The organism is Leucobacter sp. wl10, assembly GCF_003569785.1.
Classification (GTDB): domain Bacteria; phylum Actinomycetota; class Actinomycetes; order Actinomycetales; family Microbacteriaceae; genus Leucobacter.
On sequence record NZ_KZ983997.1, the window covers coordinates 1 to 57,368 of the forward strand.

A 57,368-nucleotide genomic window follows, 5' to 3' on the forward strand; every position below is an offset into this window, starting at 1 on the left:
CTACCACGAACTGGGTTCCATCACATGCCGATTCGAGTAGACCGTTCGGCGGAGCGCGGCCGCCTGGCCCTGGACCACGTGGGGCTCTCGGTGCCCGATCTCGAGGAGGCGGTCGCCTTCTTCGTCGAGGTGTTCGACTGCGAGCACGTCTTCACCGCCGGCCCCTACGAGAACTCCGGCTGGGTGTGGCCGGGTGAGCCGGAGCCCGAGGTGCTGACTCTGCGTCTTGCGGTGCTGCGGCAGGGCGACACGCTCAACATCGAGCTGCTGGAGTACACCGACCGTACGCGCGAGCAGCCCGACCGCGCACCGCGGCCCGCGGATCCCGGCGGACACCATCTGGCGTTCTACGTCGAGGACATCCACGGTTTCGAGCGGCGATTGCGCGCACGCGACGACGTGAGGTTCATGAACGCCACCGAGACCGAAGAGGGCGGTCCGATCGACGGGACGGAGTGGTGCTACTTCCTCACGCCGTGGGGCCTCACCATCGAGCTCATCAGGTGGGAGCCCGGGCTCCCGTACGAGTCGACGACGCGCAGCCGCATGGTTCCGGCTCCCTGGCGGACGATGCTCACCGAGGAGGATGAATGATGGTTCAGCAGAACGTGCGATTCGGGCTCATCGGCACAGGGCGCATCGGCCAGGTGCACGCCGCGAACATCGCAGCCGACCCTGATTCGGAGCTGACGATGGTGGCCGACCCCTTCGTAGCGGGTGCCGAGGCCTTGGCGGAGCGATTCGGAGGGATCGCGACGGACTCGCCCGAGGAGCTGATTGCCGCCGGCAGGATCGATGCCGTGCTCGTGGCATCCCCGACTCCCACCCACGTCGAACTCACCGAGGCCTGCGTGGATGCGGGACTTCCCGTGCTCTGCGAGAAGCCCATCGACCTCGACATCACGCGCGTTGACGCACTCCGCTCGAAGGTCGAGGCGAGCGGCGTGCCGGTCGCGCTGGGATTCAACCAGCGGTTCGACCCCGGGTTCGCGGAGGCCCGTTCCCGCATGCGCTCCGGCGAGATCGGAGAGCTGGAGCAGCTCGCGATCGTCAGTCGAGACCCGGGCCCGCCGCCGGCGGAGTACCTCGGCGTCTCGGGCGGCATCTTCCGCGACATGACGATCCACGATTTCGACATGGCACGCTTCTTCGCGGGGGACATCGTCGAGGTCAGCGCGATCGGAGCGCAGCTCTTCGATGCCGGGGCCCGGGAGCGCGGCGATTTCGACACGGTCGTGGCGACCCTGCGATCTGCAGCCGGGGCGATCGTCACCATCACGAACTCGAGGCACAGCGCCATCGGCTACGACCAGCGGCTCGAGGCGTTCGGAGCGAAGGGGATGCTGCAGGTGGGCAACACGCCCACCAGCCTGGTGAGCTCGTTCTCCTCCTCGGCCGTGGAGGCGAAGCCGCCCTATCTGGTGCCGTTCATCGCTCGATACGCCCAGGCCTACGCGCTGGAACTCGCGGAGTTCCTGCGGCTCGTGCGCGGCGAACCGTCGGCGAGCCCGGGTTTCGAGGACGGGCGCGCGGCGCTGCTCATCGCCGACGCGGCGCAGCGCTCTGCAGAGGCGGGTGTGGTCGTCAAACTGTGAGGCCGTCGCCGGTGACGCCATCGCGGCCCGTGAGCTCTGCGCGGGCACGGGCCGCGACCGCGGTTACCGGCGATAGAGTCCCGGCCGGCCGGGCAGCGACACGGCTACGGCTTTCCCGGTGCGCAGCGCCTCGTGCAACGCGTCGGTCGTCGCGGCGGCCGCGAGTCCGTCCCACGACGAGGGCCCGTCGGCGTCGAGACCCCTCGCCAGCCGGGCCACCCGCTCCTGCAGTTCATGTGCGCGAGCAGACCCGGAAGTTGCCGCGCGGAGGGACGGGATTGCGGTAGCGCTCTCCGCGCTGAACGAGTGAGGCCGGAATCCTCTCGGGCTCCGGCCTCACTCGTCCTCCTGCGTACTACGCGTCGTAGGTGGTGATCCCCGTCACCTCGGGCACGTCGGTCCAGGCGCCGGACTCGGAGCTGCGCAGCGCGGCGTCGACCACCTCGGAGGCGGCCCAGCCGTCCGCCGCCGAGGGCGCGAGCTGCCGGCCCTCGGCCACGGAGCGCAGGAACAACGCGGCCTCGACGATCTTGAGGTCGTTGAAGCCGATGCCGGCTCCCGCGTTGGGCTGAAATCGACCGAACTCGCCGGCGGACGCGTCGGTCATGATGCGCCGGTAGCCCCTCGGATCGTCGGCAAGGTGGAATTCGTTCATGTGCTCGAAGTCCCAGCGCAGCGAGCCGTCGGTTCCGTACACCTCGACGGTGTACTCGGTGTGCGGTCCGATGGCGACGCGGGTCGACTCGAAGACGCCGACGGCGCCGCTGTCGAAGCGGGCGAGCAGCGCAGTGTAGTCCTCGTTCTCGACGGCTTGGAGCGTTGACGAAGCCTCGCCCCTGTCGAAGCTGTTGGCCGAGTTTCCGGCGGGGAGCGAGCGCTCCGGGATGAACGTCTCGGTGAGTGAGCTCACCGATGCGATCCTGCCGACGAGGAACTGCGCGAGGTCGAATCCGTGCGAGAGCACGTCGCCGAGCACGCCGGAACCGGCCCTCGCCTGCTCGTAGCGCCACGTGAACACGCCACCCGGGTCGGAGGCGTAGTCGGCCATCATGCGGATCTGCACGTTGGTGATGCGGCCGAGCCGCCCGGAGCGGATGATGCGACGGGCCTCGGCCAGGGCGGGCGCGTGGCGGTAGTTGAAACCGACCCCGGTGGTGAGTCCGGCGCTGGCCGCTCCCTCGGCGATCTCGCGCGACTCGCCTGCGCTGCGACCCATCGGCTTCTCGATCCAGAAGTGCTTGCCGGCCGCGATGGTGTCGAGCGCGATCCGATGGTGGAGGAAGTTCGGGGCGCAGATCGACACCACGTCGACATCGGGGTGCGAGAGCAGTTCGCGGTAGTCGGCGGTGGTCTCGCGATATCCCAGGGCCCGGTTCGCGTGGTCGCGGCCGCCCTCGTCGGGATCGGCGGCGATCACGAGCTCGGGATGCTTCGGCAGCTCCGGGAAGAACTGGCGGGTGGCGAGGTACGCGCGCGAGTGCAGGCGCCCCATCCAGCCGACCGAGATCAGACCGACGCCCAGGGAGTTCTGGCTGTTCAAGGATGGCTCCTTCGTGTCATGAACGGCGATGTCCGCCACGGTGCTCGCCGCGCGAGCGATGCGGTTCCGTCGAGAGTACAAGGCGCGCCTCGCCGGCGGGTGTCCCGAAGTGGGGCAGCGCACCAGTGCCGCCCCGCTGCCGGGTGTGTCACATCGGCACATGCGGCGCGTGGATTGCGCTGCTCTACTGGAACGCAGGAATCGGCATCGCTGAGCACGAGGGAGTCCTGGCACCGATGAACGTACGCATTGATCGCAACGGTCCACGGCGGGTGCTCATCACGGGCGCGACCTCCGGGGTGGGGGAGGCCACCGCAAGGCTCTTCGCGGATGAGATCGCCGAGGTCGCTCTGCTCGCCAGACGCGGAGACGAGTTGCGGCGCGTTGCCGATGAGCTCGGCGGATCCTCGCACGTGTTCGTCGCCGATGTCGCCGATCCGGCGTCGGTGAGGTCGGCGGTGCGCGAGGCCATCGATGCGCTCGGGGGCCTCGACGTCGCGGTCAACGCCGCGGGCCTCGCCGGTTACGCCGCGCTCGAGGAGCTGGACGACGATATCTGGCGCCGCGTGATCGACACCAACCTGTCGGGCACGTTCACTGTGTCGCGCGAGGCGGGTCTCCACATGCGAGCCGCGGGTGGCGGCTCCATTGTGAACGTTGCATCCGATCTTGCGGGCATGGGCGTGGCCGGTCTCGCGCACTACTGCGCTTCGAAGGCGGGAGTGCTCGGACTCACTCGGGCGCTCGCATTGGAACTCGCGCCCAGGGTCAGGGTCAATGCCGTCTGCCCCGGACCGATCGACACGCGCATGATGCGCGTCGGGCTCGAGCAGGAGGCCGACCCCGAGACCGCGCTGCGCGAGAAGGAGGCCACCGTGCCGCTGCAACGGCTCGCTCACCCGGCCGAGGTGGCCCGTGCGATCCGGTTCCTCGCGGTGGAGGGCACCTTCGCCACCGGAACCAGCATGGCCTTCGACGGCGGGACTTCGGCCGCGTGATCCGGCCGGCCGTGCCGGAACGCCCCTCCCCGAGGAGGTACGCGTCACACCAACTTCCACCAGAGCAATCGACTAAGTGAGTTAAGGAGTGTCCAGGACAATGCAGAAGCCGGATACCAGTCATCTCCGCAGCGCGCAGTGGTTCGGTCCGAACGACCTGACCGGGTTCGTGCACCGCACTGCGATCCAGGCCGAGGGCATCTCGGGCTTCGCGATCAAGGACCGGCCCGTGATCGGGATCGCGAACTCCTGGTCGGAGCTCGTGAACTGCAACATCCACTTCAAGCTGCTCGCCGATGCGGTGAAGCGCGGCGTGCTGCTGGCCGGTGGTCTGCCGCTCGAGTTCCCCACGATCTCGCTCGGCGAGAGCCTTATGAAGCCCTCGGCCATGCAGTTCAGGAACCTCATGGCGATGGACGTCGAGGAGTCCATCCGTGCCTACCCGCTGGACGCCATCGTGCTCCTCGGCGGCTGCGACAAGACGGTCCCCGCTCAGCTCATGGGAGCCGCGAGCGCCGACGTGCCCACGATCATGCTGACCGGCGGCCCGCAGGAGCCCGCCTACTTCCGCGGCAAGCAGCTGGGTGTCGGCACCGACACCTGGAAGTATGCCGACGAGCTGCGCGCCGGCAAGATGACCCAGGCCGATTTCGACGAGCTGGAGGCCAACGCCAAGCCCACCGCCGGGCACTGCAGCGAGATGGGCACCGCCTCGACGATGACCTCGTTGGTCGAGGCGCTGGGGATGTGCCTGCCCGGCACGGCCTCGATCCCCGCCGTCCACGCCCGCCGCGCCTCGGCCGCCGAGGCCACGGGGCGTCGCGCCGTCGAGATGGCGCTCGCGGATGGGCCGAGGCCCAGCGAGGTGCTCACTCGGGAGGCCTTCGACAACGCGATCACGCTGCTCGTCGCCTCCGGCGGATCGACGAACGCCGTGGTGCATCTGCTGGCGCTCGCGCGGCGCGTGGGCATCGATCTGCAGCTCGACCGCTTCCACGAGATCTCGGAGCGCACGCCGCGCATCGTGAACGTGCGACCTTCGGGGGAGTACCTGGTGCAGGAGCTCTTCCGCGCCGGCGGAGTGCCGACGGTGCTCAAAGAACTCGATCCGCTGCTGCATGCCGACGCGATCACGGTCAGCGGCGAGCCGCTGCAGCACGGCTACGCGTCGGCTCCGGCGCCCGATGGAGTCGTGGTCAGCCGCCTCGACGATCCCTTCGACGCCGCGGGTGGCATCGCGGTGGTGCGCGGTACACTCGCGCCGCGCGGGGCGGTGATCAAGCGCAGCGCCGCCTCGTCGGAGCTCCTGCAGCATCGAGGCCGGGCGATCGTCTTCGACGGTATCTTCGACCTCGGCCGGCGCATCGACGATCCCGATCTGGACGTGACCGAGGACTCGGTGCTGGTGCTGCGCAATTGCGGCCCGGTCGGGGCGCCCGGCATGCCGGAGTGGGGGATGCTACCGATCCCGGAGAAGCTGCTGCGGCGCGGCATCAGGGACGTCGTGCGCATCTCCGACGCGCGGATGAGCGGCACCGCCTTCGGTACCACCGTGCTGCACGTCGCGCCCGAGGCCGCCGTGGGCGGCCCGCTCTCGATCGTGCAGGATGGCGACCCCATCGTGCTCGACGTCAAGAACCAGCGACTGGACCTCGACATCCCTGCCGAGGAGATCGAGCGCCGCCTCGCCGAGGTGCAGCTCCCCGAACCGCGGTACCGGCGGGGGTACGGGCGACTGTTCATCGACCATGTGCTGCAGGCCGACGAGGGCTGCGACTTCGACTTCCTGCAGGGGCTGCCCGACGAGGAGCCCCAGCGCATGCCCTATGGCCTCATCAGCGGATGGCAGGGCGGGTGGTGAGCGTGAAGAAGACCGACGAGGAGACCGACATGTCGAAGCCCAAGGTGATCGTGATCGTTCCGGCGGATCGCCCGGTGCCGCCGGTGGAGCGGCTGGCCGACGAGGCGGAGTTCGTGGTGGTGCGCACCGCCCAGGAGTTCCGGGCGGCTCAGGAAGGCGCGGAGATCCTGTTGTCGAACGATTTCAAGACCACCCTGCTGCGCGAGGTGGGCCCGGGCGGCCTGCGCTTCATCCAGACCTCCAGTATCGGCGTGGATCCGTTTCTCACCGCGGAGATCGTGCACAGCGACATCGTGCTCTGCAACACTCGCGGCGTCTGCGAGCGGCCGATCGCCGAGTGGATCCTGGGGGTGATCGTGATGTTCGCGAAGGATCTGCGCCGCACGATCGAGCTGCAGCAGGAGCGCCGATGGCTGCACCGCGAGACCGAGCCGGTGCTCGGGCGCCGGGTGCTGGTCGTGGGGCCGGGGCCGGTGGGCCAGGAGACGGTGCTGCTGCTGCGGGCGGCGGGCATGGAGGTCACCGTCGTCGGCCGCACTGCGCGGGAGGATCGCCGGCTGGGCCCGATCGCCGCGATCTCGGACCTCGACGCTCTGCTGACGGAGGCGGACGACGTGGTGCTCACACTTCCGCTCACCGAGGACACGCGCGGGCTGTTCGATGCGAAACGGATCGCGCGGATGCGAGCGGGGGCTCGGCTCGTCAACGTCGGCCGCGGCGCGGTGATCGTCGAGCAGGATCTTCTCGATGCCGTGGATTCCGGTCACCTCGCCGGTGCGGCCCTCGACGTCTTCGAACAGGAACCGCTGCTGGCGGACAGCCCGCTCTGGAGCCGGAGCAGCATCCTGGTCTCTCCGCACGCGTCGGGCGACCTGGTCGGCTGGCGAGGCCGAGTGGTCGAGCGTTTCGGGGAGAACCTCCGGCGTTGGAAGGCGGGGATGCCCCTGAACGATGTCGTCGATCTCCGGCAGATCGGTGTGACCGCTCCCGCGAACCGCTCGTGAGCGCCCTTCAGAGCTCGGGCCGATCCGTCGACCCGAATGACTCAAGCTGGGACAGCTGTGCTCGACGCACGCTCAGTATCTTGGTTCAGCATTGACCAGATACTCGACGACGGGGACGATATGACGAGCACGGCGAACCGCCCCGGTGATGGCGCGGCAAGGACAGAGGAGCAGCGGCTCCGCGGCAACATGGGAGTGGGCGAGCTCGTGATGAGCGTGCTCGCGTTCTCCTCGCCCCTGACGACGGTGGCGGGCTTCATCCCGGTGCTGCTGATCTTCAGCGGGCGCACCGCGCCGGGCATCTACCTCCTGCTCACGTTGATGCTCCTCATCTTCTCGGTGGGCTTCGTGCGGATGAGCCGCAGCGTCGAGAACCCCGGCGGGTTCTACTCCTTCGTGACGGCGGGCCTCGGCAGGCCGGCCGGTCTCGGCGGGGCGTTCCTGGCGCTCTTTGGTTACCTGTTCATCGGCTTCTTCGCGCCCTCGCTGTTCGCGGTGACGCTGCAGGGATTCGTGGTGAACACGCTGCACGGGCCCGACATCCCGTGGTACTGGTACGCCCTCGGCATCATCACCGTGACGACGGCTCTGGCCTACAACCGCATCGACCTCTCGGCGAAGGTGCTGACCACGGTCATGATCCTCGAGGTGATCGTGGTCGTGATCTTCGACCTGGCCGCCTTCGCCTCCAGCGGCGGCGGGGCCGAACGCAGCATCGGCTTCGCGCTGCCCTGGGTCGCGGACGCCGGCCTCGGCCTGGCGCTGCTGTTCGCGGTCGGCAACTTCTTCGGCTTCGAGGCCACGGTCATCTACCGCGATGAGGTGAGGAACCCGGAGCGCACCATTCCGCGGGCCACCTATCTCGCGGTGATCGGGATCGGCGTCTTCTACGCCGTCGCAGCCTGGGCCTACATCGCCTTCCTCGGCGCGGACGATGCGCAGGGCGCGGCCGAGGCGAACACGGTCAACCTGTTCAACGACGCGGCCACCTCGTTGATCGGCACGATCTTCGCCGATATCGCGGTGGTGCTCCTCATCACCTCGATCCTGGCTTCGATGCTCTCGATCCAGAACATCGCCGCGCGGTACAGCTTCTCGCTGGCTGCTGATCGTGCGCTGCCGGCATTCCTCGGACGCGTGCACTCCCGCCATGGATCACCGCACATCTCGGCGATCAGCATCGGCCTGATCTGGGGTGCGGCCACGGTGATCTTCACGGTGCTCGGGGTGGGACCCGACAGTCTCTACCCGATCGCCAGCGGCAGCGGGAGCTTCGCGATACTGCTGCTGATGTTCATCACGAGCGTCTCCGTGCTCGTCTTCTTCCTGCGGCGACGAGGTTCGGAACCGGCCTCGGTCTGGAAGAGCATCGTCGCCCCGCTCGTCAGCGCCGTATTCCTCGGGATCATCACCGTCCTGGCGATCACCAACTACTCCGCGCTGATCGACGGTTCGACGGTGCTCACGGTCGTGTTCATGACCTTCACCTTCGCGCTGTTCGCGGGCGGCGCCGTCTACGCGCTCGTACTGCGCGCCAAGCGGCCCGAGATCTACGCGAGGCTCGGCCGGCAGAAGGGCTGAGCGCATCGAGCTGAGAGCGCGGGGGCGATCGCCCCCGCGCTCTCAGCGCTGTAACCCCTCCGTTACCTCGAACTGTTCCAATCTGGTACAGCCGATCCGGGTGTCCGTCATTCAGAGTGGTTTCAAGTGGAACCCGCAGCATCGGCTCCCGCTTACCGCTCGGCCCCGGCATACGGGAGCCATGCACGACTCGCCACGACGAGGTGCTCGCTCGGCTTAGCGAGGAACGTGCCGCGTCGCCCATTCCATATGGCCATAGCTCAATCAATGACGAGGATGAGATGACCGAAACACCACCTTCGACCGAACCACTGGTCGAACTCAACAACATCAAGATCACGTTCGGCGCGGTCACCGCTCTCCGTGGCGTCAGCATCGACGTTCAGCCGGGGGAGACCTTCGCCCTGCTCGGAGACAACGCCGCGGGCAAGTCGACGCTGATGAAGGTGCTCACCGGCGTGTACCAGCCGGACTCCGGTTCGATCCGGCTCGACGGCAAGCCGGTCGAATTCCCCACGCCGGCGGTATCCCGCTCAGCCGGCATCGAGATGGTGTACCAGGACTTCGCGCTGGCGGACAACCTCGACGTGCGGACGAACATCTTCCTCGGCCGGGAACCGCAGAAGAACATCCTCGGCCCGTTCGTGCGGATCATCGACCGCAAGAGGATGGAGGCTGAGACCAACAAGGTGCTCGAGCGTCTCGACATCCCGATCAACCCACGACTCAAGGTGAAGCGCCTCTCAGGCGGGCAGCGGCAGGCCGTCGCGATCGGCCGGGCTCTCGCCTTCGACGCGCGGCTCATCGTCATGGACGAGCCGACGGCGAATCTCTCCGTGGCGAAGGTCGACAAGCTGATCGAGGTGACCCAGAAGCTCAAGGATCTGGGAATCGCGGTCATCATCATCACGCACCGTCTCGACGAGGCATTCGCCGTCGCGGATCGCTGCGCGGTGATGCGGCAGGGCGAGGTGGTGGGTCGCTTCCGCATGGACGAGATCACGGAGAGCGAGATCGCGCACCTGATCTCCCAGGGCACCCTGGAGGGCTACTCCGGGACCGCCGCCGCGATCCCCGACGAGCGACGCAAGATCGGCAGCACCACGGCCCCGAAGGCCGTCCCGAATGCGACCGAGGCAATCGGTCAGACGACGAACAGGAGCGAGGCGTGAGCACGAACACCGTCGCAGTCATGCTGCGCAAGGCGAACCCGGGCGAAGGCTCACGATCCACCAGATTCAAGCACTTCATCGGCGACTACGGGATACTGGTGATCTTCGCGCTGGTGCTCGTATTCCTCTCGATCGCCGCACCGAACTTCCTGACCGTCGACAACCTCGTCAATGTCGTGCGGCAGTCCTCGATCATCGGAATCATCGCGCTCGGAATGACGTTCATCATGATCACCGCAGGCATCGATCTGTCGGTGGGATCCGTCGTCGGCCTCGCGGGTATGGTGTTCGCGATTCTGGCCCCCGCGAGCGGCGGCGCGCTCTGGGTCCCGCTGGTCGCGGGGCTCGGGGTGGGCCTGCTCGTCGGCTTCGTGAGCGCCGCGCTCGTGGTGTGGGGGAAGATCCTGCCGTTCCTCGCGACTCTTGCCACGATGGCGATTGCCCGCACTGCTGCCCTCGTGATCACCGACGGCCAGGTGGTCTCCGGGCTCAGCGAGCCGGCCGAGTGGCTCGGTTCCGGTTTCATCGGACCGATCCCCGTTCCGGTGATCATCTTCGTCGTCGCGGCCCTGATCTGCGACTTCGTGCTGAGCCGGACGAAGTTCGGGTCGCACGTCTACGCGGTCGGCGGCAATGAGGAGTCCTCGAAGAAGGTGGGCATTTCGGCGGGTCGCGTGCTCTTCACTGTCTACCTCATCGGAGGAGCTCTCGCCGCGCTCGGCGGACTCGTGCTCACCGCCCGCCTCAACGGTGCGGCGCCCACGGCGGGTCTCACCTACGAGCTGCAGGTGATCGCGGCCGTGGTGATCGGCGGTACCAGCCTCTTCGGCGGCGTCGGGACGATCCGCGGCACCGTGATCGGAGTGCTGCTGCTCGGCGTCGTGATGAACGGTATGAACCTGCTCGGCGTCTCCTCCTACTACCAGCAGGGAGTGCAGGGCCTCATCCTGGCGCTCGCCGTGCTGCTGAACCGCTGGAAGTCGGACTGATCCGCGGCTCCGCGACCGAATGACCGAAACACACTGAATACACGAATGCACTGAAGGGAACCATCATGACAATGCGACGACGCTTTGCCGCCGCGGCCGCACTGATAGCGGCAGGGACACTGACCATCACGGCTTGCGCCGGGGGCAGCTCCGGGCAAGAGGACCCCGGCGCGGAGGAGTCCTACGACATCGGCGTCGTGGTGCTCGACCTGCAGGACCCCGACCTCGCTCGTATGACCGAGGCCATGGAGAAAACAGCCGGGGAAGAGGGAGTCACGCTTCGCGTCACCGACTCCAAGAAGGACGTCGCGTCGGAGCTCAACCAGGTCGAGGACCTGATCACCCGCCAGGTCGACGCCGTGATCCTGCAGCCGCTCGACGGTGAAGCCAGCCAGAACGCGGCCAATCGGGTTATCGACGCGGGCATTCCACTCTTCATATTGTCTACTGAGTTCGCAGAGGGCGCCGACGTGGGATACGAAAGCTACATCGGCGTCGACGACACTCTCGCGGGTGAGATGCAGGCTGAATACCTCAACAAGATCCTCCCCGAAGGCGGTGACATCGTCGTCGCGGCCGGTATCTACGGCGCCTCATGGACTGATCGCCGTTTGTCAGGCTTTAACAGCAAGCTCAACGACAATTTCAACATCGTCGCTGAGTTTCAGGCGAAGGGCAGCCGTGACGAGGCTAAGCGCAACATGGAGGACACCCTCCAGCGCTTCGGCTCCGGTGAGATCGTGGCCTTGGTCGCGAACAACGACGAGATGGCCATCGGTGCCGCATCAGCGATCAGGGATGCCGGACGCACGGACGAGTTCAAAGCGGTTGTTGGAGTCGACGGCACACCACCGGCCGTCGCGGCCATTTTGGCTGGCGACATGACTGCGACCGTTCGTCAAGACTCCGCCGGGCAGGGGGTCGAAGCGGTGAAGGTCGTGCGTTCCTTCCTGCAGGGCGAGTCGGTTAAAGACCGCTATACCCTTCCATTCACGCTTATCACTGAAGAGAACGCTGCCGAGTTCGAGGAGTAGGCGGCTGCAGGCGTCTAAAATTACGACAGGAGAACGGCGGCATGCCGAGTATCGAGGACGGATCCGCTGGCGCAGCTCACCTGCTTGACAGGCTCCGCGAGCGCGGCATCGAGGTGGACGACTCAGCCCGACGGCGGTCCGAGTACTCCTACGACGCATCTAACTACCGCGTCAGGCCTATGGCGGTCGCCTTCCCATCGAGCGTTGAGCAGGTCCGAGAGATCCTGCGGGGCTGCACCGTGTCCGGTGTTCCCGTGACGACCCGCGGCGGCGGAACCTCCATGGCGGGGAACGCGGTGGGAGACGGCGTCGTCGTGGACCTGTCGCGGAGCATGAACTCGATCGGGGAGCTCGACGTCGCCTCTCGAACGATCTGGGTCGATGCCGGTGTCGTACTCGGCGACCTCCGCGCTCGAGTCGAGAAGCTCACCGGTGGAGAGCTGACCTTCGCTCCTGACCCCTCCTCCGTGACCCGCGCTACGATCGGCGGGTCCATCGGCAATGACGCCTGCGGGAACCATTCCGTCGCGTATGGGAGGATGACGCATCATCTTCAGGAGATCGCACTGGTCACGGCGGACGGCGCCTATCTCCTCGCCGGGAGCGGGGGCGTGTGCGCCGTCGATGATCAAGACGACTACTCTGTCTCGCGGGCTGAGCAGCTGAGCACCGAACTGCGGATGCTGGTGCAGAGCAATCTCGCATCGATCCGGATCGAACTGGAGACGATTCCCCGCCAGGTCTCCGGCTACCATCTGGGCCGGCTGCTCCCCGAGCATGGTTTCGACGTCGCACGCGCGCTGGCGGGCAGCGAAGGGACCTGTGCGCTGGTGGTCAGGGCGAAGGTGGGCCTGGTGCCGAAGCCCACTGCTACCGCTCTCCTTTGCCTCGGGTACCGGGACACGGTGGCCTCGGCGCGTGATGTGACGGCCATTCTGGAGAGGAGGCCGAGCGCAATCGAGGGGATCGACCTCTCCGTAGTCGACATCATGCGCCATCGCAGAGGGGCGACGACTGTGGACTCCATCCCGCAGGGTGCGGCCTTCCTGATGGTGGAGTTCTCGGGGGATACCATCGAGCAGGCCGGTGCGGACTGTGAGAGTCTGCTCGAGACGTTGCGCACGGCCGGTCGTGTGGTCGGCCACTCCGTCGTCACCGACCCCCAGGAGTGCGCGAAGCTCTGGCGCGTGCGCGAGGATGGCGCCGGCCTCTCCTCCCGACGGGTTGACGGCGTGCAGACTTGGCCCGGTTGGGAGGATTCGGCGGTGGCGCCTGAGCGGCTCGCTGATTACCTCTCCGAACTGCTGTCGCTGATCGACGCATACGGGTACACGGCATTCATGTACGGCCACTTCGGTGCTGGCTGCATCCACATGCGAGTGGACTACGACCTGCGCAGCCCGTCCGGACAGCGGGCGTTCGAGGACTTCACGCGGGAGGCAGCCGCGCTTGTCGTATCGCACGGCGGCTCGCTCTCCGGCGAGCACGGTGATGGGAGGGCCCGAAGCGAGCTGTTGGACGTGATGTACTCGAGCGAGATGATCGCGCTCTTCCGGGCCTACAAACACGCGTGGGATCCGGAGGGGCTGCTCAACCCCGGAATCATCGTCGACCCGGAACCGTTATCCGAGGCGCTCGCCCTCGACGGTGTGCCGAAGCCGGGTCCGACCCCCGGCACGGAGAGCTACATCGTCGAGACGGTGACGCTCGGGCTCTCGATCTCTTCTGGCTACACGCTTCCGCTGGCCAGTCCGTTCGTCGGCAACGCCCACGCGTGCATCGGCGTGGGAAGGTGTCGAGCGTCGTCGGGCGGGTTCATGTGTCCGAGCTACCGCGCGTCCAGAGACGAGAAGGACTCCACGCGAGGCCGAGCTCGAGTCCTGCAGGAACTCGTCCGCACGAATGGCAACAGCGTGCGCGGCTGGGCGAGCCCAGAGATACGAGACGCGCTCGACCTGTGCCTCTCCTGCAAGGCCTGTTCATCGGATTGCCCGACGGGTGTGGACATCGCCGAAGCCAAGTCGCAACTCGTGGACGAGCACTACCGGGGCCGGATCCGTCCCTTCACCCACTACTCGATCGGGTGGTTGCCTCGTTGGCTTCCGATACTCACGAGGGTCGCGGCGATCGCCAATTTCGGTGCGCGCATTCGAGCCTCCCGGGCTCTTGGCGAGTGGCTGGGCATCAGCGCCAGACGCTGCCTCCCGGCCTTTGCGAGCGCCGGGGAGATTCGCAGGAGGATGGATGAGGCCGGACTCGTAGAGGGAGCCGACGTGCTGCTCTTCGCCGACAGCTTCACCAAGGCATTCAGACCCGAGGTGATTCCGGCCGCGGCCCGGATGCTGCGCGACGCTGATCGCTCAGTCGGGTGCTCCCCCGATGCGTGTTGCGGGCTGACCTGGATCTCAACGGGTCAGCGCGACGGGGCTCGCCGCCGCTTGGAACGGCTGATCCAGCGGTTCGATGATGGGACCGACCGAGACATCGTGGTTCTGGAGCCGAGCTGTGCCGCAACGATCCGCGATGAGGGTCCGAAGCTCGTCGGGGGAGGTGCTTCACAGCGGGTGGCGGATCGTGTGAGATCGTTTGCGGTGGTCGTCGATGAGGCCATAGAGAGGGGCTGGCGCCCGAAGGCGGCCCCGCCTGCCGCTGCAGTGCTGCAGACGCACTGTCACGAGTACGCCGTCTTCGGCTCGGGCGCGCAGAAGCGGGTGCTCCAGGCGTGGGGGGTGTCGGAGGTGGTGGAGTCCTCATCCTGCTGCGGCGTGGCCGGAAACTTCGGTTTCGAGGCGGAGCATTTCGATATGTCGATGAAGGTCGCCGAGCATTCGATAGTGCCCGCATTGGAGGCCGCCGACAGCGCGGCTCTCGTGCTCACAGACGGCTTCAGCTGCACCATGCAGGTGGCTCAGATCGATCCACGGCGTGCGGGCCAGCACCTCGCTATCGCGCTGGACCCGGGGGAGTCTCCCCGAGGTCGACCGAAGGCATCGATGTGATAAACTAATCGCTGGCCAACATCGCTCCTGCCGCAGGCTGCAGGCGGGAAGCGCATGGCAGGCGCCCTGTAGCCGGGTTTCTGCAGTGGTCGTTCCCTCACCGAAGAACGGTGCGCTGCGTCGCGTGCATGACTCGTTCATGCGGGCGCAGCCTGGCCGAGAGAACACGCGGCTCGATCCCGATCCGCAATCAGAAACCCGAAAGGACCCACGTGTCGACCACGTCGCGTACCCGCTCCAAGACCCGCCTGAGCCGCTCGCTCGGGATCGCCCTCACACCGAAGGCCGCGCGCTACCTCGAGAAGCGCCCCTACGGCCCCGGCCAGCACGGCCGCACCAAGCGCAAGAGCGACAGCGACTACGCGGTGCGCCTGCGCGAGAAGCAGCGCCTGCGGGCGCAGTACGGCATCCGCGAGAAGCAGCTGCAGATCGCGTTCAGCGAGGCGCGCCGCCAGGACGGCCTGACCGGTGAGAACCTGGTCGAGCTGCTCGAGATGCGCCTCGACGCGCTCGTGCTGCGCGCCGGCTTCGCCCGCACCACCGCGCAGGCCCGTCAGCTCGTCGTGCACCGCCACATCCTCGTCGACGGCAAGATCGTCGACCGCCCCTCATTCCGCGTGAAGCCGGGCCAGCTCATCCACGTCAAGGAGCGCTCGGAGGGCCTCGAGCCCTTCCAGGTCGCCGCTGCCGGCGGTCACGCCGAGGTGCTGCCGAACGTTCCCGGTTACCTGGAGGTCGAGCTCGACAAGCTCCAGGCCCGCCTGGTCCGTCGTCCGAAGCGCGCCGAGGTCCCCGTGACCTGCGAGGTGCAGCTCGTGGTCGAGTACTACTCGGGCCGCTGAGCGCCCGAGCGCTGCAGAGGGGCGCCGCAATCCGCGCGATCGGGTTGCGGCGCCCCTCTGCGTTCGGGGAGCGCCTGAGAGCCGGTCAGGGGCTACCGCTAAGCTTGGGGGAGGCTTCCCGCGCGGCCCGTCCGCCGTGCCCGAACGAACGTGGAGGAATCTGACATGCGTAGACTGCTGTGGCTCTTGGCCGGTGCGGTACTGGGCTTCATCGCGGCCCACTTCGTGGACCAGACGCCTGAGGGGCGTCGCTTCTTCGCCCGCGTGAACCGGGGCGTCGCGGAGTTCAACCGCGCCTTCTCGACGGGCTATCACGAGGTCGAGCAGGCCGCCGAGGATCTGGTCGACGACGTCGAGGAGGCGTTGCAGAAGCTGCGCGACAGGGACGGCGCGAGCTGACCCGCCCGTCCCGCACTCCCGCCGCCCCGACACCGACCTCAGAAAGACGCCCCACGGATGCAGACCGCTGAAATCCATCGCCGCTGGCTCGACTTCTTCGAGAGACGGGGACACACCGTCGTGCCTTCGGCGTCGCTCGTGAGCGACGATCCCAGCCTCATGTTCACGGTCGCCGGGATGGTGCCCTTCGTGCCGTACCTCTCGGGCATCGTCCCCGCGCCGTATCCGCGCGCCACGAGCGTGCAGAAGTGCATCCGCACCAACGACATCGATGAGGTCGGCAAGACGCCGCGTCACGGCACCTTCTTCCAGATGTGCGGCAACTTCTCCTTCGGCGACTACTTCAAGGAGGGGGCGATCCGCTTCGCGTGGGAGCTGCTCACCACGAGCGAGGAGGAGGGCGGGCTCGGCTTCGACCCGAAGGACCTCTGGGTCACCGTCTACGAGGACGACGACGAGGCCCTCGCGCTGTGGAAGCGGCACTCCGCGCTGCCCGACGAGCGCATCCAGCGCCTGGGCAAGGATACGAACTACTGGTCGACGGGCCAGCCCGGCCCCGCGGGCCCGTGCTCCGAGATCTTCTTCGACATGGGTCCCGAGTACGGCGTCGACGGCGGCCCGGCCACCGACGACGACCGCTACGTGGAGATCTGGAACCTGGTGTTCATGCAGTACGAGATCGCAGACGTCAAGTCGAAGACCGACTTCGCGATCGTCGGCGAGCTGCCGAACAAGAACATCGACACCGGCCTGGGGCTCGAGCGCGTCGCCTTCATCAAGCAGGGCGTGCAGAACATGTACGAGATCGACCAGGTGCGGCCGGTGCTCGACCGCGCCGCCGAGCTGGCCGGCAAGGCGTACGGCGCGAATCACGACGACGACGTGCGCCTGCGGGTCATCGCCGACCACGTGCGCAGCGGCCTCATGCTCATCGCCGACGGCGTCACCCCGTCGAACGAGGGGCGCGGTTACATCCTGCGCCGCCTGCTGCGCCGCGTGATCCTGTCGATGCGCCTGCTGGGCGTCGACGGCCCCGCCTTTCCCGAGCTCTTCCCCGTGTCGCGCGACGCGATGCGGGCGGCCTACCCCGAGGTGGCGCGCGACTTCGACTTCATCTCGCGCGCGGCGTACGCAGAGGAGCGGACCTTCCTGCGCACGCTCGCGTCGGGCATCCAGATCCTCGCCGCCGCCGTCGACGGCGCGAAGGCCGGGGGCGCGGCCGTGCCGGGCGACACCGCCTTCCTGCTGCACGACACGCACGGCTTCCCGATCGAGCTGACGCTCGAGATCGCGGAGGAGGCGGGCGTCGCGGTGGATCGCGACGTCTTCGCGTCGCTCATGCGGGAGCAGCGGGAGCGCGCCAAGGCCGATGCGAAGGCCAAGAAGGGGCAGCGCGCCGACCTCTCGGTGTACCGGGAGCTGCGGGGCATGGGGGAGACGCTCTTCGTCGGCTACGACGAGCTGAGCCACGAGAGCCGGGTGCTGGGCATCGTGGTCGGCGGCGCGCCGGCGAGCGAGGCCCGCGAGGGCGAGATCGCCGAGATCGTGCTGGCCGAGACGAGCCTGTGGGCCGAGTCGGGCGGTCAGGACTCCGATCAGGGCGTGATCGTGGGCGACGGCTTCGAGGCCGAGGTGCTCGACGTGCAGAAGCCGGTGCCCGGCCTCATCGTGCACACCGCGAGGGTGACGGTCGGCACGGTGGGCGTCGGCGCCCGCGCGGAGACCCGCGTCGACGCCGACTACCGGCGCGGCGCGACGCAGGCCCACTCGGGCACGCACGTGGTGCACGCGGCGCTGCGCGAGGTGCTCGGCCCGAACGCCCACCAGGCGGGCTCGTACAACAAGGCCGGCTACCTGCGCCTCGACTTCACGCACGGCGACGCGCTCTCGGCCGAGACCAGGAGCGAGATCGAGGAGGTCTCGAACCTCGCGATCCGCTCCGACTACCGGGTCGTCACCCGCGAGATGCCGCTCGACGAGGCGAAGGCGCTGGGCGCCATGGCGCTCTTCGGGGAGAAGTACGGCGACCGGGTGCGGGTGGTCGACATCGGCGGCCCGTGGTCGCGCGAGCTCTGCGCGGGCACCCACGTGGCGAGCTCGTCGGAGATCGGCATGATCAGCCTCGTCTCGGAGAGCTCGGTGGGGTCCACGAACCGCCGCATCGAGTCGCTCGTGGGCATGGAGGCCTTCCGCAACTTCGCGGCGGAGCGCATGATCGTGCAGCAGCTCACGAGCGGGCTGAAGGTGCCGCGCACCGAGCTCGTCACGAAGGTGCGGGATCTCGGCGCGCAGCTGCGCGCCGCGGAGAAGAGGATCGCGGCGCTCGAGGCCGAGAAGCTCACGCAGCGGGTGCCCGAGCTGCTGGCCGCGGCCGAGGAACTCGGCGGCGTGCGCGCGGTGCTCGCCCCGCTGGGCCGCGTCGGCTCGGCCGACGACCTGCGCGGTCTCGCCCTGCAGCTGCGCGACCGTCTCGGCTCGGAGCCGGGCGCGGTGGTGCTCGCCGGCGAGGTGCCCGCGGGCGACGGCGAGGGCAAGCCCGTCGTGATCGCCGCGACGACCGCCGCGGCGCGCGATCGCGGCGTCCGGGCGGGGGATCTCGCGAAGCTGGGGGCGCGGGTGCTCGGCGGCGGCGGCGGCGGCAAGCCCGACCTGGCGCAGGGCGGCGGCACCGATCCCGCGAAGATCGACGGCGCGCTGGCCGAGATCCGGCGGAGCCTGGCGGGCTAGTGCGCAGCGGCGTGCGGCTCGGAGTCGACGTGGGCAGGGCCCGCATCGGCGTGGCCCGAAGCGACCCGCACGGCATGCTCGCGACCCCGGTCGAGACCGTGCCGCGCGATCCCGGCGGCGACGCCGACCTGACGCGCATCGCCGAGATCGCGGCGGAGCTCGAGGTACTCGAGGCCGTGGTGGGGCTGCCGCTGAACCTCAGGGGGGAGCGCACCCCCTCCACCGAGGACGCCGAGCGGTTCGCGCGGCTCTTGGCGGAGCGCCTCGCGCCGCAGCGGATCGCGGTGAGGCTCGTCGACGAGCGACTATCGACCGTGTCTGCGCAGGGGCACCTGCGGCAGGCCGGCAAGAAGACCAGGCAGAGCCGATCCGTTATCGATCAGGCGGCCGCGGTGGTGATCCTGCAGCACGCGCTCGACATCGAGCGCTCGCGGGACGAGGCACCGGGCCGAGCGGTCGAGGCGGAGCGGCCCGAGGAGGAAATCCAGACATGAACGCTCGCACACGAGGAGAATCCCGGAGCATCGGAAGGCGGGTCCTCATATCGCTGCTCGTGACGGTGGTGCTGCTCGGCGGACTCGCCGCGGCCGGCGGCTACCTCTGGGCGCAGTTCGGGGGGCAGATCTCGCAGGCGCTCGGCTGGACGAGCAACGACTACGAGGGCGGGGGGAAGGGCGAGACCGTCGTCGTGATCACCAAGGGCGAGATCGGCGAGGACATCGCCGCGTCGCTGGCCGAGGCCGACGTCGTGAAGACTCCCGAGGCCTTCACCGAGCTGCTGCTCGCGAACCCCGACGTGCAGTTCCTTCCCGGCTCGTACCGCCTGAAGCTGCAGATGAGCTCGCAGGCGGCGCTCGACGCGTTGCAGGATCCCGCGAACCGCATGGCGTTCACCGCGATGATCCCCGAGGGCAAGACCGTCGACCAGACCCTCGAGATCATCTCGGCGGGCGCCGACATTCCGCTCGAGGAGCTGCAGACGGCGGCTCAGGATCCGTCGGCCTACGAGCTGCCGGAGGGGGTCGCCAGCCTCGAGGGCTGGCTGTTCCCCGCCACCTATGAGTTCGAGGAGAACACGACCGGTGCCCAGGCGATCTCGCGCCTCGTGCAGGAGCAGAAGGCCGTGCTCGACGAGCTCGGCGTCGCCGTCTCGGACCGCGAACGGGTGCTCACGATCGCGGCCATGGTGCAGCGGGAGGCCGGTCGGGTCGAGGACTTCGGCAAGGTGTCGCGCGTCATCCAGAACCGCCTCGACCAGGGCATGAAGCTGCAGATGGACTCCACGGCGCAGTACGGCATGGGGCAGCAGGACGACGGCAGCGTCTGGTCGACCGATGAGGCGCTGGCCGACGACAACCCGTGGAACACCTACGTGCGCGAGGGCCTGCCCCAGGGGCCGATCGCCAACCCCGGTCGCGACGCGATCGCCGCCGCGGTCAGCCCGGAGGCGGGGGACTGGCTGTACTTCGTCGCGGTGAACCTCGACACGGGGGAGTCGGTGTTCTCGACGACCGTCGAGGAGCACAACGCCGCCGTCGAGCGGCTGAACCAGTGGTGCGCCGCGAATCCCGGCAAGGGCTGCTAGTGGCGAGCAGCGGCGCGGAGCCCGGTGACGGCGTGCTGCGGGAGCGGCTCGCCGTGCTGGGATCTCCGATCGCCCACTCGAGGTCGCCCGCGATCCACTCGGCCGCCTACGAGGTACTCGGGCTCGACTGGGACTACGGCAGCCGGCGGCTCGAGGCCGACGGGCTCCGGGGCTTCCTGCGGTCGTGCGGGCCGGAGTGGCGGGGCTTCTCGCTCACGATGCCGCTCAAGGAGGAGGCGCACCGGATCGCGTCGGTGCTGGATCCCGTCGCCGAGGAGAGCGGCGTCGTCAACACGCTGCTGCGGATCGCGAGCGGCGTCGACGGCGTTCCCCGGTGGGCGGGCTTCAACACCGACGTCGCCGGGCTCGCGGCGGCGATCCGGGACGCGGGACTCGACGCGACGAGCACGATCGTGATCGGGTCGGGAGCGACCGCGGTCTCGGCGATCCTCGCGGCCAGGCGGCTCGGGGCCGCGCTGGTGACCGTGCTGGCCCGCAACCTCGAAGCCGGGAGCGGCCTCGCCGAGCGCTTCCGCGGCACGCGTGAACCGGGATCGGCGACGGCGCTGGAGGTCGAGGCGCGCGGACTCGAGTCGACCGCGCCACCGGCGACGCTCGTCATCTCGACGCTCCCGGGCCCCGCGGGCGACGCGCTCCAACTGCCGGCGCGGATCACCTCGATCCCGCTCTTCGACGTCGCCTACGACCCCTGGCCGTCGCCGCTCGCCGAGCGCTGGCGGGCGGCGGGGGGCGAGGCCCACCCCGGCACCGCGATGCTCGTGGAGCAGGCCGTGATCCAGATCCGCGTCTTCGCGAACGGCGATCCGGGGTCGCCGCTCGCCGACGAGGATCGCGTGCGCGACGCCATGCAGCACGCCGCGGCGCGCTCGCTCTGAGGCTTTCGCCCCCGGTTCCGTCGATGCGTGCGATCGCCCGGCCCTCCGCGCATGTGGGAGGATAGAGGGTATGCTGCGTTGGCTGACCGCCGGAGAATCTCACGGCCCCGAACTGATCGCTGTCCTGGAGGGGCTGCCCGCCGGCGTCCCCGTCTCGCTCGACGGGATCCGCGAGGATCTCGCGCGGCGCAAGCTCGGGTACGGTCGCGGCTCGCGCATGAAGTTCGAGCAGGACGAGCTCCACCTGTCGGGCGGCGTCGTGCAGGGGGTCTCGATCGGCGGCCCCGTCGCGATCCGCATCGGCAACACCGAGTGGCCCAAGTGGACCGAGGTGATGAGCGCGGAGCGGAGCGAGCTCTCGGAGAAGTCCCGCGGCCGCGGTGCCCCGCTCACCCGCCCCCGCCCCGGGCACGCCGACCTCGTCGGCATGCAGAAGTACGGCTTCGACGAGGCGCGCCCCGTGCTCGAGCGCGCCAGCGCCCGCGAGACCGCCGCTCGGGTCGCGCTCGGCGCCGTCGCGCGCGCCTTCCTCGCCGAGCTGGGCATCCGGCTCGTGAGCCACACCGTCGCGCTCGGCGAGATCGCCGCGCCCCCCGACGGCGCCCTCCCGCGCCCCGAGGACGTCGCCGCGCTCGACGCCGACCCGCTGCGCTGCTTCGACGCCGCGACGAGCGCGCGCATGGTCGAGGAGGTCGACGACACGAAGAAGTCGGGCGACACGGTCGGCGGCGTCGTCGAGGTGCTGGCCTACGGCCTGCCGCCCGGGCTCGGCTCGTACGTGCACTGGGACCGCCGACTCGATTCGCGCCTCGCGGGCGCGCTCATGGGCATTCAGGCCATCAAGGCGGTCGAGGTGGGCGACGGCTTCGAGACCGCGCGCCGCCGAGGCTCGGTCGCGCACGACGAGCTGCACATCGAGGACGGCCGCATCGCCCGCGGCACCGGCCGGGCCGGCGGCATCGAGGGCGGCATGACGACCGGCCAGGTGCTGCGCGTACGGGCCGGCATGAAGCCCATCGCCACGGTGCCGCGCGCGCTCCCCACCGTCGATGTCGTGGCCGGCGAGGAGGCCAGGGCGCATCATCAGCGCAGCGACGTCTCGGCGGTGCCCGCCGCGGGAGTCGTGGCCGAGGCCATGGTGGCGCTCGTGCTCGCCGACGCGGTCGCCGAGAAGTTCGGCGGCGACAGCGTGGGCGAGACGAAGCGCAACCTCGTGAGCTATCTGGCGGCGATCCCCGAGCGGCTGGCGACCGTCGTCGAATCGTGAACGCGCACCGGCGGGCCCAGCGAGCCGCCGGGCCCCCCGCCCAACGGCCCAAGCCGGGGCCGCCCACGGTGCCGCTGCTGCTGCCGCACGCTCCGTACGGCGGCGGCGGACGGGCCCGGCGTCGCCGCAGGCGGCCCGGATCCCGCCTGCCGCAGCGCCCGATCGTCTTCATCGGGCCCATGGCGGCGGGCAAGACCAGCCTGGGCAAGCGCGTGGCGCGCGAGCTCGGCATCCCGTTCGTCGACACCGACGCGATGTTCGTGCGGCGGCACGGGGTGATCGCGGATTTCTTCGCGAGGCACGGGGAGGCCGAGTTCCGCAGGCTCGAGGCGGAGCTGATCGCGGAGGAGCTCGCGACGCCGGGAAGCCGCATCGTAGCGCTCGGCGGCGGCGCGGTGATCGCGGAGAGCACGCGCCGCCTGCTGGAACAGCACCCGGTCGTGCTGCTCATGACCACGCAGGAGGCCGTGCTGCGGACCGCGAACCTCTCCCGCAGGCCGCTGCTGCGCGACGATCCGGAGGCCTGGGGGCGCATCCTCGAGGAGCGCCGGCCGTTCTACGAGGCCGTGGCCGACGTGACCTACCGAACCGATCGCGCCACGAAGGAGCAGCTCGCCCTGCGCATCGCCCAGTGGGCGCGCGGGCGCGCGAAGAAGTACGACGAGAGGGAGCAGTAGATGAGCGACGCGACCGTCATCCGGGTGACCGGAGAGAGCGAGTACGCCGTGACCGTGGGCCGAGGGGTGCTCGATCGGGTGCCGGATGCGCTCGGCGAGCGGGTGGCGAAGGTGCTCATCGTGCACACGGCCACGGTCGGCAAGCTCGCCGACGATCTGCGCGCCGCGCTGCAGCAGCGCTACGGGCAGGTGCTGCTCGCCGAGGTGCCGGACGCCGAGGCGGCTAAGCGGGTCGAGGTGGCCGCGTTCTGCTGGCAGATCATGGGCCAGGCCGACTTCACGCGCACCGACGCGGTGATCGGGCTCGGCGGGGGAGCCGTGACCGACCTCGCCGGCTTCGTCGCGGCGACCTGGCTGCGGGGGGTCCGACTCGTGCAGGTCCCCACCACGGTGCTCGGGATGGTCGACGCCTCCGTCGGCGGCAAGACCGGCATCAACACGGCGGAGGGCAAGAACCTCGTCGGCTGCTTCTACGCCCCCGCCGCGGTGATCTGCGACCTGGACCTGCTGGCGACACTGCCCAAGAACGAGATCCTCGCGGGCTTCGCCGAGGTCGCGAAGTGCGGCTTCATCGCCGAGCCCGAGATCCTCGACCTCATCGAGGCCGATGCGGGCCGCGCCACCGATCCCGCGACCCCCGAGTTCCAGCGGCTCGTCGAGCTCTCGATCGGCGTGAAGGCCCGCGTCGTCTCCGAGGACTTCCGCGAGGGCGGGCTGCGCGAGATCCTCAACTACGGGCACACCCTGGGCCACGCGATCGAGCACGCCGAGCGGTACCAGTGGCGGCACGGCGTGGCCATCTCGATCGGCATGATGTACGCGGCGGAGCTCGGGCGGATGGCCGGCTCGCTCTCCGACGAGGCCGTCGAGCGGCACCGCCGCGTGCTCTCCTCGCTGACGCTGCCGCTCTCGTACCCCGGAGGCCGGTGGGCGGGGCTGCTCGCCGCCATGCAGCGCGACAAGAAGGCGCGCGCCGGCATGCTGCGCTTCATCGTGCTCGACGACATCGCGAAGCCGCGGGTGCTCGCGGGGGTCGACGAGTCGATGCTGCAGTTCGCGTACCAGGAGATCGCGGGCTGACCGCGGCTAGCCGATCCGGAAGCCCTGCCCCTCCAGGATCAGCGCGAGCACGCGCCGGTCCTCCCGGTGCATCACGCCCTCCACGAAGCGCGTGAGGGCCCGGTCGAGCGTCACGGATCCCGCGCTCCCCGCGACCTTCTGCAGCACGGCGACGAGCGTGCGCGGCGCGAGCACGGCCTCCTCCAGGCCTGGCCGGCCGTCGATCTCCCGCTCCGTGCTCACGTACTCCCCGAAGCCTTCGCCGTGCTCTCCGGCGAAGACCTGCTGGCTGATGAACGCCGCGCGCGCCACGCGGAAGAGGTCGTCGGCGGAGACCTCTTCGGGCAGTCTGCCGTGCGGGTCGACCACCGCGGCCGCGGCGAGCAGGGCGTTCTCGCCGGGGAAGTCCTCGTAGCCCAGGCCCGTGTCCGGGTAGTGCACGCGGTAGGCGTTCGCTCCGAAGCGGTTGACCAGCTCGGCGCTGAGCCGGTCGAGGCCGCGATACCGGTGCGGCGTCTGCTCGTTGGCGGTCGCGAGGATCGCGAACCCCGGGGCGATCCCCACCTCCCGACCCGCGTCCTCCTGCACGCCGAGGGCGTCGCCCGGGCGCAGCTGCAGGATCCGGTTGAGCCGCTTCAGGAACTCGGCGGGCATCGCGTTGACCTCGTCGAGGATCACCGGGCGCCCCTCGGCCATGGCGCGCAGCAGCGGTCCGCGCACGAACGCGCTCACGGTGGCGCCCCCCTCGCCTCGCAGCTCGTGCGTGCCGATGAGCTGGGCGCTCGTGATGTCTCCGTAGCCGGAGACGAGCTCGGGATCCCGATCCGCGACCGCTCGCGCCAGGTGCTCGGCGAGCGCTGTCTTCGCACCGCCCGTCTCGCCGACGAGCAGCACCGGCTCGCCGCGCAGTATCGCGGGCAGCGCCTCGGCGATGATGCCGCGCATCTGGTCCGTGAGCAGCAACCCCTCGCGCAGCTGGCGTCGCGCCTCGCGCAGCCGCAGCGCGCCGAGCGCGTCGAGCAGCGCGTCGCGCTGCCCGGCGGCGGTGACGGCGGAGCGCCAACCCGGATCCGCGTCAACCGCGGGCGCGCGCAGTGCGGCGATCCTCGCGCGCTCCGACGCCGTGAGGGAGCGACCGCTCGCGATCGCGCGGGAGACGATGCCGTCGGCCTCCGCGCGCAGCCGCGCTCGCCCCTCGGCCTCCCGCCTGAACGCCACCGCGACCCGCAGGGCTCCCGCCCGCTCCGCCAGCGCGCGCTCCACGGCGGCCCGGTGCTCCGGGTGCTCGAGCACCGCATCGAGCCGATCCTCGAGCGCGCGGAGGTCGCGGAGGTGGTCCGCCGTCTCGGCGCTCTCCGGAGCCGCGGCGGCGAGCGCGCGGCGCACGCGCAGTCGTTCGTCGGCGAGGGCCCGGGCCTCGCGCAGCGCGGGATCCGCATCGAATGCCAGCATGCCAGTCACGCTACCACCCGGGCCGGGGGCTCCGGCCGGGTAGTGTGAGGGCATGGAGGCGCGAGAGGGTCTGCAGGCCGTCGGGGCGCTGCTCGGGGTCGGGGTCACGGTCGCTGACGACGAGTCGTGGGAGCTGACGCTGCGGGCCGACGCGCGGCCGGAGTTGCGCGTCGGTCTCGGCTGGTACACCGCTCGCGGGCACGGACGCGAGGAGGCCGTGGCGCTCGCGGTGCTGCAGCTGTGGGAGAGCGTGCGCGGCGCGCGGAGGGCGCCGGATCGGGCCCGTCGGGCCCGGTCGGTCGTCGCGGCGCGGCCCGAGATCGAGCCCCTCGTGTCGGCGGTGTTGCGCCTGCAGGCCGCCGCCGAGGTGCTCGCGGCGATGCCGGGGCTGCGCGCGCGACTCGTCGCCGCGCTGGAGCGGAGCCTTCCCGGCGCCGTCGTCGAGCAGCCGAGGCACCTGCAGTGGGTCGCCGCGCTGCTGCGCTCGGGGCTCGGCGCGGGCGGGGCGGGAGCGGCGGAGCTCGACCCGGCGGTCGCGGAGGAGCGGCGCGCGGTGCAGGCCCTCGGCGCGGGCCGCGTGGACCCGCTGCGGCGCGTGCTCGCCCCGGATCCGGGGCGGCGCCCGCTCGAGCGATTCGAGCGGGCGCTCGCGCTGCTGCTGCCGCCGTACGAGCGGCTGCTCGCGCTCGACGCGCAGGGGAGGGGGCTGGGCGAGGCGCCCGACGGGGCCGCGGCCCAGGAGCACGAGGGCGGTGCCGCGACCGACGACCTCGCGGTCGCCGGCGCCGGCGCCGGCGCCGAGGCGGGGACTGAGGACCCCGGGGCCGAGGCCGGTGAGGCCGCTCCGCCCGGCGCCGACGACGCCCGGGCGCGGAGCGGCGAGGTGCGCCGGACGCCCGAGGGGAGCGACCTCTTCGCCGCGGAACAGGCCGGCTTCGTGAGCGCCTACCTGGCGACCCCGCTGCCCGCGGGCGGCGCGCTGGTCGAGGCCCTCGTGGGGCTCGATCCCGAGAGCGAGGCCTCGCGGCCGAGACGCGAGGACGCGCGCGACACCGGTCGCGGGGCCGGAGTCGGCGGCGACACGGCCGTCTCCGACTACCGCATGCGGGCCGCCGAGCTCGCCCCGGCCATCGAGCGCATGCGCGAGGTGTGGTCGAGCGTGATCGCCGAGCGTGTGGCCCGGGTGCGCACGATGGGACGGCGCGCGGCACCGGAGGGCGACGCGCTGGATCCGCAGGCCCTCGCGGTCGCGGTCGCCGACGCGCGGGCCGGCGTGCAGCGGCCCGCCGCCTTCCTGCGGCGCGGAACCCGTCCGAGGCGCACCCGGCGCGCGGGCAGCACCGACTACGCGCTGCTCGTCGACCGCTCGGCATCGATGCAGGGGCGCGTCGCCGAGGCGGCGGCCGACGCGGCGCTCGTGATGCTGGAGGCGCTCGCGGGGGCGGAGCGCGACATCGCTCACGCCGAGGAGCGTCACGGCATCGAGCTCGACCTCGACATCCGCACGGCCCTGCTGCTCTACGACGCGCAGCTCGAGCTCGTGAAGCCGCTCTCGCGCGGGCTCGACGACGCCGTGCGCCTGCGCATGGTCGCGGGCATCCGATCCCCGCGGGGATCGACCAACGACGGCGCCGCTCTCCGGGCGGCGGCCGAGCAGCTGGGCGTGCTCGGCGAGGCGGCGGGCGATGGCCGGGAACGGCGGCGCATCGTGATCCTCGTGAGCGACGGCGGCTCGAACGACGAGGCCGCGGCGGCGCGCGAGCTCCGGAGACTGCGCGCCGCGGGGGTCGGGGTGCACGGAATCGGGATCGGGTCCGACGAGATCGTGCGCCGATACGCGCCGAGCAGTCGGCGCGTGGACGACCCGCGCGACATCGCCGAGGCGATTCAGCGGCTCGTCGAGAGTGAGCTACCGTGAGAAGCCGGGCACCAGGAGGGGAGACGCCGTATGGCGCACATCGACGATGAGCGGGGGGCGCGACTCGCGCGCGTGCTGTTCCCTGACCTCGCGGCCGCGGTCGACGCCGCGTTCGCGCGGCACGGCGGCGGGGCGGAGCGCGATTTCGACGCCTGGCTCGACGAGCGCGCGGAGGAGGTGGGATCGGGGCTCCGCACCGCCGCATTCGGCGAACTCGCCGACGCGCCCTCGCGCGAGCGTCTCGAGCGCGCCTTCGCCGCGACTCGCACCGTCGCGTCCTGGATCGGGCTCCACGTGCCGGAGCCGGAGGCCTTCGCCGAGAGCGGCGCCGACTTCGGGAGTCTCGGGGCGGCCCTCGCCGCCGATCCCACGCTCGTCCCCGTGGCGGCGCCCTACGGGCTGGGCGCCGACGGGTGGCGCGGACTGTTCTCGCGCGCCGCGAGCGAGGAGGGCGGACCGCTCGCGATCCCGTCGGGCGACTCCGGCGCCGCTCCGCTCGCGATCTCGAGCGAGGCCGAGCGGGAGTTCGCCCGGCTCGACGCAGTGCCCGACCCGTCGGTTCCGGTGCTGTCGGCCTCTCCTGCCGGGGAGGCCGATGCGGGCCGGCGCTCCGTGCGCTGGACCCTGCGCCTGGTACCGGCCGGGCTGGCCCCGGCGGTGCTCGGCATGAGCTTCGACCACGGCCCCCACGTCTCGCTGCCCGAGATGCTCATGCTGCAGCTCGCGCGCGTCGTCGCGGGGGAGCCCCTGGTCGATGCGCGCAGCTTCACCTGGCTCGCAGGCACGCTCGCCGACGGGCGGCTCGCCGCGCGTCACGTCTACGACTCGGTCGAGCGCGTCGTGCGCATCAACTGCCGCGAGGTCGGCAATCAGGGCCCGCACCTGGGCGCCAGGCCGCCCGTCGCGTAGGCGTCAGCCGGAGCGCTCGTCGGGCATCGGCGAGCCGATGGCGCGGGAGCGCTCGATGAGATCGGCCATCGCCCTCCGCAACTCATCGCGCCGGGCGCCGCTCCACCCCGCGGTGAGTTCGGCGAAGACCTCTTCCTGCCACGCGTGAGCCCACTCAAGCGCGACGACGCCGGCGGCGGTGATCGACGCCTCGCGTCGGCGGGCGTCGGAGGTTCCCGTCACCATCGCGAGGCAGCCGGCTTCGACCGCGCCCCTGATCATGCGCGACGCCCCGCTCTGGTCGATACCCAGCTCGCGGGCGACGGCGTGCACGGTGGCGGACTCGCCTCGGGCTGCGAGCGAGTCCACGGCCTCCGTCACCAGCACGAGCCTACGGTAATTATATGCGATCCGCATATATCTTGCCGGAGCGTCGAGGATCGCCGACGCCGGGGCTCGCGCGACTGCCGGTGGTGCGAGCACCGGCGGGGTCGCCGCCGCGAACGAAGGCGACACGGCTGGGAGACCGCTCCCGATAGCCGCGACCGGTCGGAGACCTCCACTCGAGCGTCCCGTCGCGACCCTGCTGAACGCGCCAGCCCCCGTGGTGCTTCAGCGTGTGGTGGCCGCGGCAGAGGTGGGCCAGATTGTCGGTCGCGGTCGGGCCGCCGAGTGCGGCATCGATGGTGTGGTCGATGTCGCAGCGCGCGAGGGGCGCCCGGCAGCCGGGAAAGCGGCAGTGCTGATCCCGGGCCGCGAGATAGCGCCGCATCTGCCCGCTGGGCCGGTACCGGTCCACGGATCGGACGGCTCCGGTCCCGGAGTCGACGCGCACCAGGTCCCAGAAATCCGCGAGCGCGGCAACCTCTCGAGCGGTGTCCCCGTCGATCGGTCCGTATCCGGTGAGCGCCGGGGAAGGCGCGGCGGTGGGGCACCCGAGGCCGTCGTCGGCGGGAGCGGGAGCGCGATCGGGAGCGCCGGTACCGGACGGGGCTATGCGCTCCACCGGGATGACGATCTGCACCTGAGCTCGGGCGCCGCGGGCCCCCGCCTGACGAGAGGCGCCGGATGCTGCGCTGTCGGAATGAGCGTCGTCGAGAAGGGCGCCGGCGAGAAGATCCGCTCGGATCTCGTCCCGGGTGCGCGAAGCGCCCTCGCCCGCCCGCTCGATCTCACGGCTCCTGTCGGTGAGCATGCGATAGATGCCGTGGGCCGCGACGGCGGGCAGGTGGGCGATCAGGTCCGACATGCCGTCGTCGCCGTCCTGCAGGGAGACCCGTCGCCGCTTCCGCGCCTCGCGGTGGCGCTCGTCGAGCGGCTGCTGCGCGTACTGTTCGGCGATGCGGCGGGCGATGGGCCGCAGCCGGCTCGGGGTCTCGAGCAGAGCGTGCTCGAGCACCGCCGACTCGTAGGCGGCGCGTCGGAGCACCGCGTCGGGATCCTCCGCGCTTCCGATCACCGCGCCGGCGTCGACGATCACGGCGGCGTGCCTCTCCGAGATCGCGGCCGCGCGCAGGGCGTCGAAGGCGCCCGGATACGAGAAGGCGAGCGCGTGGGCCTGGCTGAAGAGGCGCTCGATGGTCTGCTCGTTCTGGCGCAGCACCGCCGCGGCCTCGGCCCGCACCGTGCGGTACAGGATCTCGCCGCTCCGGCCGGAGGGGACGCTGCTGTGCGCCGGCCCGTTCGCGGCGGCCGCCACGTCGAAGACCTCGGCGAGCGCCTCGAGCCTCGCGGCCTCGGCGGTGCGGAGCCGCCGCTCGGCCTCCTCGAGCCTCGTCAGGGCCGTATCGAGCGCGACGACGTGCGAGTCGAGGATGCTGAGCGGGGGCGGTGCGGACATGTCACGAGTACATCAGCGACCACCGACACGGACACGGGGTTCCGGCCCCCTGGGCCTCCAAAGAATCGCGCCACGGTTTGGTGAGCAGCCTACAAGGATCCGACCGTGGTGCGAGCCGTCAGCCCCAGACGCTCGTCGCGTCGTCGCGCGTCGAGGGCAGCCGCGTCGCGCGGCCCCACTCCAGGATCTCCTCGGGGACGCGAAGCCGATCGGGATCCGCCCCGCTCTTCTCGATGATCTCGGCAACCGGCACCGTACCGCCGCTGCGGCGCAGGATCCGGCCGCGTACGACGGCGCGGGCGTACACCTCCGACCGGCGCCGGGCATCGGGCCGCACGAAGCGCTGCTCGATGTAGACCGCCTGCTCGTCGAAGCCGAGGATGCGCGACTCGACCCAGAAGCGCACCCACGGGTTCAGCGATCTGCGGTACGAGATGGTCTGTCCCACCACCACGGCGTACCAGCCCTCCCGCTCGAAGACGTCCCAGCTGCCGTTGCGCCGGATCAGGTCGAAGCGGGCGACGTCCATGATCGAGAGGTACTTGCCGTTGTTCATGTGCCGCAGGATGTCGAGGTCGGTGGGCCAGACCCGGAAGCGGGAGCGGGAGACGTCGCCGAAGCCGATGCGGGGGCCGCGGCGGCCGACGAACCACTGGTGCCAGAGGGTGCGGAAGAGCATGTGCATGGGCGGGAGCATAGGGACGCCGCCGGGTGCGCGCACGTCGTTTGTGCGAGACCTGCAAGGGGGGCACCGAGGGGCGGTGTAGAATTGACCGGCGCTGATTCGCGCTCGAACCTCGCAGAACCGGAGAAGGCTTACGCACATGGCAACCTCGAACGACATCAAGAACGGCACCGTCATCAAGGAGAACGGTCAGCTCTGGAGCGTGGTCGAGTTCCAGCACGTCAAGCCGGGCAAGGGCGGCGCCTTCGTGCGCACCAAGCAGAAGAACGTCGTCTCCGGCAAGATCATCGACAAGACCTACAACGCGGGCGCCAAGATCGAGACCGCCAACGTCGACCGGCGCGACTATCAGTACCTGTACCAGGACGGCGCCGACTTCGTCTTCATGGACACCTCCGACTACGATCAGCTGACCGTCTCGGGCACCGTCGTCGGCGACGCCGCCAGGTTCATGCTCGAGAACCAGCAGGTGCAGATCGCGCTGCACGAGGGGGAGCCCCTCTACCTCGAGCTCCCCGCCTCGGTCGTGCTCGAGGTCACCTACACCGAGCCGGGCCTGCAGGGCGACCGCTCCACCGGCGGCACCAAGCCCGCGACCGTCGAGACCGGCGCCGAGATCCAGGTGCCGCTGTTCCTGGAGACCGGCACCAGGGTCAAGGTCGACACCCGCACGGGCGACTACCTCGGCCGCGTCAACGACTGACCCCGTTGTCCGCCCGTACCAAGGCGCGCAAGCGCGCCCTCGACATGCTCTTCCAGGCCGACGTGCGCGAGGAGCCGATCCTCGGCATCGTGCGCGCCGAGGCCGAGCGCGCGGCGGGGGAGCCCGACCGCGCGGCCTCCTGGCTCTACGCGCGAGAGATCGTCGACGGGGTGACCGACCACCGCGACGAGATAGACGAGCTGATCATGAGCTACGCGCAGGGATGGACGCTCGAGCGCATGCCCAACGTCGACCGGGCTCTGCTGCGCCTCGCCGCCTGGGAGATCCTCTTCAACGACGAGGTGCCCGCCGCGGTGGCCATCGACGAGGCCGTGGAGCTCGCGAAGGAGTACTCCACCGAGGACTCGAGCCGCTTCGTCAACGGCGTGCTGGGCCGCATCGCGGATCACGCCCGGGCCTGATCCGGTCGCCCGGCTCGGACGGCCCGCGCCCGAGCCGGGCCGATGACGGCCGGGCGACGGTGAAGTGACGGCTCGGTGTGGGGTTGATGAAGAGCCCGTGTACACGGCCCGATCCTCAGCGCAGCGGGGGCCGGGCCTCGCTAGCTTACAAGCGTGGAGAACGAGATCCCGCTCGGGCGGCGCAGCACCCTCTACCGGGCTTTCGAGGTGTTCCCCGCCCTCATCAGCTTCGCGATGCTCGCCCTGCTCGTGATCCTTCCGCTCATCTCGCCCGGTCTCGCGGCCTGGTACGTACTCGCGGTCGTCGGCGTGATGTTCCTCAGGGCGCTGCGAAGCGCGGTCGACATCGCGCGGGGCTATCGCAGGCTGCGCAGCGCGGAGGCCGTCGACTGGAGCATGCGGCTCGCCGAGCTCGCCGACCCGCGCGCCGTGCTCGCGCGCGGCGAGGTGACGGCGAGCGGGTTCTTCGACTGCGACGAGCATCTCAGGGCGCTGCGCCGCATCGCCGCGGATCCGGAGGCCTACCCGGATCCGCGCGGCATCCGCAACGCGGTCATCATCGCCGCGTACAACGAGCCGTACGAGGTCATCGCACCCACGGTGAGGTCCCTCGTCGCCTCGCGCTTCGAGCGATCGAGAATGGCGGTGTTCTTCGCCTACGAGGAGCGCGGCGGGATCGAGATCGAGCGCACGGCCCTGCGGCTGAAGCGCGAGTTCGGCGACGCCTTCGCGGCGTTCGTGCCGGTGAAGCACCCGAGCGACGCGCCCGGCGAGATCGCGGGCAAGGGATCCAACATCACCTTCGCCGGCCGGGCTCTGGCGCGCTGGGCGGCCGAGCGGGGAATCGACCCGTCCGACGTGCTGGTCACCACTCTCGACTGCGACAACAGGCCGCACCCCGACTACTTCGCGTGCACCACCTATCGGTACGTGCTGAATCGGGATCGGAAGCGCACGGCGTTCCAGCCCGTGTCGCTGTTCCTCGGCAACATCTGGGACGCGCCGGCGCCGACCCGGGTGGTCGCCTCGGGCAACACCTTCTGGAACATCATCGCGTCGGTGCGACCCCTCACGCTGCGCAACTTCGCCTCGCACACCCAGCCGCTCGACGCGCTCATCGAGATGGGCTTCTGGAGCACGCGCACCATCGTCGAGGACGGGCACCAGTACTGGCGCAGCTACTTCCACTTCCGCGGCCGCTACGCCATCGATCCGATCCCTCTGCCGGTCTATCAGGACGCGGTGCTGGCCGACACCTACGCCCGGACGCTGGTGGCGCAGTTCAGGCAGCTGAGCCGCTGGTCGTACGGGGCGTCCGACGTGCCCTACGTCGCCGTGCGGGTGTTCGGCCGACGCCGGCCCGCCCCGTTCTGGCCGAGCCTGTGGCGCCTGCTCACGCTGCTGGACAGCCAGGTGACGCTGGCGAGCGTTCCGATCATCATCGCGATCGGCGGCTGGATCCCGATCGCGCTCGCGGGCAGGCTCGTGCGGGGCGAGGAGTTCGTCTCGAGCCTCCCGATCCTCGTCGGCGGGGTGCAGCAGATCGCCACGCTGGGCCTCCTCCTCTCGATCGTGCTGGGGTGGCGGCTGCTCCCGCCGCGCCCGGATCGCTACGGGCCGGTGCGCAACCTCGGCATGGTGCTGCAGTGGGTGCTCTTCCCGGTCACGGTGATCGTCTTCAACTCGTTCACGGCGCTGCACTCCCAGGGGCGGCTGGCCGTCGGCAGCTACCGGGAGCGCTTCGACGTGACGGTGAAGGCGGCGGTGCGGCCGGGGGTGAGGACGGCGGTTCCGGCCCGGACGGGGCCGATCGATGCGCTAAGCTAGTGCGGGTTGCAGCTTTTCTTTAATGACCGTCCCGTGAGGCGGAGAAGGGGGGCTCGAATAATGGGTACGCGAACAGTGCTGGAAAGCGCTGAGATCTCGCGGGCGCTGACTCGAATCTCGCACGAAATCATGGAGGCGAACAAGGGCGTCGCCGGGCTGGTGCTCGTGGGCATCCCCACCAGGGGGTCGCTGCTCGCGAGGCGCATCGCCGACATCGTCTCGCGGATCGAGGGGGTCGAGATCCCGGCCTACCGGCTCGACGTGACGATGTACCGCGACGACCTCGCGAAGAACCCCACGCGCGCCCCCCAGCCGACCGATATGCCGGTGGCCGGCATCGACGGCGCCACGGTCGTGCTCGTCGACGACGTGCTCTACTCCGGGCGCACCGTGCGCGCCGCACTCGACGCGCTGAACGACCACGGCCGCCCCCGCGCGGTGCGCCTCGCGGCGCTCATCGACCGCGGGCACCGAGAGCTGCCGATCCGCGCCGACTTCATCGGCAAGAACCTGCCGAGCGCCAAGCACGAGCGCATCTCGGTGCGGCTCGAGGAGCTCGACGGCGTCGACGAGGTGACGATCTCATGAGGCACCTGCTCGACACGCGCACGCTGAGCCGGGACGACGCGATCCTGATCCTCGACACCGCCGAGGACATGGCCGCCGCGCAGCAGCGCGAGGTGAAGAAGCTGCCCGCGCTGCGCGGCAAGACCGTCGTCAACCTCTTCTACGAGGACTCCACGCGCACCCGCATCTCCTTCGAGGCGGCGGCGAAGCGCCTCTCGGCCGACGTGATCAACTTCAGCGCCAAGGGGTCGTCGGTGTCGAAGGGCGAGTCGCTCAAGGACACCGCGCAGACGCTGCAGGCCATCGGAGCCGACGGCGTCGTGATCCGCCATCCCGCCTCGGGGGCTCCGGATCGCCTGGCGCGCAGCGGCTGGATCGACGCGGGCGTGCTCAACGCCGGCGACGGCACCCACGAGCACCCCACGCAGGCTCTGCTCGACGCCTTCACGATGCGGCGCAGGCTCTTCGGCGACGCGAGCCGGGGCCGCGACCTCGACGGGGTCTCGGCCGTGATCGTGGGCGATATCGCGCACTCGCGCGTCGCCCGTTCCAACCTGTGGCTGCTCGGCGCGCTCGGCGCGCACGTCACCTTCGTCGCCCCCGAGACGCTGCTGCCGTACGGCGCGCGCGACTGGCCGGTGACGGTGCGCCACTCGCTCGACGACGCGCTGCGCGAGGAGCGCCCCGACGTCGTGATGATGCTGCGCATCCAGAGCGAGCGCATGCACGCCGCATTCTTCCCGAACGAGCGCGAGTACGCCCGCAACTGGGGGCTCGACGACGCCCGGCTGGCCCGGCTGGCCGACGGGGCGATCGTGATGCACCCGGGGCCCATGAACCGCGGCCTCGAGATCTCGTCGCGCGCCGCCGATTCCGAGCGCGCCACCGTGCTCGAGCAGGTCGCGAACGGCGTGTCGGTGCGCATGGCGGCCCTGTACCTGTTGCTGTCCGGCGAGCGAGGAGAGAGCGCATGACGAATCCCGACATCCTGATCCGCGGGGCGCGCCTCGCGGCCGACCTCGCGGAGCGCGGCGCGGATCACCTGAGCGCGCCCGCGGTCGACCTGCGCATCTCGAACGGGCGCATCGTCGAGCGCGGATCCGGCCTCGGGGCCCGCGACGGGGAGCGGGTCGTCGAGGCCGGGGGCCTCGTCGCGCTGACCGGCTTCGTCGACCTCCACACCCACCTGCGCGAGCCCGGCTTCGAGCAGTCCGAGACGGTGCTGACCGGCACCCGGGCGGCGGCGGCGGGGGGCTTCACGAGCGTCTTCGCCATGGCCAACACGATGCCCGTGCAGGACACGGCGGGGGTGGTCGAGCAGGTGCAGAGCCTCGGCGACGCGGCGGGCTACGCGACCGTGCGCCCCATCGGCGCCGTCACCGAGGACCTCGGGGGAGAGCGGCTCAGCGAGATCGGCGCCATGGCGCAGTCGCGCGCCGCGGTGCGGGTCTTCTCCGACGACGGCGGGTGCGTGCACGATCCGCTGCTGATGCGCCGCGCGCTCGAGTACGTGAAGACCTTCGACGGCGTCATCGCGCAGCACGCGCAGGATCCGCGCCTCACCGAGGGCGCGCAGATGAACGAGGGCGCGCTGTCGAGCGAGCTCGGGCTCAAGGGCTGGCCGGCGGTGGCCGAGGAGTCGATCATCGCCCGCGACGCGCTGCTCGCGGAGCACATCGGCGCCCGCCTGCACATCTGCCACCTCTCTACCGCCGGCTCGGTGGAGGTGGTGCGCTGGGCCAAGGCGCGCGGTGTGCAGGTGACCGCCGAGGTCACGCCGCACCACCTGATCCTCACCGAGGAGCTCGTGCGCAGCTACGACGCCCGCTACAAGGTCAACCCGCCGCTGCGCCGGGAGGAGGACGTGCGGGCGCTGCGCAGGGCCGTGGCCGAGGGCGTCATCGACATCATCGCCACCGATCACGCCCCGCACCCCATCGAGGCGAAGGAGTGCGAGTGGGACGTCGCGGCCTTCGGCATGGTCGGTCTCGAGTCGGCTCTGCCGATCGCGCTGCTCACGCTCGTGCGCGAGGGGCACGCCAGCTGGGCCGAGCTCGAGACCCTGCTCTCGCAAAAGCCCGCTGAGATCGGCCGTCTGGAGGGGCATCCGAAGGCGCTGGAGGTCGGAGAGCCCGCCGACCTCGCGCTCGTCGACCCGAGCGGCTGGAGCGAGTTCGGGCCTGCGCGCCTGCGCGGGCTCAGCGCGAACTCGCCCTACCTGGGCATGGAGCTGCCCGGCCGCGTCGTCTGCACCGTGCGCAGCGGCTATCTCACGCTCGACGACGGCGAACTGGTGGACGCCGGGGCGGTCGCCGAGGCCGCACGCGTCGCCCGGGAGGGTGCGCGATGAGCACGACGACGTACGTGGCGCTCATGGCCGTGATCGCCGCGATCGCGCTGATCGCGATGGGCCTCTCCTGGCGGGCGCGCGCGCGGCGCGACACCGGCATCGAGGTTCCGGCCGCGGCGCTCGCGGGCGAGAGGCTCGCGCATTTCCCGCGCACGAGCTACGTCTCGACCACGCCGGAGGGCGCGCCGTTCGACCGCCTGTCCGTTCCCGGGCTGCGATTCAAGGGGTACGCGGCGGTGACGGTGCTGAGCGACGGCGTCGTCATCGCGGTGACCGGAGAGGATCCCGTGCGCATCACCGCGGAGCGGCTGCGCGGCAGCGGTACCGCGAGCAGCCGGGTCGGCAAGGCCGTGGAGCCCGACGGCCTCTCGCTGCTGCGGTGGAGCACGGGCGACCGCGTCGTCGAATCGAGCTTCCGCTTCGCGAGCTCCGCCGAGCAGGTGGCCTTCGCCGAGGCGATCGATCGGATATCACCCACACCTTCGACGTCTCAGGAGGGCGCGAAATGACCAACGCAACCGAAGTCACCGTCCCACCCGCGACGGCCGTGCCCGCGGGCGCCGCCGTCCTGGTCCTCGAGGACGGCGGGCGCTACTCGGGGCGCGCGTACGGCGCGACCGGTCGCACGCTGGGCGAGGTCGTGTTCTCGACGGGCATGACCGGCTACCAGGAGACCCTCACCGATCCGTCGTACGCGGGCCAGATCGTGCTCATGACGGCTCCGCACATCGGCAACACCGGCGTCAACGACACCGACATGGAGTCGCGCAGGATCTGGGTGTCCGGCTTCGTGGTGCGGGATCCCGCGCGCCGCGTCTCGAACTTCCGCGCCGAGCGCTCGCTCGACGAGGATCTGGTCGGCGACGGCGTCGTCGGCATCTCGGGCGTGGACACCCGCGCGATCACCCGCCACATCCGCTCGGCGGGCGCGATGCGCGCCGGCATCTTCTCGGGGGGCGACCTCGGCCTCTCCGAGGAGGAGCAGCTGGCGCTCGTGCGCGAGCAGGCCGGCATGGCGGGAAGGAACCTCTCCCGGGAGGTCACGACGCCCGAGCGCTACGACGTTCCGGCCGCCCCGGGGGTTGAGCGCGTCGGATCGATCGCCGTGCTCGACCTCGGCGTCAAGCGGGCCACGGTGCAGTACCTGTCGGAGCACGGCTTCGACGTGATCGTGCTGCCCGCCTCGACCACGCTCGACGAGGTGCGCGGCATCGCGCCCGACGCGCTCTTCTACTCGAACGGCCCCGGCGATCCCGCGGCCTCCGACGAGGCCGTCGGGCTGCTCCGCGATCTGCTGCGCGACGGGCTGCCCTACTTCGGCATCTGCTTCGGCAACCAGCTGCTCGGCCGTGCGCTCGGCTTCGGCACGTACAAGCTGCCGTTCGGCCACCGCGGCATCAACCAGCCCGTGCTCGACAAGCGCACCGGCCGCGTGGAGATCACCGCCCAGAACCACGGTTTCGCGGTCGACGCCCCGATCGACGGCGAGCTCGACGCGCCCGAGGGCTTCGGGCGCGTGCGGGTGAGCCACTACAGCCTCAACGATCGCGTGGTCGAGGGGCTCGAGTGCCTCGACATCCCCGCGTTCTCCGTGCAGTACCACCCCGAGGCCGCCGCCGGCCCGCACGACGCCTTCTACCTCTTCGATCGATTCCGCACGCTGGTCAGGGACCGGGCCGCGCAGAACGGAGCCAGCTAAGCCATGCCCAAGCGTTCAGACATCAACTCGGTCCTCGTCATCGGCTCGGGCCCGATCGTCATCGGGCAGGCCTGCGAGTTCGACTACTCGGGCACCCAGGCCTGCCGGGTGCTGCGCGAGGAGGGCGTGCGCGTCATCCTCGTCAACTCGAACCCGGCGACCATCATGACCGACCCCGACTTCGCAGACGCGACCTACGTCGAGCCCATCACCCCCGAGGTGATCGAGTCGATCATCGTCAAGGAGCGCCCGGACGCGATCCTGCCCACCCTCGGCGGCCAGACGGCGCTCAACGCCGCCATGGCGCTGCACGAGCAGGGCATCCTCGAGAAGCACGGCGTCGAGCTCATCGGCGCGAAGGTCGACGCGATCCGCCGCGGTGAGGATCGTCAGGTCTTCAAGGACCTCGTGATCGAGTCGGGGGCCGATGTGGCCCGCTCGCACATCGCGCGCACGCTCGAGGAGGCGAAGGAGTTCGCGAAGGATCTCGGCTATCCGCTCGTCGTGCGCCCCTCCTTCACCATGGGCGGCCTGGGCTCCGGCTTCGCGTACACCGAGGAGGACCTCGTGCGCATCGCGGGCGACGGCCTGCACTACAGCCCCACCAGCGAGGTGCTGCTCGAGGAGTCGATCCTCGGCTGGAAGGAGTACGAGCTCGAGCTGATGCGCGACCGGGCCGACAACACGGTCGTGGTGTGCTCGATCGAGAACATCGACGCGGTCGGCGTGCACACGGGCGACTCCATCACGGTCGCCCCCGCGCTCACCCTCACCGACCGCGAGTTCCAGAAGCTGCGCGACATCGGCATCGACATCATCCGCCGCGTGGGCGTCGACACCGGCGGCTGCAACATCCAGTACGCCATCGACCCGAAGACGGGCCGCGTCATCGTCATCGAGATGAACCCGCGCGTCTCCCGGTCCTCGGCGCTGGCGTCGAAGGCGACCGGCTTCCCGATCGCGAAGATCGCAGCGAAGCTCGCCATCGGCTACCGGCTCGACGAGATCCCGAACGACATCACGCAGAAGACGCCGGCCAGCTTCGAGCCGACCATCGACTACGTCGTGGTGAAGGCGCCCCGCTTCGCGTTCGAGAAGTTCCCGGCCGCCGACGACACGCTCACGACCACCATGAAGTCGGTCGGCGAGGCGATGGCGATCGGCCGCAACTTCACGACGGCCCTGCAGAAGTCGCTGCGCTCGCTCGAGAAGCGCGGCACCTCGTTCCACTGGGGCGAGCAGACCCGCTCCGTCGAAGAGCTCCTCGAGACGATCGAGCGCCCCACCGACGGCCGCATCGTCGACGTGCAGCAGGCGCTGCGCCTCGGCGCGACGGTCGAGCAGGTCTTCGCCTCGACCGCGATCGATCCGTGGTTCCTCGACCAGATCCAGCTCATCAACGAGGTCGCCGAGGCCGTCGGGGCCGCCCCGCAGCTCACCCGCGAGGTGCTGCGCGAGGCGAAGGACCACGGCTTCTCGGATGCCCAGATCGCGGCCATCCGCGGGGTCGGCGAGAGCGAGATCCGCGGCCTGCGCCACGGGCTCGGCCTGCGCCCCGTGTTCAAGACCGTCGACACCTGCGCGGGGGAGTTCCCGGCGCTCACGCCCTACCACTACTCCTCGTACGACCTCGAGACCGAGGTCGCGCCGTCGGAGCGCAAGAAGGTCGTGATCCTCGGATCGGGCCCCAACCGCATCGGCCAGGGCGTCGAGTTCGACTACTCGTGCGTGCACGCCTCCTTCGCGCTGAGCGAGGCCGGCTACGAGACCATCATGATCAACTGCAACCCCGAGACGGTCTCGACCGACTACGACACGAGCGATCGCCTCTACTTCGAGCCGCTCACGCTCGAGGACGTGCTCGAGGTCATCCACGCGGAGCAGGCGTCGGGCGAGGTGCTGGGCGTCGTGGTGCAGCTCGGCGGCCAGACGGCGCTGGGCCTCGCCCAGCCGCTCAAGGACGCGGGGATCCCGATCCTCGGCACCACGCCCGAGGCCATCGACCTCGCGGAGGAGCGCGGCGCCTTCGCCGGCATCCTCGAGCAGGCCGGCCTCGTCGCGCCCCGCAACGGCACCGCGATCGACGAGGAGGGCGCGGTCCGCGTCGCCGAGGAGATCGGGTACCCGGTGCTCGTGCGCCCCTCGTTCGTGCTCGGCGGCCGCGGCATGGAGATCGTCTACGACACCGCGTCGATGCGGGGCTACTTCGAGCGCATCGAGGGGCACGCCCTCGTCGGCCCGGGGCACCCGCTGCTCGTCGACCGCTTCCTCGACGACGCCATCGAGATCGACGTCGACGCGCTCTACGACGGCGAGCAGCTGTACGTGGGCGGCGTCATGGAGCACATCGAAGAGGCCGGCGTGCACTCGGGCGATTCGAGCTGCACGCTGCCGCCCGTGACGCTCGGCCACGACCAGATCGCCCGGGTGCGCGAGGCCACGCTCGGCATAGCCGAGGGTCTCGGCGTGCGCGGCCTGCTCAACGTGCAGTTCGCCATCGGCCAGGGCGTGCTCTACGTGCTCGAGGCCAACCCCCGCGCCTCGCGCACGGTGCCGTTCGTGTCGAAGGCGCTCGGGATCCCGCTCGCCAAGGCGGCCTCGCGCATCATGGCGGGGGAGACGATCCAGCAGCTGGTCGACACCGGCTTCCTGCCCGCCCGCGACGGCTCCCGCGCGCCCATCGACGCGCCCATCGCGGTCAAGGAGGCCGTGCTGCCGTTCAAGCGCTTCCGCACCCACGAGGGGCTCGTCGTCGACTCGCTGCTCGGTCCCGAGATGCGCTCGACCGGCGAGGTCATGGGCATGGATCGCGACTTCCCGACCGCGTTCGCGAAGAGCCAGTCGGCCGCGGGAAGCGAGCTGCCCACCTCGGGAACGGTGTTCCTGTCGGTGGCCGACCGCGACAAGCGCTCGATCGTGCTGCCCGCCCTGCGCCTGCAGGAGCTCGGCTACCGCATCCTCGCGACCCAGGGCACTCAGGTGGTGCTCGCGCGCAACGGCATCTCCTCCGAGGTCGCCCGCAAGCACTCGGCGCGGTCGGAAGGCGCGCACGCCGAGGGCGACACGATCGTCGACCTCATCAACCGCGGCGAGATCGACATGATCATCAACACGCCCTCGGGGAGCTCCGCCCGCGCGGACGGATACGAGATCCGGGCCGCCGCGGTCGCGGCCGGCAAGCCGATCTTCACGACGGTCTCGGAGCTCTCGGCGGCCGTGGGCGCGGTCTCGGCGCAGCAGCAGGGCTTCGCCGTGAAGTCGCTGCAGGAGTACGAGCGGGATCGCCGGGCGACCGGGGAGCGGGTGTGACGATGGGCGGGAGCGCGGCGGGAGCCGAGTCGTTCTCGAACCGGCTCGGCTCGGCCCTGGCGGCCAAGCGGCACCTGTGCGTGGGCATCGACCCGCACGCGCCGCTGCTCGACGACTGGGGGCTGCCGAACGACGCCTCGGGCGCCGAGCGCATGGGCCGCGAGGTGATCGCGGCCGCGGCCGGCGTCGCGGCGTGCGTCAAGCCCCAGATCGCCTTCTTCGAGCGCTTCGGCTCGGCCGGGTTCGCGGCGCTCGAGCGCGTGCTCGCCGACGCTCGTGCGGCCGGGGTGCTCGTGATCGCCGATGTGAAGCGCGGAGACATCGGCTCGAGCTTCGCGGCGTACGCGGAGGCCTGGCTGGCGCCGGGTTCGCCCCTGGAGGCCGACGCGATGACCGTGACGGCGTACCAGGGATTCGGCAGCCTCGGGGGGGCGTTCGACCTCGTGCGGGCGCACGGCAAGGGGCTCTTCGTGCTCGCCGCCACCTCGAACCCGGAGGCGGGGGAGGTGCAGCGGGCGCGCCGCGCCGACGGCCGCAGCGTGGCGCGGGCGATGGTCGACGACGCGCTCGCGTTCGAGTCGCCGGCCGACACCCACGTCAGCTCCGTCGGGGTGGTGCTGGGGGCGACGCTCACGCTCGCCGACTTCGGCATCGACGTCGCGCTGCCGTCGGCGAGGCCCGCGCTGCCCGTCCTGGCTCCGGGGTTCGGCCACCAGGGCGCGCGGATCGAGGACGCCGCGAGCATCTTCGGCGGCCTCGGCTGGGCTCTGCTCGCGAATGAGTCGCGCAGCATCCTCTCGGGCGGCGCCTCCGGTCTGGCGGAGCGCGTGCGCGCTCGATCCGCGGCCATCGGCGAGGCGCTCGCGCACGGCACGTCGACTCGTCCGTAGACTTGAGGAGCCCTCCGACAGCCACGATGGAGTAGACATGACGAACCACAGCGCCACCCCAGCCATGCCCGAGGTCGACCGCGTGGCGGCCAACCGGGCGGCCATCGCGGCGCGCCAGGCACGCGCCGAGCTCAAGCGGCGACTGCGCAGCGGCGAGGTCTCTCCCTTCCGCGTGCTCGAGCAGTCCCGGGTGCCGGGCAGCCCGGCGGCCACGCTGCGCATCACCGACTACCTGCTGTCCTTCCCCGCCATCGGGGTGGTGAAGGCGGAGCGGGTGCGCGAGCAGCTCGGCATCTCCGACCGCAAGCGGCTCGGGGGGCTCGGCAAGCTGCAGCGGGATCGCCTGGAGTCGTTCGTGCGTGACCGCACGGGCACCGCGCCGGGCGGCGGTCGTACGCCGCTCACGGTGCTGGCCGGCCCGACCGCGGTCGGCAAGGGCACCGTGGCGGCGTTCATCCGCGAGCACTATCCCGAGGTCGGCCTGTCCGTGTCGGCGACCACCCGGGCGCCCCGGCCCGGCGAGGAGGAGGGCGAGCACTACTTCTTCGTCGACGACGAGGATTTCGATCGCATGCTCGCGGGCGGAGAGCTGCTCGAGTGGGCGACGGTGCACAACAGGCACCGGTACGGCACGCCCCGCGAGCCGGTGCTCGCCGCCGCCGAGCGGGGGGAGCCGATTCTGCTCGAGATCGACCTGCAGGGTGCGCGCCAGGTGCGCGCGAGCATGCCCGAAGCGCGGCTCGTGTTCCTCGCGCCCCCGAGCTGGGACGAGCTGGTGGAGCGGCTCGTGGGACGCGGCACCGAGGACGCCGAGGAGCGGGCCCGGCGGCTCGAGACCGCGAAGGTCGAGCTCGCGGCGGCCGACGAGTTCGACGAGGTCATCGTCAACGACGAGGTGCCCCGCGCCGCCGCGCGGCTCGTGGAACTGATGCGCGGCGCCGGCGGATGACCGGTATCGGCGAGGTTCTCGGGCTGGATCCGAAGCAGCTGTTCGGCATTCCGCTCGCGCTGGTCGGGGCGGCGCTGCTCGCCTTCGGCGCGCAGTACCAGTCGCGGGGGCTCAACAAGGTCGAGCGCATCACGGGTGAGAGCGCGGGATCGGGGCTCTCCGTACGGCACGTGCTCAGCCTGCTGCGACGGCCGTCGTGGGTCAGCGGAACGGTGCTGCTCGGTCTCGCCGTGATCTTCCAGATCGGATCGCTGTCGCTGTCGCCCCTCATCATCGTGCAGCCCATCGGCGTCGTCGGCCTGGTGATCACCTCGATCCTCAACTCGCGCGTCAGCGGGGTGAGGCTCGGCAAGCGCGTGAAGAGCTCCATCGCGCTGTCGGTGCTGGGCATCGTGGTCTTCGTCACGATCGCGGCCTTCACCGCGGCGGACCGGCCCGTCACCGAGGCGAAGCTGACCACCATCCTCATCGCGTTCGCGGTGGTGCTCGCCTGCGCGCTGCTGCTCTTCCTGGCCTTCCGCCACCGCGGGGCGGCCCTCCTCTACATCGTCGGCGCCGGCGTGCTGTACGGCTTCGTCGCCACCTTCGCCAAGGTGGTCATCGGCCGCCTGCAGCAGCGCGAGTTCGAGCTGCTGACGTGGATGTGCGTGGCCGCGCTCGTGGTCGGCGGGCTGCTCGGCATGGTGTTCGTGCAGAACGCCTACTCCTCGGGCCCGCCGGATCTGGTGGTGGCGGGGCTCACGGTGATCGACCCCATCGTCGCGGTGCTCATCGGCATCGTCGTGCTGAACGAGGCGGCGAGAGCGCCGCTCTGGGCGATCCTCGCGTTCGCGATCTCGGGCGCGGTCGCCGTGGTCGGCGTGCTCGGGCTCGCGAGGTTCCATCCGCAGAGCGGGCAGTCGGCGTTCGCCCCCGACGACGGATGCGAGGTCTCCGAACCCGAACCCGATCCCGGGCGCTAGCGCGGCGCGCCGCGTCCCGGCCTGAACGCGGAGACCGTGGGATCGCCCACGATCCAGAACCGCCACGGAAAGGCGGGGCCGCCGGCCTCTCCCGCCACGCCCACCCGCGGGCCGCTCGCGATCTCGTGCGGCGCCGGCCCCGAGGACGCGGTGGGAAGGCTCAGGGCGAAGGGTGCCGCGAAGAGATCGAGGCCGTCGTGCGTCTCGCGGCGGATCCCGAGCGCCGCGGCCAGGTTGCCCGGGCCGCGCGCCAGCATGGCCGGCGCCGGCGGCGCACCGCCGCGCTTCGCCGATCGCCGGCCGCGCGCGACCCCGAGGCCTTCGAGCACCTCCCCGGCGCGGATCAGCACCCCCGAAGCCGCGCCCTCCGGCGAGCACACCAGGTTGAGGGCGAAGTGCATGCCGTAGCTGAAGTAGACGTAGGCGTGGCCGGGCGGGCCGAACATCGAGGCGTTGCGCTCCGTGCGACGGCTCCTCGAGTGCGAGCCGGAGTCGTGGGGGCCCTCGGTTCCGAGGCCGTGGTAGGCCTCGACCTCGGTGATGCGGACCGTCACCTGGCCTTCGGGCGCCGAGACCGTGAGCCGGCCCCCGAGCAGCACCGGGGCCACCTCCAGGGCGGGGGAGAGGAACAGCTCGCGGGTCACGCCCCCATTCTCCCAGGAGCGCGGCTCTCGTCGCGGTCCGGCGCTACGCCGTCGGCGATCAGCGGTGTCGGCTTCCGGCCGCGTGCCGTACTCTGAATGCGAGACCCCGGAGCGGGGCAGGAGGAGGTCGCACGTGAGCCAGCACCCCGTTCCCGGCGCCGTCTCGACGAGGCGCCGCTCCCCCCGGCGGACGCTCTCCGTCGCGGGCGCGCTCATCGCGCTCGTGGGTCTCGGCTTCCTGATCTGGCCGTTCTTCGCCGGCAGCTGGGCGCTCGCGATCCTCTTCGGCTCGGCGCTCATCGCGAACGGCCTCGCGCTGCTCGCCCGCGGGACATCGGCGTCGCTCGTCGGGGGCCTCGTGCTGCTCGTCGCGGGCGCGCTCGCGATCGTGTTCTCCCAGGCGACCGGCGCGGCGATCGTGAGCCTCGTCGGCGCGGGCCTCATCCTGATCGGAGCGATCTGGGTCGTCGTCGCCTCGCGGCTCCCCGGTCGCCGTCTGCTCGCGATCCTGCCCGGCGCGCTCATGCTGCTCGGCGGCGTCACCGCGCTCGTGCTGCCGGGCCTCGCCCTCGCCGTCATCGCCGTGATCGGGGGCGTCTGCCTGGTCCTCATCGGGATCATGATCGTGGTGACGGCGTCGCGCCTCGGCCGCGTGGACGCGGCCTCCACCACGATCGTGATGTGACGACCGGCCGGGCCCGGTCCGCCGTCCGCCGTAGCTCCCGCGAGGCGATAGGCTGGAACGGTCGCCCAGGGGGCGTTAGCTCAGTCGGTTAGAGCAGCGGACTCATAATCCGTCGGTCGCGGGTTCAAGTCCCGCACGCCCTACCAATCAGCGCAAGGGATCGCGCGGTGCCCGCCGCGAGGCGATTCGTGAAATCCCCTCCGGAACCGGCTCATCGGAGCTCGAGGGCCGCCCGGTGAGAAAGCCCTGGACCTCATCGAATCCTTCGCCTCGCAGCAGCTCGAGCTGTTTCTGAGTCTCGACTCCTTCGACCAGCACGGTCGTCGTGAGCGCGTGACCCAGCGCCAGGATCGCGCGGAGGACGCCTCGTGTCCGCGATGGCTGCAGACTGGCGTGCAGAACCGAGCGATCGATCTTGATCCGATCGAAGGCAAAGGCCAGCAGGGTGTCGAGAGAGGAGAACCCGGTCCCGAAGTCGTCCAGGGCGATCTTCACTCCCAGGCTCTGAAGGTCCGCGAAGATCTCCACGACCTCGCTGCGCTGACGAATGAGGGTCGCTTCGGTGATCTCGAGTTCGAGCCGGTGAGGATCCAGCCCGGTGGTGGCGAGCACTTCTGCCACAGTACGAGCGAAATCCCGGTCTGCGAGCTGCAGCGCCGACACGTTCACCGCCGTCCGGACGTGGTCAGCCCACGCTGCAGCATCCGAGCAGGCCTGATTCAGCACCCAGCGTCCGAGCTCCACGATCGTTCCGTTTGCCTCAGCGAGCGAGATGAACTCTCCCGGGTAGAGCAGGCCGAGGACCGGATGATTCCATCTGACGAGTGCTTCTCTCCCGACGACTGCCCCGTCCCGCAACGAGGTCTGCGCCTGGTACTCCAGTTCGAACTCACCACGCCCGATGGCTCCGGCGATCTCCCTATCGAGGAACCTTCGCGAAGCAGAACGTTTCAAAAGTCCTTCTCGATAGGTGACAGGGGTCTCGGACTGCGTTTCCTTCGCCTCGTACATCGCGGCGTCGGCGCGGGCGAGCAGTTCCGAGACGTTCGTCGCATCTGAGGGGAAGCAGGCGACTCCCACGCTGGCGGAGACATTCGACTGCTTTTCGCCGAGCATGACCGGCTTGCGCAGAGCCGCAGAGATCGTCTCGACGAACTCGTCGCAGGAGGGCGGTTCCGGTGTCCGGGCCGCCGCCGCGAACTCGTCACCGCCCAACCTGGCCGCGATGATCCCCTCGGAGGCCGCGTCATGCAGGTGCTCCGCGAACGACTTCAAGAGAGCGTCACCGGCAGCATGCCCCAGAGAATCGTTGACCAGCTTGAACCCGTTCAGATCGATAATGCTGACGGCGAACGTCTCGTCGTTCTCCACCCACTGATCGAGTTCATCGAGAAACGCCGTCCGATTCCACATGCCGGTGAGGGGATCCGTGAGCGCGGCGGTTCGAAGTGCCCGCGACGTCTCTCTCGCCGCTGTGACATCGCGAGTGATCTTCGCGAACCCGATGATCGTTCCTTCCTCATCCGCCACCGCGTTGAGGGTCGCTCGAGCCCAGAAACGCGACCCGTCCTTTCTGACGCGCCACCCCTCGGTTTCGTATCGGCCATGCCGACGCGCGTCTTGGAGAATCAGCTCGGGGACCCCGTTGGCGCGATCGTCTGCGGTGAAGAAAAGCGAAAAAGACTTCCCGAGGATCTCGGACTCTCGATACCCCTTGATGCGTTCCGCGCCGCGATTCCAACTGCTCACCACGCCCTCGGGAGAAAGCAAGAAGATCGAGTAGTCCTCAACCGCTTCCACGAGAAGCTTGAACATCTCAGCGTCCTGCAATGTGTTCCTCCCGGTCGATGGGTGCCGCAGAGCCACCGATGCCGGGACCGCGTGCTCGGCTTCTCCGGCGATGATCCTGGTCCTGGTGAGCGGCTGGTGAACGTTGCTCGGAGAGGTGCCGGGTCGGCAGCACGAGATGCGCTGGGCAGCACGGCGTGGACGCGCATCTCCGGCCCGTGAGGCGCTGCCTGGCCGGTCTGGGCCGGCGTCCCGGATGCGAACCGCGTGCACGCCGCGGGATGGAACGCGCTCACGCCGCGTTCGGATCGTAGCCCGCGTCGATGAGCGAGGTCGCGCGCTCGGTCTGCGGGCTGAAATCGAGCATGTCGGTGCGCAGCCCGAGATCGCGGTCGACGTGCAGCGCCATCGAGTGCGCGGCGTTGCGCACGTCGCGCGCCTCGATCGCCTCGAGCACGGCCCCGTGATCCCGGTGCATCGTCTCGAGCGTGGTGCCGAGGATCACGCGGCCCTCGGAGCTCGCGCGCTGCAGCACCGTCATCACGCCGTGGTAGAGATCCTGCAGCAGCTTGCTGCCGCTCGCCTCGACGACGAGCAGGTGGAACGACCCAGGAATGGTGCTGTGGTCGCAGGTGTCGACGGGCTCGGAGGCGGCCGCCTGTGCGCGGCGGTGCGCCTGACGGAGCTGTGCGAGCCGGGCTTCGCTGCGATTGACGGCCGCGTGCTGGGCCGCCTCGATCTCGAGCGAGCGCCGGTAGACCAGCACCTCCTCGAGGTCGTGATCGGCGAGGAACTCGGTGAGGATCGTGCTCACGGGCGTGCGCGATCGCACGAAGGTACCCACGCCCGGTACCGTCTCGAGCATGCCGAACGCCGCGAGCGACCGCACCGCCTCCCGAACGGTCGACTTGCCGACGCCGATGAGTTCCATCAGCTCGGGCTCCTTGGGGATCAGCTCGCCGACGCCCCACTCGCCGCTCGTGATCTTGCCGCGCAGGAAATCGAGGGTGTCGCGTGCCTTCTGGGAACCGCGCGTCGAAGCTGTCATGGAGCGACCTCTGAATGATGTGGGGAAAACCTGGAACAACTATAGCGAGCGCCGGCTGCGGGAGGCGCGGGCCGTTCCGCCTGCGCCGGCCAGAGCAGATGTTATACATCAGATCTACAGGGAGCCTGGTGGTACGGTGCAATTCATGACCGAAACAGCGCCCAACAGTGAAACCGCACCGTACGACGCCCTGCTGCTCTGCTCCTTCGGGGGGCCGAACGGGCCCGACGACGTGATCCCGTTCCTGCGCAACGTGACCCGGGGCAAGAACATCCCCGAGGAGCGGCTCGCGGAGGTAGGTGAGCACTACCACCACTTCGACGGGCGCAGCCCCATCAACGAGCAGAATATCGCGCTGGTCGACGCGCTGCAGCGCGAGCTCGCGGTCCGCGGCTTCGAGCTGCCCGTGATCTGGGGCAATCGCAACTGGCACCCCTACACGGTGGACACGCTGCGCGACGCGACCGCCTTCGGGGCCCGGCGGATCCTCGCGGTGGTCACGAGCGCCTACGCCTCGTACTCCGGCAGCCGCCAGTACCGGGAGCACCTGGCCGCCGCGGTCGCCGAACTGGGCGACCGGGCCCCCCGCATCGACGTGCTGCGGCCCTTCTTCAACGATCCGGGGTTCATCACCGCGAACCTCGAGGCGATCGAGGAGGCCGCGGCCGGGCTGGACGGCGGCCTCGCGGGCGCGCACATCGTCTACGTGACGCACTCGATCCCGGACACCATGCAGGACGCCTCGGCGGTGACGGGGCCCGGATACCGGGAGCAGCACGAGGACGTGCGGGCAACGCTCGACGCCGCCCTCTCCGAGCGCGCGGGCGTGCAGGTGCGGTCGTCACTGGCGTACTGCTCGCGGTCGGGCGATCCGCGGGTTCCGTGGCTCGAGCCGGACGTCAATGATCACATCGAGGAGCTCGCCGGTCAGGGCGTGCGGAGCATCGTCATCGCCCCCATCGGATTCGTCTCGGACCACATGGAGGTCGCGTTCGACCTCGACGTCGAGGCGATGGAGACCTCCGCGGCGCACGGCGTGCAGGCCGTGCGCGCCGGCACGGTTGGCGTGCGACCCGCCTTCGTGACGGGGCTCGTCGACATGATCGTGGAGCGCGCACGGCGCGAGCGCGGTCATGCCGCGCAGGTGCGGGTGGCCGGGGCGTTCGAGGCCTTCCCGGACGAGGCGCCCGCGGGGAGCTGCCGCATGCGGCACGGCGAGGCGACGGGGATTCCGGTGCTCGCCGGGGCGGAGGACTGACGGGCGGCGAATTCAGCCCACCATCGGGGAATTCTATCGCGGTAAGTGCAGGCTAGCCTTGCTTGCGGTCGCCCGGAATCGGCGTACGGTAGTACGTAACTGCTCACCAGAGACGAAAGGGATCCACTCGATGGCTACCAAGCAGATTACCGTTCCCGCAGCGCAGGGCGACCTGCACCGTCCGACGGGCGTGGCCCAGTATCTGAGCCCGGTCGTGCACGACCTCGTCGCACTCGCCGTCAACGGCAAGCAGGCGCACTGGCACGTGCGCGGCGAGAACTTCATGGGGGTGCACGAGTTCCTCGACGAGGTCGTCGCGCACGCACAGGACGGGGCGGACACCGTCGCCGAGCGGATCGTGGCGCTCGGCCTGCCCGTCGACGCCCGCATCGGAACGGTCGCGGCCCGCACCTCCACGCCGGAGCTCAGCGACGGCTTTCAGCAGTCGGACGTGACCGTCCGCGAGGTCGTGGCCCAGCTCGACGCCACCCTGGAGACCGTCTACGCGGCGGTGAAGGGGCTCGACGACGTCGATCTGGTGAGCCAGGACCTGGTGATCTCGATCGCTCAGCAGCTCGACAAGGATCGCTGGTTCCTGTTCTCCCACTACGCCGAGTAGGCGGGAGCGCCGGGCGACCCCGCGCGCGGCCGCGTCAGGCGGCGGAGGCCGCGTCGCGGGGGAGCGGAGCGTGGTGGGAGTCGAGGTACTCCTCCACGAAGCGGCCGAGCACCATGTGGGAGGCGCGCACGTCGGCCTGCTCGACGCGAGCGAGGATCGCCTCGACCTCCCCGGGGTCGAAGTAGCCGTGACCGGCGTAGGCCCGCACCCGGGAGCTGAACGAGGCGGTGTCGAGCTCGGGGTGGAACTGCGTGGCGTAGACGTTGCGACCCACGCGGAAGGCCTGCACGGGGCAGCTCGGCGAACTCGCCAGCACCACGATGCTCGGGGGCGCCTCCGTGATCGCCTCCTTGTGGCCGACGAAGGCCTCGAAGTCGACGGGCAGCTGGTGCAGCAGCGGATCCTCGATCCCGGCCGGGGTCAGACTGATCCGCACCGCCTGCGACGTCTCGCCGTAGGTGCGGTCCACGCGCGCGCCCTGGTGCGCGCCGATCGTGCCGATGCCGTAGCAGACCCCGAGGAAGGGGAAGTCGCGGCGCACGACCTCATCGAGCAGATGCGCGAGCTCGCGCTCCACGCGCAGCTCGGTGGGCGATTTGCGCTCGGCGGGCTCGCTGACGGTGAAGGGGCTGCCCGCGAGGATGATGCCCGAGTAGCGTGCGAAATCGACCGCGCCGAGCGAGCCGCGATCGATGCGGCGCCACTCGAGCTCATCGGGCAGGAGCCCCGTCAGGCGACAGTAGGCGGCGTGCTCATCCGCGGCCTCGGCGTCCTCTCGCCGAGTCGTGATGAGCAGGAACGGCTTCATGGCATCCACCGTACCGCCACGAAGCCGTTCCCGTGCCCGGGTATCGAAGTGTTACACGGAGCGGATCGCGACCACGGCGTTGTGGCCCCCGAAGCCGAAGGAGTTGGAGATGGCCAGCTGCGGGCCGTCGCCGAGGGGCTGCACCGAGGATGAGACGGAGAGCGGGATCTCGGGATCCTGGTCGACCAGGTTGATCGTCGGGGGAGCGATCCGGTGCTGCACCGCGAGCACCGTGAAGAGCGCCTCGAGCGCTCCGGTGCCCCCGAGCAGGTGACCCGTGGCGGCCTTCGTCGCCGAGATCGGGATCTGCTGCACGCGGTCGCCGAAGACGCTGTGCAGGGCCGTGTACTCGGCGATGTCGCCGACTGGGGTCGAGGTGGCGTGGGCGTTGATGTGGGTCACCTCGTCGGCCGAGGCGCCGGCCTGGGAGAGCGCCAGCTCGACGGCCCTGGCGGCGCCCTTGCCCTCCGGATCGTTGGCGGTGATGTGGTACGAGTCGGCCGTGACGCCGCCGCCGGCCACCTCGGCGTAGATCTTGGCCCCTCGCGCGACGGCGTGCTCCGCGGTCTCGAGGACGAGCGCGGCGGCGCCCTCGCCCATCACGAAGCCGTCGCGGTCGACGTTGTAGGGCCGCGAGGCCGTCGCGGGCGACTCGTTGCGCTTCGAGAGCGCCTGCGCGGAGTTGAACGCCGCGAGCGTGATGGGGTGGATCGCAGCCTCGGCGCCGCCCGCGATCACCACGTCGGCGAGGCCGAGCTGCAGGTGCTCGTAGGCGTTGGAGAGCGACTCGGTGCTCGAGGCGCAGGCGGAGGCGACGGTGCGCGCGAAGGCGCGTGCCTCGAGGTGCATCGAGACGGCCGCCGCGGGCGCGTTCGGCATGAGCATGGGCACCGTGAGCGGCATCACCCGCCGCGGTCCCTTCTCCTTCAGCGTGTCCCAGGCGTCGAGCAGCGTCCACAGGCCGCCGATGCCGGTCGCCCAGTCGACGCCGAGGCGCTCGGACGGCACCGCGGGCTCGCCGGCATCGGCCCATGCCTCGAGCGCGGCGACGAGTGCGAAGCGGCTCGAGGGGTCGAGGCGCTTCGCCACGGGACGGTCGAGCACCTCGGCCGGATCGACCTTCGCGGTCCCGGCGAAATTCACGGAGAGACCGTACTGCTCGGCCCAGTCGTTCTCGAGCGTGCGGATGCCCGACTCGCCCGCGAGCAGGGCCTCCCAGCTTTCGACGGCCGTGCCGCCGATCGGGGTCGAGGCGCCGATTCCGGTGACGACGATCTTCTTGGTCATGTTTGCAGGCTCCGCGTGAAGAGAGGGTTGATGTGGCGCTCGAGCGGAGCGCGGCGGGTCGGGATCAGCCCGGAGGCGTCGTTGCAGCCTCGACCAGCCGTGCTCCGCCCGTTCAGCGGGGGAGGAACTAGGCCTGGGCCTTGACGATGAAATCGACGGCGTCGCCGACGGTCTTGAGATTCTTGACCTCTTCGTCGGGGATCTTCACGTCGAACTTCTCCTCGGCGTTGACGACGATGGTCATCATCGAGATCGAATCGATGTCGAGGTCGTCGGTGAACGACTTGTCGAGGGCGACGACGTCGGCCGCGATCCCGGTTTCGTCGTTGATGAGCTCGGCCAGACCGGCGAGGACCTCTTCGTTGCTGAATGCCATGGTGTGTTTCTCCTTGATATGGGTGTTGGTGGTAGAAGTCTACGTGCGGAGCGGGGGGCCGTCGGATGCGACGCGCGCCGGCTAGGGGAGCTCGACGATCTGAGCGCCGTAGACGAGACCCGCTCCGAAGCCGATCGTCAGAGCGAGACCGCCCGAGAGCTCAGGCTGCTCCTCGAGCAGCCGGTGCATGGCCAGCGGCACCGACGCGGCCGAGGTGTTGCCCTGCATCTCGATGTCCCTGGCGACCGCGACGCTGTCGGGCAGCCTCAGCTGCTTGGCGAACTCGTCGATGATGCGCATGTTCGCCTGGTGCGGGACGAACGCGGCGAGGTCGGCGGCCTCGACGCCCGACACCTCGAGCGTGCGGCGTGCGACCTTGGCCATCTCCCAGACGGCCCAGCGGAACACCGACGGGCCGTCCTGGCGCAGCGTGGGCCAGGGCACCTCGTGGGGGTTCGCCCGGTACTCCTCGAATGAACTCGTCATGCGGATGACGTCCCACTTCTCTCCGTCGGAGCCCCAGACGGTCGGGCCGATGCCCGGGTGATCGCTCGGGCCGATCACCACGGCGCCGGCCCCGTCCGCGAGGAGGAACGAGATGCTGCGGTCGGTCGGGTCCACGACGTCCGAGAGCTTCTCGGCGCCGATCACGAGCACGTTCTTGCACACTCCGGCGCGCACGAGCGCGTCTCCCTGGGCGACGCCGTAGACGTACCCGGCGCAGGCGGCGGAGATGTCGAAGGCCGCGGCCGGAGTCAGCCCGAGGCGATGCGCCGCCAGCGAGGCCATCGAGGGCGTGATCGCGACGTTCGAGATGGTCGCGATGATGACGCCGTCGATCTCTGAGCGCTCGAGGCCCGACTTCGCGATGGCCTCCTCGCCCGCCGCGACCGCGAGATCGACGGCGCCGACCTCTCGGCTCGCGCGTCGGCGCTGCACGATGCCGGTGCGCTGGCGGATCCACTCGTCGGACGAGTCGATCGGCCCGACCAGGTCGTCGTTGGGAACGTCGAGGTCCCCTCGGGACGCCCCGAGGGCCAGGATCCGCGTGTGCGCGGGTCCCGTGGGCTGCACGAGTGATGCCATGTGCGTCGGTCCTTTCGTCAGGCTGAGGAGTCGGCCCTACGCGGCTTCGGCGACGAGCGCCGCTGCGGCTTCGAGGTCGGAGGGCGACTTGATCGCGACGCTCGGGACGCCCTTGAGCGCGCGCTTCGCGATACCGGTGAGCGCGCCGGCCGGGGCGAGCTCGATGAGGCCCGCGATCCCGGCCTGCTGGAAGCCCTCCATGCAGGCGTCCCAGCGCACCGGGCTCGCGATCTGGGAGACGAGCAGTTCGACGAGGCGCCCGCCGTCGGAGATGCGGGACCCGTCGGCGTTGGTCCAGAGCGCGCGCTTCGGCGCGGAGACGGCGACCGTCCCCGCCGCCTCGCGCAGCACGGGGATCGCGGAGGACATGTACTCGGTGTGGAAGGCGCCCGCGACCTGCAGCGGGATCACCCGGGCCCCGCGGGGCGCGTCCTCCGCCAGCGCGGCCAGCGCGTCGAGCGCGCCGGCGGCGACGATCTGACCGCCGCCGTTGCGGTTGGCCGGGGTGAGCCGGTGCTCCGCGATCTTCGCGAGCACGTCCGCCTCGACGCCGCCGACCACCGCGGACATGCCGGTTCGCGCCTGCGCCGCGGCGGCGGCCATGGCGCGGCCGCGCACGCCCACCAGGTGCAGCGCGTCGCCCTCGGAGAGGACGCCCGCGGCGGCGGCGGCGGCGAACTCGCCGACCGAGTGCCCCGCGACGCCGGCCTCGGCGAGCACCGCGCGCGCGGAGAGCTCGCGCCACGCGAGCAGGCTCGCGGCGACGATGAGGGGCTGCGCCACGGCCGTGTCGCGGATCGTGTCGGCATCGCTCACCGTGCCGTGCTGGATCAGGTCGACGCCGGAGCGCTCGGAGGCTTCTCCGAGGAACTCCCGCGCGCCCGGGAGTTCGAGCCACTCGTTCAGGAATCCGGGGGACTGGGAGCCCTGTCCAGGGCAGGCGATGACAATCACGTGTTCAAGTTTCTCAGATCGGGGCGGAGCATCCTGCATATTCTCCATCATGTTCTGCGGAAAATGTTGTCGGGATCCTCACGCCGGGATGGCGGTGCTTCAGCGTTGCTTGCCTCTGCGTCCCTGATTCTGGGCGATCGAGCCCGCGATGAGAGCGGACTGCAGGATCAGGGCCTCCCGCGCGCCGGTCGCGTTCCAGCCGATCACCTCCGAGACCTTCTTCAGCCGGTAGCGCACCGTGTTGGGGTGCACGAACAGCTCGCGGGCGGTCGCTTCGAGCGACCTGCCGTTGTCGAGGTAGCACCACAGCGTCTCGAGCAGTTCGCCCGAGTGCGCGGCGAGGGGCTCGTAGATCCGCTCGATGAGCGTGCGCCGGGCGAGCCCGTCCCCGGCGAGCGCCCGCTCCGGCAGCAGGTCGTCGGCGGCCACCGGTCGGGGGGCGTTGCGCCAGGAGCGCGCGACCGCCACGCCGGCGAGCGCGGCCCGCGCGCTGCGCGACGCGGCGACGAGATTCTCCACGGCCGGCCCGAGCACGAGCGGGCCGCCCGAGAAGCCGTCGGCGAGGCGCTGCGCGATCTCGAGAAAGCTGAGCGGGGGCTCGATGGGCGCGGAGGGATCCTTCGGCTGCGCCTCGACCCGCCCGAGCACCAGCACGAGGCGCGTGCCCTGCAGGCCGATCAGCACGTCGGCCCCCGCGTGGCGCGCGGTGCGGCGCAGCTGATCCACGTCGACGAATCGCTCCGCCGTGCCCACGAGCACCGCGGCCTCGCCCTCGCCGTGCCAGCCGAGGGCCGCGATGCGGCTGGGGAGCTCGTCGTCGCTCTCGCCGGTGAGGATCGAGTCGACCACGAGCGCCTCGAGCCGCGCATCCCAGAGTCCTCGCGCCTCGGCGGCCCGGGCGTAGACGTCGGCCGCCGCGAAGGCGACGTCGCGCGAGTAGTGCAGCACGGCCTCGCGCAGCGCCTCGCTGCGCGGTGCGACGCGCTCCTCCACCACGGAGACGACTACGCGGATCAGCTGCAGGGTCTCCTGCAGGCTGATCGAGCGCAGCAGCTCGCGGGGCGCGGCGCTGAACACGTCGGAGGCGATCCAGGGCGTCGACGAGGGATCCTCGTACCACTGGATGAACGACGCGATGCCGGTCTGCGCGACGAGGCCCACCGCGGAGCGGCGGCTGGGCGGCATGTTGCCGTACCAGGGGAGCGTATCGTCGAGCCGCGTGATCGTGCGGGTGGAGAGCTCACCGGTGATCGTTCGCAACCAGGCGAGCTCCTGCTCTTTCGTGCGGTCCATGGGAATCTATCCGCTACGCCGTCCCCTCCGCCATCATGCCTCGCCTCCCGTGCCGCCGGTCGTGCCGGCGTTCACGTCGTCCAGCCGGTACCTGGCGGCCGCCTCGGCGGGGACGGAGGCGTCGATGCGGCCCTGCGCGGCGAGTCGCTGCAGCACCTTCACGACCACCGACTCCCGATCGATGCCGAAGTAGCGGCGAGCCGCGGCGCGCGTGTCGGAGAACCCGAAGCCGTCGGCGCCGAGCACGGAGTAGTCGCCCGGCACGTAGGCGCGGATCTGATCCGGAACCATCGTGGCCCAGTCGCTCACCGCGACGAACGGGCCCTCGGCGTCCCGCAGCTTCCGGGTGAGGTACGGCACGCGGGCCTCCTCGTCCAGGTGCTGGAAGTTGTGGCGATCCGCGGCGACGCCGTCGCGCGCCAGCTCGTTCCAGCTCGTGACGCTCCAGACGTCGGCGGCGACGTTCCAGTCGCGCGCGAGCAGCTGCTGCGCCTCGATCGCCCAAGGAACAGCCACGCCGGAGGCGAGGATCTGGGCGCGATGCTCGCCGTCCCCGGCCTCGCTCACCCGGTGGATGCCGCGGACGATGCCCTCGACGTCCGCGTTCTCGGGCTCGGCGGGGTGCACGATCGGCTCGTTGTACACGGTGAGGTAGTACATGACGTTCGGATCGGGGTGCTCGCCGCCGTACATGCGCTCGATGCCGGAGCGCACGATGTGGCCGATCTCGTAGCCGTAGGCGGGGTCGTAGGAGACCACCGCGGGATTGGTCGAGGCGAGCGCGAGCGAGTGGCCGTCCGCGTGCTGCAGGCCCTCGCCGGTGAGCGTCGTGCGCC

The 57,368-nt window shown here is 70.5% G+C and carries 52 protein-coding genes and 1 tRNA gene (1 of these 53 running past the window's edge); 37 read left to right on the top strand and 16 right to left on the bottom strand.

Annotated elements, in window-relative coordinates; all coding sequences use genetic code 11:
- The first annotated feature begins 24 nt into the window (after positions 1-24).
- Together D1J51_RS10855 and D1J51_RS10860 are read left to right on the top strand one after the other, a co-directional pair.
- Entirely contained in the window at positions 25-594 is a 570-nt protein-coding gene (locus tag D1J51_RS10855) for a VOC family protein (RefSeq protein WP_119075223.1), read from the top strand.
- The gene (locus D1J51_RS10860; RefSeq protein ID WP_119075224.1) at positions 594-1,595 is read left to right on the top strand and encodes a Gfo/Idh/MocA family protein; all 1,002 of its coding nucleotides are present in this window, start codon (positions 594-596) and stop codon (positions 1,593-1,595) included. The genes D1J51_RS10855 and D1J51_RS10860 overlap by 1 nt, the downstream gene beginning before the upstream one ends.
- A gap of 63 nt (positions 1,596-1,658) precedes the next feature.
- Here the strand turns inward: D1J51_RS10860 and D1J51_RS17945 are convergent, their stop codons facing one another.
- Both D1J51_RS17945 and D1J51_RS10865 read right to left on the bottom strand, forming a co-directional pair.
- Positions 1,659-1,814, bottom strand: coding sequence for a hypothetical protein (locus tag D1J51_RS17945; protein ID WP_162903782.1), 156 nt, complete (start codon positions 1,812-1,814; stop codon positions 1,659-1,661).
- A gap of 136 nt (positions 1,815-1,950) precedes the next feature.
- Positions 1,951-3,135: a Gfo/Idh/MocA family protein gene (locus tag D1J51_RS10865; RefSeq protein WP_119075225.1), complete on the bottom strand. Its 1,185-nt coding sequence runs from the start codon at positions 3,133-3,135 to the stop codon at positions 1,951-1,953.
- Positions 3,136-3,371: 236 nt separating this feature from the next.
- Here D1J51_RS10865 and D1J51_RS10870 point away from each other — a divergent pair, with 236 nt between their 5' ends.
- The 17 genes from D1J51_RS10870 to aroB all read left to right on the top strand — a co-directional run bounded on the left by D1J51_RS10870 (position 3,372) and on the right by aroB (position 24,246).
- Positions 3,372-4,133, top strand: a complete 762-nt coding sequence (locus D1J51_RS10870) for an SDR family NAD(P)-dependent oxidoreductase (protein WP_119075226.1) — start codon at positions 3,372-3,374, stop codon at positions 4,131-4,133.
- 100 nt (positions 4,134-4,233) lie between these two features.
- Complete coding sequence (locus D1J51_RS10875; protein ID WP_119075227.1) at positions 4,234-5,994, top strand: IlvD/Edd family dehydratase; 1,761 nt, start codon at positions 4,234-4,236, stop codon at positions 5,992-5,994.
- Positions 5,991-6,998 (top strand): D-2-hydroxyacid dehydrogenase, encoded by a 1,008-nt coding sequence (locus D1J51_RS10880; RefSeq protein ID WP_240423169.1) that lies wholly within the window; start codon positions 5,991-5,993, stop codon positions 6,996-6,998. The genes D1J51_RS10875 and D1J51_RS10880 overlap by 4 nt, the downstream gene beginning before the upstream one ends.
- A gap of 120 nt (positions 6,999-7,118) precedes the next feature.
- The gene (locus tag D1J51_RS10885) at positions 7,119-8,579 is read left to right on the top strand and encodes an APC family permease (protein ID WP_240423171.1); all 1,461 of its coding nucleotides are present in this window, start codon (positions 7,119-7,121) and stop codon (positions 8,577-8,579) included.
- 281 nt (positions 8,580-8,860) lie between these two features.
- Positions 8,861-9,751, top strand: a complete 891-nt coding sequence (locus tag D1J51_RS10890; protein WP_119075228.1) for an ATP-binding cassette domain-containing protein — start codon at positions 8,861-8,863, stop codon at positions 9,749-9,751.
- Positions 9,748-10,740 (top strand): ABC transporter permease, encoded by a 993-nt coding sequence (locus tag D1J51_RS10895; protein ID WP_240423173.1) that lies wholly within the window; start codon positions 9,748-9,750, stop codon positions 10,738-10,740. The genes D1J51_RS10890 and D1J51_RS10895 overlap by 4 nt, the downstream gene beginning before the upstream one ends.
- A gap of 65 nt (positions 10,741-10,805) precedes the next feature.
- Positions 10,806-11,774: a sugar ABC transporter substrate-binding protein gene (locus D1J51_RS10900; RefSeq protein ID WP_119075229.1), complete on the top strand. Its 969-nt coding sequence runs from the start codon at positions 10,806-10,808 to the stop codon at positions 11,772-11,774.
- Between the two features lie 41 nt (positions 11,775-11,815).
- Positions 11,816-14,773: an FAD-binding and (Fe-S)-binding domain-containing protein gene (locus tag D1J51_RS10905; RefSeq protein WP_119075230.1), complete on the top strand. Its 2,958-nt coding sequence runs from the start codon at positions 11,816-11,818 to the stop codon at positions 14,771-14,773.
- Positions 14,774-14,985: 212 nt separating this feature from the next.
- Positions 14,986-15,615 (top strand): 30S ribosomal protein S4, encoded by a 630-nt coding sequence (gene rpsD, locus D1J51_RS10910; protein ID WP_119075231.1) that lies wholly within the window; start codon positions 14,986-14,988, stop codon positions 15,613-15,615.
- Positions 15,616-15,780: 165 nt separating this feature from the next.
- Positions 15,781-16,014 (top strand): YtxH domain-containing protein, encoded by a 234-nt coding sequence (locus tag D1J51_RS10915; protein WP_119075232.1) that lies wholly within the window; start codon positions 15,781-15,783, stop codon positions 16,012-16,014.
- A gap of 57 nt (positions 16,015-16,071) precedes the next feature.
- Positions 16,072-18,741 carry an alanine--tRNA ligase gene (gene alaS, locus D1J51_RS10920; RefSeq protein ID WP_119075233.1) on the top strand — a complete coding sequence of 890 codons (2,670 nt, stop codon included), beginning with the start codon at positions 16,072-16,074 and terminating at the stop codon, positions 18,739-18,741.
- Positions 18,741-19,235 carry a Holliday junction resolvase RuvX gene (gene ruvX, locus D1J51_RS10925; protein WP_119075234.1) on the top strand — a complete coding sequence of 165 codons (495 nt, stop codon included), beginning with the start codon at positions 18,741-18,743 and terminating at the stop codon, positions 19,233-19,235. Before alaS ends, ruvX begins: the two co-directional genes overlap by 1 nt.
- Complete coding sequence (mltG, locus tag D1J51_RS10930) at positions 19,232-20,326, top strand: endolytic transglycosylase MltG (protein WP_119075235.1); 1,095 nt, start codon at positions 19,232-19,234, stop codon at positions 20,324-20,326. The genes ruvX and mltG overlap by 4 nt, the downstream gene beginning before the upstream one ends.
- Positions 20,326-21,222: a shikimate dehydrogenase family protein gene (locus tag D1J51_RS10935; RefSeq protein WP_240423175.1), complete on the top strand. Its 897-nt coding sequence runs from the start codon at positions 20,326-20,328 to the stop codon at positions 21,220-21,222. The genes mltG and D1J51_RS10935 overlap by 1 nt, the downstream gene beginning before the upstream one ends.
- A gap of 70 nt (positions 21,223-21,292) precedes the next feature.
- Positions 21,293-22,489, top strand: a complete 1,197-nt coding sequence (gene aroC / locus D1J51_RS10940; protein WP_119075236.1) for a chorismate synthase — start codon at positions 21,293-21,295, stop codon at positions 22,487-22,489.
- The gene (locus D1J51_RS10945; protein WP_119075237.1) at positions 22,486-23,166 is read left to right on the top strand and encodes a shikimate kinase; all 681 of its coding nucleotides are present in this window, start codon (positions 22,486-22,488) and stop codon (positions 23,164-23,166) included. The genes aroC and D1J51_RS10945 overlap by 4 nt, the downstream gene beginning before the upstream one ends.
- Positions 23,167-24,246 (top strand): 3-dehydroquinate synthase, encoded by a 1,080-nt coding sequence (aroB, locus tag D1J51_RS10950; RefSeq protein WP_119075238.1) that lies wholly within the window; start codon positions 23,167-23,169, stop codon positions 24,244-24,246.
- A gap of 6 nt (positions 24,247-24,252) precedes the next feature.
- Here the strand turns inward: aroB and D1J51_RS10955 are convergent, their stop codons facing one another.
- Positions 24,253-25,677 (bottom strand): AAA family ATPase, encoded by a 1,425-nt coding sequence (locus D1J51_RS10955; protein WP_240423177.1) that lies wholly within the window; start codon positions 25,675-25,677, stop codon positions 24,253-24,255.
- A 52-nt stretch (positions 25,678-25,729) separates the two neighbouring features.
- Between D1J51_RS10955 and D1J51_RS10960 the strand changes: the two genes are divergently transcribed.
- Positions 25,730-27,595 (top strand): vWA domain-containing protein, encoded by a 1,866-nt coding sequence (locus D1J51_RS10960; protein ID WP_119075240.1) that lies wholly within the window; start codon positions 25,730-25,732, stop codon positions 27,593-27,595.
- Positions 27,596-27,625: 30 nt separating this feature from the next.
- A complete protein-coding gene (locus D1J51_RS10965) occupies positions 27,626-28,504 on the top strand; it encodes a hypothetical protein (RefSeq protein ID WP_119075241.1) in 879 nt (292 codons plus the stop codon).
- 3 nt (positions 28,505-28,507) lie between these two features.
- Here D1J51_RS10965 and D1J51_RS10970 read toward each other — a convergent pair whose 3' ends face one another.
- The 3 genes from D1J51_RS10970 to D1J51_RS10980 form a co-directional block, all read right to left on the bottom strand.
- Complete coding sequence (locus D1J51_RS10970; protein WP_205547871.1) at positions 28,508-28,864, bottom strand: MarR family winged helix-turn-helix transcriptional regulator; 357 nt, start codon at positions 28,862-28,864, stop codon at positions 28,508-28,510.
- Between the two features lie 19 nt (positions 28,865-28,883).
- The gene (locus D1J51_RS10975; RefSeq protein ID WP_119075243.1) at positions 28,884-30,323 is read right to left on the bottom strand and encodes an HNH endonuclease signature motif containing protein; all 1,440 of its coding nucleotides are present in this window, start codon (positions 30,321-30,323) and stop codon (positions 28,884-28,886) included.
- Between the two features lie 118 nt (positions 30,324-30,441).
- Complete coding sequence (locus D1J51_RS10980) at positions 30,442-31,008, bottom strand: thioesterase family protein (RefSeq protein WP_119075340.1); 567 nt, start codon at positions 31,006-31,008, stop codon at positions 30,442-30,444.
- Positions 31,009-31,147: 139 nt separating this feature from the next.
- Here D1J51_RS10980 and efp point away from each other — a divergent pair, with 139 nt between their 5' ends.
- From efp to D1J51_RS11040, 12 genes are all read left to right on the top strand, one after another.
- Positions 31,148-31,711 carry an elongation factor P gene (gene efp, locus D1J51_RS10985; RefSeq protein ID WP_119075244.1) on the top strand — a complete coding sequence of 188 codons (564 nt, stop codon included), beginning with the start codon at positions 31,148-31,150 and terminating at the stop codon, positions 31,709-31,711.
- 5 nt (positions 31,712-31,716) lie between these two features.
- Positions 31,717-32,133 carry a transcription antitermination factor NusB gene (gene nusB / locus D1J51_RS10990; RefSeq protein ID WP_119075245.1) on the top strand — a complete coding sequence of 139 codons (417 nt, stop codon included), beginning with the start codon at positions 31,717-31,719 and terminating at the stop codon, positions 32,131-32,133.
- A 153-nt stretch (positions 32,134-32,286) separates the two neighbouring features.
- Positions 32,287-33,960, top strand: a complete 1,674-nt coding sequence (locus tag D1J51_RS10995) for a glycosyltransferase family 2 protein (RefSeq protein ID WP_119075246.1) — start codon at positions 32,287-32,289, stop codon at positions 33,958-33,960.
- A 60-nt stretch (positions 33,961-34,020) separates the two neighbouring features.
- Positions 34,021-34,548: a bifunctional pyr operon transcriptional regulator/uracil phosphoribosyltransferase PyrR gene (gene pyrR, locus D1J51_RS11000; protein ID WP_119075247.1), complete on the top strand. Its 528-nt coding sequence runs from the start codon at positions 34,021-34,023 to the stop codon at positions 34,546-34,548.
- On the top strand, positions 34,545-35,501 hold the full coding sequence (locus D1J51_RS11005; protein WP_119075248.1) for an aspartate carbamoyltransferase catalytic subunit: 957 nt from the start codon (positions 34,545-34,547) through the stop codon (positions 35,499-35,501). Before pyrR ends, D1J51_RS11005 begins: the two co-directional genes overlap by 4 nt.
- The gene (locus tag D1J51_RS11010) at positions 35,498-36,877 is read left to right on the top strand and encodes a dihydroorotase (protein WP_119075249.1); all 1,380 of its coding nucleotides are present in this window, start codon (positions 35,498-35,500) and stop codon (positions 36,875-36,877) included. The genes D1J51_RS11005 and D1J51_RS11010 overlap by 4 nt, the downstream gene beginning before the upstream one ends.
- On the top strand, positions 36,874-37,386 hold the full coding sequence (locus D1J51_RS11015; protein WP_119075250.1) for a PH-like domain-containing protein: 513 nt from the start codon (positions 36,874-36,876) through the stop codon (positions 37,384-37,386). The genes D1J51_RS11010 and D1J51_RS11015 overlap by 4 nt, the downstream gene beginning before the upstream one ends.
- Positions 37,383-38,576, top strand: a complete 1,194-nt coding sequence (carA, locus tag D1J51_RS11020) for a glutamine-hydrolyzing carbamoyl-phosphate synthase small subunit (protein WP_119075251.1) — start codon at positions 37,383-37,385, stop codon at positions 38,574-38,576. The genes D1J51_RS11015 and carA overlap by 4 nt, the downstream gene beginning before the upstream one ends.
- A gap of 3 nt (positions 38,577-38,579) precedes the next feature.
- Positions 38,580-41,885: a carbamoyl-phosphate synthase large subunit gene (gene carB, locus D1J51_RS11025; RefSeq protein ID WP_119075252.1), complete on the top strand. Its 3,306-nt coding sequence runs from the start codon at positions 38,580-38,582 to the stop codon at positions 41,883-41,885.
- Between the two features lie 2 nt (positions 41,886-41,887).
- Complete coding sequence (gene pyrF, locus D1J51_RS11030) at positions 41,888-42,775, top strand: orotidine-5'-phosphate decarboxylase (protein ID WP_119075253.1); 888 nt, start codon at positions 41,888-41,890, stop codon at positions 42,773-42,775.
- Positions 42,776-42,812: 37 nt separating this feature from the next.
- The gene (gene gmk / locus D1J51_RS11035) at positions 42,813-43,724 is read left to right on the top strand and encodes a guanylate kinase (protein WP_119075254.1); all 912 of its coding nucleotides are present in this window, start codon (positions 42,813-42,815) and stop codon (positions 43,722-43,724) included.
- Entirely contained in the window at positions 43,721-44,686 is a 966-nt protein-coding gene (locus D1J51_RS11040; RefSeq protein ID WP_119075255.1) for a DMT family transporter, read from the top strand. Before gmk ends, D1J51_RS11040 begins: the two co-directional genes overlap by 4 nt.
- Here the strand turns inward: D1J51_RS11040 and D1J51_RS11045 are convergent.
- Positions 44,683-45,330, bottom strand: coding sequence for a DNA-3-methyladenine glycosylase (locus D1J51_RS11045; protein WP_240423179.1), 648 nt, complete (start codon positions 45,328-45,330; stop codon positions 44,683-44,685). The genes D1J51_RS11040 and D1J51_RS11045 overlap by 4 nt on opposite strands.
- 133 nt (positions 45,331-45,463) lie before the next feature.
- Between D1J51_RS11045 and D1J51_RS11050 the strand changes: the two genes are divergently transcribed.
- Positions 45,464-46,015 carry a DUF308 domain-containing protein gene (locus D1J51_RS11050; protein ID WP_119075256.1) on the top strand — a complete coding sequence of 184 codons (552 nt, stop codon included), beginning with the start codon at positions 45,464-45,466 and terminating at the stop codon, positions 46,013-46,015.
- A gap of 69 nt (positions 46,016-46,084) precedes the next feature.
- A tRNA-Ile gene (locus D1J51_RS11055) sits at positions 46,085-46,161 on the top strand.
- Between the two features lies 1 nt (position 46,162).
- Here the strand turns inward: D1J51_RS11055 and D1J51_RS11060 are convergent.
- Both D1J51_RS11060 and D1J51_RS11065 read right to left on the bottom strand, forming a co-directional pair.
- Entirely contained in the window at positions 46,163-47,830 is a 1,668-nt protein-coding gene (locus tag D1J51_RS11060) for a putative bifunctional diguanylate cyclase/phosphodiesterase (protein ID WP_119075257.1), read from the bottom strand.
- Between the two features lie 265 nt (positions 47,831-48,095).
- Positions 48,096-48,851, bottom strand: coding sequence for a FadR/GntR family transcriptional regulator (locus tag D1J51_RS11065; RefSeq protein WP_119075258.1), 756 nt, complete (start codon positions 48,849-48,851; stop codon positions 48,096-48,098).
- Between the two features lie 145 nt (positions 48,852-48,996).
- Between D1J51_RS11065 and D1J51_RS11070 the strand changes: the two genes are divergently transcribed.
- Both D1J51_RS11070 and D1J51_RS11075 read left to right on the top strand, forming a co-directional pair.
- Positions 48,997-50,109: a ferrochelatase gene (locus D1J51_RS11070; RefSeq protein WP_119075259.1), complete on the top strand. Its 1,113-nt coding sequence runs from the start codon at positions 48,997-48,999 to the stop codon at positions 50,107-50,109.
- Between the two features lie 130 nt (positions 50,110-50,239).
- Entirely contained in the window at positions 50,240-50,728 is a 489-nt protein-coding gene (locus tag D1J51_RS11075) for a Dps family protein (RefSeq protein WP_119075260.1), read from the top strand.
- Positions 50,729-50,762: 34 nt separating this feature from the next.
- Here D1J51_RS11075 and D1J51_RS11080 read toward each other — a convergent pair whose 3' ends face one another.
- The 7 genes from D1J51_RS11080 to aceE form a co-directional block, all read right to left on the bottom strand.
- A complete protein-coding gene (locus D1J51_RS11080; RefSeq protein WP_119075261.1) occupies positions 50,763-51,536 on the bottom strand; it encodes a glutamine amidotransferase in 774 nt (257 codons plus the stop codon).
- 51 nt (positions 51,537-51,587) lie between these two features.
- The gene (locus D1J51_RS11085) at positions 51,588-52,823 is read right to left on the bottom strand and encodes a beta-ketoacyl-[acyl-carrier-protein] synthase family protein (protein ID WP_119075262.1); all 1,236 of its coding nucleotides are present in this window, start codon (positions 52,821-52,823) and stop codon (positions 51,588-51,590) included.
- Positions 52,824-52,950: 127 nt separating this feature from the next.
- Positions 52,951-53,199, bottom strand: a complete 249-nt coding sequence (locus tag D1J51_RS11090; protein WP_017794148.1) for an acyl carrier protein — start codon at positions 53,197-53,199, stop codon at positions 52,951-52,953.
- 81 nt (positions 53,200-53,280) lie between these two features.
- Positions 53,281-54,285 carry a beta-ketoacyl-ACP synthase III gene (locus tag D1J51_RS11095; protein WP_119075263.1) on the bottom strand — a complete coding sequence of 335 codons (1,005 nt, stop codon included), beginning with the start codon at positions 54,283-54,285 and terminating at the stop codon, positions 53,281-53,283.
- Between the two features lie 36 nt (positions 54,286-54,321).
- On the bottom strand, positions 54,322-55,239 hold the full coding sequence (locus D1J51_RS11100) for an ACP S-malonyltransferase (protein WP_119075264.1): 918 nt from the start codon (positions 55,237-55,239) through the stop codon (positions 54,322-54,324).
- A gap of 99 nt (positions 55,240-55,338) precedes the next feature.
- Positions 55,339-56,532, bottom strand: a complete 1,194-nt coding sequence (locus D1J51_RS11105) for a PucR family transcriptional regulator (protein WP_119075265.1) — start codon at positions 56,530-56,532, stop codon at positions 55,339-55,341.
- A 33-nt stretch (positions 56,533-56,565) separates the two neighbouring features.
- Positions 56,566-57,368, bottom strand: partial view of a pyruvate dehydrogenase (acetyl-transferring), homodimeric type gene (gene aceE / locus D1J51_RS11110; RefSeq protein WP_119075266.1) — the end only. It continues 1,924 nt past the right edge of the window; 803 of the gene's 2,727 nt are visible here — the last part of the coding sequence; its start codon lies beyond the right edge, outside the window — the gene reads right to left on this strand; it ends in the stop codon at positions 56,566-56,568.

Coding starts and splice junctions, on each gene's coding strand:
- D1J51_RS10855 (WP_119075223.1), top strand. CDS start 25: ATGCCGATTCGAGTAGACCGTTCGGCGGAGCGCGGCCGCCTGGCCCTG.
- D1J51_RS10860 (WP_119075224.1), top strand. CDS start 594: ATGGTTCAGCAGAACGTGCGATTCGGGCTCATCGGCACAGGGCGCATC.
- D1J51_RS10870 (WP_119075226.1), top strand. CDS start 3,372: ATGAACGTACGCATTGATCGCAACGGTCCACGGCGGGTGCTCATCACG.
- D1J51_RS10875 (WP_119075227.1), top strand. CDS start 4,234: ATGCAGAAGCCGGATACCAGTCATCTCCGCAGCGCGCAGTGGTTCGGT.
- D1J51_RS10885 (WP_240423171.1), top strand. CDS start 7,119: ATGACGAGCACGGCGAACCGCCCCGGTGATGGCGCGGCAAGGACAGAG.
- D1J51_RS10890 (WP_119075228.1), top strand. CDS start 8,861: ATGACCGAAACACCACCTTCGACCGAACCACTGGTCGAACTCAACAAC.
- D1J51_RS10900 (WP_119075229.1), top strand. CDS start 10,806: ATGACAATGCGACGACGCTTTGCCGCCGCGGCCGCACTGATAGCGGCA.
- D1J51_RS10905 (WP_119075230.1), top strand. CDS start 11,816: ATGCCGAGTATCGAGGACGGATCCGCTGGCGCAGCTCACCTGCTTGAC.
- D1J51_RS10915 (WP_119075232.1), top strand. CDS start 15,781: ATGCGTAGACTGCTGTGGCTCTTGGCCGGTGCGGTACTGGGCTTCATC.
- alaS (WP_119075233.1), top strand. CDS start 16,072: ATGCAGACCGCTGAAATCCATCGCCGCTGGCTCGACTTCTTCGAGAGA.
- mltG (WP_119075235.1), top strand. CDS start 19,232: ATGAACGCTCGCACACGAGGAGAATCCCGGAGCATCGGAAGGCGGGTC.
- aroC (WP_119075236.1), top strand. CDS start 21,293: ATGCTGCGTTGGCTGACCGCCGGAGAATCTCACGGCCCCGAACTGATC.
- aroB (WP_119075238.1), top strand. CDS start 23,167: ATGAGCGACGCGACCGTCATCCGGGTGACCGGAGAGAGCGAGTACGCC.
- D1J51_RS10955 (WP_240423177.1), bottom strand. CDS start 25,677: ATGCTGGCATTCGATGCGGATCCCGCGCTGCGCGAGGCCCGGGCCCTC.
- D1J51_RS10960 (WP_119075240.1), top strand. CDS start 25,730: ATGGAGGCGCGAGAGGGTCTGCAGGCCGTCGGGGCGCTGCTCGGGGTC.
- D1J51_RS10965 (WP_119075241.1), top strand. CDS start 27,626: ATGGCGCACATCGACGATGAGCGGGGGGCGCGACTCGCGCGCGTGCTG.
- D1J51_RS10975 (WP_119075243.1), bottom strand. CDS start 30,323: ATGTCCGCACCGCCCCCGCTCAGCATCCTCGACTCGCACGTCGTCGCG.
- D1J51_RS10980 (WP_119075340.1), bottom strand. CDS start 31,008: ATGCACATGCTCTTCCGCACCCTCTGGCACCAGTGGTTCGTCGGCCGC.
- efp (WP_119075244.1), top strand. CDS start 31,148: ATGGCAACCTCGAACGACATCAAGAACGGCACCGTCATCAAGGAGAAC.
- pyrR (WP_119075247.1), top strand. CDS start 34,021: ATGGGTACGCGAACAGTGCTGGAAAGCGCTGAGATCTCGCGGGCGCTG.
- D1J51_RS11005 (WP_119075248.1), top strand. CDS start 34,545: ATGAGGCACCTGCTCGACACGCGCACGCTGAGCCGGGACGACGCGATC.
- D1J51_RS11010 (WP_119075249.1), top strand. CDS start 35,498: ATGACGAATCCCGACATCCTGATCCGCGGGGCGCGCCTCGCGGCCGAC.
- D1J51_RS11015 (WP_119075250.1), top strand. CDS start 36,874: ATGAGCACGACGACGTACGTGGCGCTCATGGCCGTGATCGCCGCGATC.
- carA (WP_119075251.1), top strand. CDS start 37,383: ATGACCAACGCAACCGAAGTCACCGTCCCACCCGCGACGGCCGTGCCC.
- carB (WP_119075252.1), top strand. CDS start 38,580: ATGCCCAAGCGTTCAGACATCAACTCGGTCCTCGTCATCGGCTCGGGC.
- pyrF (WP_119075253.1), top strand. CDS start 41,888: ATGGGCGGGAGCGCGGCGGGAGCCGAGTCGTTCTCGAACCGGCTCGGC.
- gmk (WP_119075254.1), top strand. CDS start 42,813: ATGACGAACCACAGCGCCACCCCAGCCATGCCCGAGGTCGACCGCGTG.
- D1J51_RS11040 (WP_119075255.1), top strand. CDS start 43,721: ATGACCGGTATCGGCGAGGTTCTCGGGCTGGATCCGAAGCAGCTGTTC.
- D1J51_RS11060 (WP_119075257.1), bottom strand. CDS start 47,830: ATGTTCAAGCTTCTCGTGGAAGCGGTTGAGGACTACTCGATCTTCTTG.
- D1J51_RS11065 (WP_119075258.1), bottom strand. CDS start 48,851: ATGACAGCTTCGACGCGCGGTTCCCAGAAGGCACGCGACACCCTCGAT.
- D1J51_RS11070 (WP_119075259.1), top strand. CDS start 48,997: ATGACCGAAACAGCGCCCAACAGTGAAACCGCACCGTACGACGCCCTG.
- D1J51_RS11075 (WP_119075260.1), top strand. CDS start 50,240: ATGGCTACCAAGCAGATTACCGTTCCCGCAGCGCAGGGCGACCTGCAC.
- D1J51_RS11080 (WP_119075261.1), bottom strand. CDS start 51,536: ATGAAGCCGTTCCTGCTCATCACGACTCGGCGAGAGGACGCCGAGGCC.
- D1J51_RS11085 (WP_119075262.1), bottom strand. CDS start 52,823: ATGACCAAGAAGATCGTCGTCACCGGAATCGGCGCCTCGACCCCGATC.
- D1J51_RS11090 (WP_017794148.1), bottom strand. CDS start 53,199: ATGGCATTCAGCAACGAAGAGGTCCTCGCCGGTCTGGCCGAGCTCATC.
- D1J51_RS11095 (WP_119075263.1), bottom strand. CDS start 54,285: ATGGCATCACTCGTGCAGCCCACGGGACCCGCGCACACGCGGATCCTG.
- D1J51_RS11105 (WP_119075265.1), bottom strand. CDS start 56,532: ATGGACCGCACGAAAGAGCAGGAGCTCGCCTGGTTGCGAACGATCACC.